At 65.3% G+C, this 55637-nt stretch carries 53 protein-coding genes (2 of these 53 only partly in view); 29 read left to right on the top strand and 24 right to left on the bottom strand.

All coding sequences use genetic code 11. The features are described from left to right. On the bottom strand, positions 1 to 486 hold the beginning of the coding sequence (locus tag ACOJB8_RS01585) for a glycine C-acetyltransferase (protein WP_069261546.1). It extends 714 nt beyond the left edge of the window; the window shows 486 of its 1200 coding nt (coding positions 1–486); its start codon is at positions 484 to 486; its stop codon lies beyond the left edge, outside the window. A gap of 163 nt (positions 487 to 649) precedes the next feature. Between ACOJB8_RS01585 and ACOJB8_RS01580 the strand changes: the two genes are divergently transcribed. The 3 genes from ACOJB8_RS01580 to ACOJB8_RS01570 all read left to right on the top strand — a co-directional run bounded on the left by ACOJB8_RS01580 (position 650) and on the right by ACOJB8_RS01570 (position 2855). Then, positions 650 to 1303 (top strand): helix-turn-helix domain-containing protein, encoded by a 654-nt coding sequence (locus tag ACOJB8_RS01580; protein WP_428995942.1) that lies wholly within the window; start codon positions 650 to 652, stop codon positions 1301 to 1303. 98 nt (positions 1304 to 1401) lie between these two features. Continuing rightward, entirely contained in the window at positions 1402 to 1809 is a 408-nt protein-coding gene (locus tag ACOJB8_RS01575) for a DUF2471 family protein (protein ID WP_069261548.1), read from the top strand. A gap of 53 nt (positions 1810 to 1862) precedes the next feature. After that, positions 1863 to 2855, top strand: coding sequence for a tyrosine-type recombinase/integrase (locus tag ACOJB8_RS01570; RefSeq protein ID WP_475010724.1), 993 nt, complete (start codon positions 1863 to 1865; stop codon positions 2853 to 2855). 65 nt (positions 2856 to 2920) lie between these two features. On the opposite strand, the gene ACOJB8_RS01565 is transcribed toward ACOJB8_RS01570, so the two are convergent. Both ACOJB8_RS01565 and ACOJB8_RS01560 read right to left on the bottom strand, forming a co-directional pair. Beyond that, positions 2921 to 4123: a DNA-binding protein gene (locus ACOJB8_RS01565; RefSeq protein ID WP_342946844.1), complete on the bottom strand. Its 1203-nt coding sequence runs from the start codon at positions 4121 to 4123 to the stop codon at positions 2921 to 2923. A 1549-nt stretch (positions 4124 to 5672) separates the two neighbouring features. Next, on the bottom strand, positions 5673 to 5957 hold the full coding sequence (locus ACOJB8_RS01560; protein WP_342946843.1) for a hypothetical protein: 285 nt from the start codon (positions 5955 to 5957) through the stop codon (positions 5673 to 5675). 41 nt (positions 5958 to 5998) lie between these two features. Between ACOJB8_RS01560 and ACOJB8_RS01555 the strand changes: the two genes are divergently transcribed. Then, on the top strand, positions 5999 to 7357 hold the full coding sequence (locus ACOJB8_RS01555) for a replication initiation protein (RefSeq protein ID WP_069261550.1): 1359 nt from the start codon (positions 5999 to 6001) through the stop codon (positions 7355 to 7357). A gap of 137 nt (positions 7358 to 7494) precedes the next feature. Here the strand turns inward: ACOJB8_RS01555 and ACOJB8_RS01550 are convergent, their stop codons facing one another. Both ACOJB8_RS01550 and parA read right to left on the bottom strand, forming a co-directional pair. Further along, positions 7495 to 8574 carry a ParB/RepB/Spo0J family partition protein gene (locus ACOJB8_RS01550; RefSeq protein ID WP_069261551.1) on the bottom strand — a complete coding sequence of 360 codons (1080 nt, stop codon included), beginning with the start codon at positions 8572 to 8574 and terminating at the stop codon, positions 7495 to 7497. Positions 8575 to 8598: 24 nt separating this feature from the next. Continuing rightward, positions 8599 to 9261, bottom strand: a complete 663-nt coding sequence (gene parA, locus ACOJB8_RS01545) for a ParA family partition ATPase (RefSeq protein WP_042271984.1) — start codon at positions 9259 to 9261, stop codon at positions 8599 to 8601. Positions 9262 to 9746: 485 nt separating this feature from the next. On the opposite strand from parA, the gene arsC reads away from it, so the two are divergent. Together arsC and ACOJB8_RS01535 are read left to right on the top strand one after the other, a co-directional pair. After that, entirely contained in the window at positions 9747 to 10100 is a 354-nt protein-coding gene (arsC, locus tag ACOJB8_RS01540) for an arsenate reductase (glutaredoxin) (RefSeq protein WP_475010717.1), read from the top strand. Positions 10101 to 10462: 362 nt separating this feature from the next. Further along, positions 10463 to 11017 carry an NADPH-dependent FMN reductase gene (locus ACOJB8_RS01535; RefSeq protein WP_069261867.1) on the top strand — a complete coding sequence of 185 codons (555 nt, stop codon included), beginning with the start codon at positions 10463 to 10465 and terminating at the stop codon, positions 11015 to 11017. A 40-nt stretch (positions 11018 to 11057) separates the two neighbouring features. Here ACOJB8_RS01535 and ACOJB8_RS01530 read toward each other — a convergent pair whose 3' ends face one another. Then, complete coding sequence (locus tag ACOJB8_RS01530; protein WP_342946841.1) at positions 11058 to 11777, bottom strand: hypothetical protein; 720 nt, start codon at positions 11775 to 11777, stop codon at positions 11058 to 11060. A 165-nt stretch (positions 11778 to 11942) separates the two neighbouring features. Further along, entirely contained in the window at positions 11943 to 14222 is a 2280-nt protein-coding gene (locus tag ACOJB8_RS01525; RefSeq protein WP_342946840.1) for a hybrid sensor histidine kinase/response regulator, read from the bottom strand. 615 nt (positions 14223 to 14837) lie between these two features. On the opposite strand from ACOJB8_RS01525, the gene ACOJB8_RS01520 reads away from it, so the two are divergent. The 8 genes from ACOJB8_RS01520 to ACOJB8_RS01485 all read left to right on the top strand — a co-directional run bounded on the left by ACOJB8_RS01520 (position 14838) and on the right by ACOJB8_RS01485 (position 22500). Continuing rightward, entirely contained in the window at positions 14838 to 15206 is a 369-nt protein-coding gene (locus ACOJB8_RS01520) for a response regulator (RefSeq protein WP_028202798.1), read from the top strand. Further along, positions 15199 to 15822, top strand: coding sequence for a chemotaxis protein CheC (locus tag ACOJB8_RS01515; protein ID WP_069261555.1), 624 nt, complete (start codon positions 15199 to 15201; stop codon positions 15820 to 15822). Before ACOJB8_RS01520 ends, ACOJB8_RS01515 begins: the two co-directional genes overlap by 8 nt. Further along, the gene (locus ACOJB8_RS01510; protein ID WP_069261556.1) at positions 15819 to 16763 is read left to right on the top strand and encodes a sensor domain-containing diguanylate cyclase; all 945 of its coding nucleotides are present in this window, start codon (positions 15819 to 15821) and stop codon (positions 16761 to 16763) included. Before ACOJB8_RS01515 ends, ACOJB8_RS01510 begins: the two co-directional genes overlap by 4 nt. Before the next feature lie 280 nt (positions 16764 to 17043). Next, entirely contained in the window at positions 17044 to 17895 is an 852-nt protein-coding gene (gene hpnD / locus ACOJB8_RS01505) for a presqualene diphosphate synthase HpnD (protein WP_342946839.1), read from the top strand. Then, entirely contained in the window at positions 17895 to 19163 is a 1269-nt protein-coding gene (hpnE, locus tag ACOJB8_RS01500) for a hydroxysqualene dehydroxylase HpnE (RefSeq protein ID WP_069261558.1), read from the top strand. Before hpnD ends, hpnE begins: the two co-directional genes overlap by 1 nt. A gap of 47 nt (positions 19164 to 19210) precedes the next feature. Then, on the top strand, positions 19211 to 21178 hold the full coding sequence (gene shc, locus ACOJB8_RS01495; protein ID WP_475010945.1) for a squalene--hopene cyclase: 1968 nt from the start codon (positions 19211 to 19213) through the stop codon (positions 21176 to 21178). A gap of 53 nt (positions 21179 to 21231) precedes the next feature. Next, positions 21232 to 21897: a phosphorylase gene (locus ACOJB8_RS01490; RefSeq protein WP_342947166.1), complete on the top strand. Its 666-nt coding sequence runs from the start codon at positions 21232 to 21234 to the stop codon at positions 21895 to 21897. A gap of 117 nt (positions 21898 to 22014) precedes the next feature. Beyond that, a complete protein-coding gene (locus tag ACOJB8_RS01485; RefSeq protein ID WP_069261559.1) occupies positions 22015 to 22500 on the top strand; it encodes an acyl-CoA thioesterase in 486 nt (161 codons plus the stop codon). A 103-nt stretch (positions 22501 to 22603) separates the two neighbouring features. Here ACOJB8_RS01485 and ACOJB8_RS01480 read toward each other — a convergent pair whose 3' ends face one another. Then, entirely contained in the window at positions 22604 to 23659 is a 1056-nt protein-coding gene (locus ACOJB8_RS01480; protein ID WP_475010714.1) for an MlaA family lipoprotein, read from the bottom strand. Then, positions 23656 to 26283, bottom strand: a complete 2628-nt coding sequence (gene hpnN, locus ACOJB8_RS01475) for a hopanoid transporter HpnN (RefSeq protein WP_475010712.1) — start codon at positions 26281 to 26283, stop codon at positions 23656 to 23658. Before hpnN ends, ACOJB8_RS01480 begins: the two co-directional genes overlap by 4 nt. Before the next feature lie 243 nt (positions 26284 to 26526). Between hpnN and ACOJB8_RS01470 the strand changes: the two genes are divergently transcribed. Beyond that, positions 26527 to 27135, top strand: a complete 609-nt coding sequence (locus tag ACOJB8_RS01470; protein WP_342946835.1) for an MlaC/ttg2D family ABC transporter substrate-binding protein — start codon at positions 26527 to 26529, stop codon at positions 27133 to 27135. Between the two features lie 67 nt (positions 27136 to 27202). On the opposite strand, the gene ACOJB8_RS01465 is transcribed toward ACOJB8_RS01470, so the two are convergent. Together ACOJB8_RS01465 and ACOJB8_RS01460 are read right to left on the bottom strand one after the other, a co-directional pair. Then, the gene (locus ACOJB8_RS01465; RefSeq protein WP_069261870.1) at positions 27203 to 27868 is read right to left on the bottom strand and encodes a response regulator; all 666 of its coding nucleotides are present in this window, start codon (positions 27866 to 27868) and stop codon (positions 27203 to 27205) included. 2 nt (positions 27869 to 27870) lie between these two features. Next, positions 27871 to 29373: a cache domain-containing protein gene (locus ACOJB8_RS01460; RefSeq protein WP_342946834.1), complete on the bottom strand. Its 1503-nt coding sequence runs from the start codon at positions 29371 to 29373 to the stop codon at positions 27871 to 27873. Between the two features lie 340 nt (positions 29374 to 29713). On the opposite strand from ACOJB8_RS01460, the gene ACOJB8_RS01455 reads away from it, so the two are divergent. Further along, positions 29714 to 31801: a carbon starvation CstA family protein gene (locus tag ACOJB8_RS01455; RefSeq protein ID WP_342946833.1), complete on the top strand. Its 2088-nt coding sequence runs from the start codon at positions 29714 to 29716 to the stop codon at positions 31799 to 31801. 26 nt (positions 31802 to 31827) lie between these two features. Then, positions 31828 to 32034, top strand: coding sequence for a YbdD/YjiX family protein (locus tag ACOJB8_RS01450; protein ID WP_069261565.1), 207 nt, complete (start codon positions 31828 to 31830; stop codon positions 32032 to 32034). On the opposite strand, the gene ACOJB8_RS01445 is transcribed toward ACOJB8_RS01450, so the two are convergent. Next, a complete protein-coding gene (locus ACOJB8_RS01445) occupies positions 32004 to 32324 on the bottom strand; it encodes a hypothetical protein (protein WP_342946832.1) in 321 nt (106 codons plus the stop codon). The two genes, ACOJB8_RS01450 and ACOJB8_RS01445, sit on opposite strands and share 31 nt — an antisense overlap. On the opposite strand from ACOJB8_RS01445, the gene ACOJB8_RS01440 reads away from it, so the two are divergent. Beyond that, on the top strand, positions 32323 to 34296 hold the full coding sequence (locus ACOJB8_RS01440) for an SMP-30/gluconolactonase/LRE family protein (RefSeq protein WP_342946831.1): 1974 nt from the start codon (positions 32323 to 32325) through the stop codon (positions 34294 to 34296). The genes ACOJB8_RS01445 and ACOJB8_RS01440 overlap by 2 nt on opposite strands. 76 nt (positions 34297 to 34372) lie before the next feature. Here ACOJB8_RS01440 and hpnH read toward each other — a convergent pair whose 3' ends face one another. Both hpnH and ispH read right to left on the bottom strand, forming a co-directional pair. Further along, positions 34373 to 35524 (bottom strand): adenosyl-hopene transferase HpnH, encoded by a 1152-nt coding sequence (gene hpnH / locus ACOJB8_RS01435; protein ID WP_028202781.1) that lies wholly within the window; start codon positions 35522 to 35524, stop codon positions 34373 to 34375. A gap of 12 nt (positions 35525 to 35536) precedes the next feature. Beyond that, positions 35537 to 36481, bottom strand: a complete 945-nt coding sequence (gene ispH, locus ACOJB8_RS01430) for a 4-hydroxy-3-methylbut-2-enyl diphosphate reductase (protein ID WP_028202780.1) — start codon at positions 36479 to 36481, stop codon at positions 35537 to 35539. A gap of 408 nt (positions 36482 to 36889) precedes the next feature. Here ispH and hpnC point away from each other — a divergent pair, with 408 nt between their 5' ends. Continuing rightward, positions 36890 to 37759, top strand: coding sequence for a squalene synthase HpnC (hpnC, locus tag ACOJB8_RS01425; protein WP_342946830.1), 870 nt, complete (start codon positions 36890 to 36892; stop codon positions 37757 to 37759). Beyond that, a complete protein-coding gene (locus ACOJB8_RS01420; RefSeq protein WP_069261568.1) occupies positions 37756 to 38934 on the top strand; it encodes a glycosyltransferase in 1179 nt (392 codons plus the stop codon). Before hpnC ends, ACOJB8_RS01420 begins: the two co-directional genes overlap by 4 nt. Before the next feature lie 73 nt (positions 38935 to 39007). Here the strand turns inward: ACOJB8_RS01420 and ACOJB8_RS01415 are convergent, their stop codons facing one another. After that, positions 39008 to 39640 carry a hypothetical protein gene (locus ACOJB8_RS01415; protein WP_342946829.1) on the bottom strand — a complete coding sequence of 211 codons (633 nt, stop codon included), beginning with the start codon at positions 39638 to 39640 and terminating at the stop codon, positions 39008 to 39010. A gap of 109 nt (positions 39641 to 39749) precedes the next feature. After that, positions 39750 to 40772: a hopanoid-associated sugar epimerase gene (gene hpnA / locus ACOJB8_RS01410; protein WP_069261570.1), complete on the bottom strand. Its 1023-nt coding sequence runs from the start codon at positions 40770 to 40772 to the stop codon at positions 39750 to 39752. A 128-nt stretch (positions 40773 to 40900) separates the two neighbouring features. Here hpnA and ACOJB8_RS01405 point away from each other — a divergent pair, with 128 nt between their 5' ends. Continuing rightward, positions 40901 to 41197, top strand: coding sequence for an acylphosphatase (locus ACOJB8_RS01405; protein WP_069261571.1), 297 nt, complete (start codon positions 40901 to 40903; stop codon positions 41195 to 41197). Positions 41198 to 41262: 65 nt separating this feature from the next. Here the strand turns inward: ACOJB8_RS01405 and egtD are convergent, their stop codons facing one another. Beyond that, the gene (gene egtD / locus ACOJB8_RS01400; RefSeq protein WP_342946828.1) at positions 41263 to 42267 is read right to left on the bottom strand and encodes an L-histidine N(alpha)-methyltransferase; all 1005 of its coding nucleotides are present in this window, start codon (positions 42265 to 42267) and stop codon (positions 41263 to 41265) included. A gap of 479 nt (positions 42268 to 42746) precedes the next feature. Here egtD and rarD point away from each other — a divergent pair, with 479 nt between their 5' ends. Beyond that, complete coding sequence (gene rarD / locus ACOJB8_RS01395) at positions 42747 to 43640, top strand: EamA family transporter RarD (RefSeq protein ID WP_342946827.1); 894 nt, start codon at positions 42747 to 42749, stop codon at positions 43638 to 43640. 18 nt (positions 43641 to 43658) lie between these two features. Here the strand turns inward: rarD and ACOJB8_RS01390 are convergent, their stop codons facing one another. Then, positions 43659 to 44198, bottom strand: a complete 540-nt coding sequence (locus tag ACOJB8_RS01390) for an Mpo1 family 2-hydroxy fatty acid dioxygenase (protein ID WP_069261574.1) — start codon at positions 44196 to 44198, stop codon at positions 43659 to 43661. A 115-nt stretch (positions 44199 to 44313) separates the two neighbouring features. Between ACOJB8_RS01390 and ACOJB8_RS01385 the strand changes: the two genes are divergently transcribed. From ACOJB8_RS01385 to ACOJB8_RS01375, 3 genes are all read left to right on the top strand, one after another. Further along, positions 44314 to 45042, top strand: coding sequence for a Crp/Fnr family transcriptional regulator (locus tag ACOJB8_RS01385; RefSeq protein WP_342946826.1), 729 nt, complete (start codon positions 44314 to 44316; stop codon positions 45040 to 45042). 176 nt (positions 45043 to 45218) lie between these two features. Then, entirely contained in the window at positions 45219 to 45860 is a 642-nt protein-coding gene (locus ACOJB8_RS01380; RefSeq protein ID WP_342946825.1) for an HAD-IB family hydrolase, read from the top strand. Between the two features lie 81 nt (positions 45861 to 45941). Next, positions 45942 to 47183, top strand: coding sequence for a dienelactone hydrolase family protein (locus ACOJB8_RS01375; protein ID WP_342946824.1), 1242 nt, complete (start codon positions 45942 to 45944; stop codon positions 47181 to 47183). Positions 47184 to 47207: 24 nt separating this feature from the next. On the opposite strand, the gene ACOJB8_RS01370 is transcribed toward ACOJB8_RS01375, so the two are convergent. The 3 genes from ACOJB8_RS01370 to ACOJB8_RS01360 all read right to left on the bottom strand — a co-directional run bounded on the left by ACOJB8_RS01370 (position 47208) and on the right by ACOJB8_RS01360 (position 48894). Beyond that, positions 47208 to 47468 carry a hypothetical protein gene (locus ACOJB8_RS01370; RefSeq protein ID WP_069261578.1) on the bottom strand — a complete coding sequence of 87 codons (261 nt, stop codon included), beginning with the start codon at positions 47466 to 47468 and terminating at the stop codon, positions 47208 to 47210. 34 nt (positions 47469 to 47502) lie between these two features. Further along, entirely contained in the window at positions 47503 to 48291 is a 789-nt protein-coding gene (locus ACOJB8_RS01365) for a DNA/RNA non-specific endonuclease (RefSeq protein ID WP_069261579.1), read from the bottom strand. A gap of 243 nt (positions 48292 to 48534) precedes the next feature. After that, positions 48535 to 48894 carry a DUF3564 domain-containing protein gene (locus ACOJB8_RS01360; protein WP_042268533.1) on the bottom strand — a complete coding sequence of 120 codons (360 nt, stop codon included), beginning with the start codon at positions 48892 to 48894 and terminating at the stop codon, positions 48535 to 48537. Positions 48895 to 49200: 306 nt separating this feature from the next. Here ACOJB8_RS01360 and ACOJB8_RS01355 point away from each other — a divergent pair, with 306 nt between their 5' ends. The 3 genes from ACOJB8_RS01355 to ACOJB8_RS01345 all read left to right on the top strand — a co-directional run bounded on the left by ACOJB8_RS01355 (position 49201) and on the right by ACOJB8_RS01345 (position 51726). Then, entirely contained in the window at positions 49201 to 49623 is a 423-nt protein-coding gene (locus tag ACOJB8_RS01355; RefSeq protein WP_069261580.1) for a rubrerythrin family protein, read from the top strand. 144 nt (positions 49624 to 49767) lie between these two features. Continuing rightward, entirely contained in the window at positions 49768 to 51105 is a 1338-nt protein-coding gene (locus ACOJB8_RS01350) for a heterodisulfide reductase-related iron-sulfur binding cluster (RefSeq protein WP_342946823.1), read from the top strand. A 39-nt stretch (positions 51106 to 51144) separates the two neighbouring features. After that, positions 51145 to 51726, top strand: a complete 582-nt coding sequence (locus tag ACOJB8_RS01345; protein ID WP_069261582.1) for a DUF3501 family protein — start codon at positions 51145 to 51147, stop codon at positions 51724 to 51726. A gap of 18 nt (positions 51727 to 51744) precedes the next feature. Here ACOJB8_RS01345 and ACOJB8_RS01340 read toward each other — a convergent pair whose 3' ends face one another. Beyond that, positions 51745 to 52209: a GNAT family N-acetyltransferase gene (locus tag ACOJB8_RS01340; protein WP_133185717.1), complete on the bottom strand. Its 465-nt coding sequence runs from the start codon at positions 52207 to 52209 to the stop codon at positions 51745 to 51747. A gap of 108 nt (positions 52210 to 52317) precedes the next feature. On the opposite strand from ACOJB8_RS01340, the gene pdxR reads away from it, so the two are divergent. Then, the gene (gene pdxR, locus ACOJB8_RS01335; RefSeq protein ID WP_342946821.1) at positions 52318 to 53850 is read left to right on the top strand and encodes a MocR-like pyridoxine biosynthesis transcription factor PdxR; all 1533 of its coding nucleotides are present in this window, start codon (positions 52318 to 52320) and stop codon (positions 53848 to 53850) included. Here pdxR and ACOJB8_RS01330 read toward each other — a convergent pair. Both ACOJB8_RS01330 and ACOJB8_RS01325 read right to left on the bottom strand, forming a co-directional pair. Next, positions 53798 to 54772, bottom strand: coding sequence for an aldo/keto reductase (locus ACOJB8_RS01330; RefSeq protein WP_069261584.1), 975 nt, complete (start codon positions 54770 to 54772; stop codon positions 53798 to 53800). The genes pdxR and ACOJB8_RS01330 overlap by 53 nt on opposite strands. A gap of 115 nt (positions 54773 to 54887) precedes the next feature. After that, positions 54888 to 55637 carry the 3' portion of an NAD(P)/FAD-dependent oxidoreductase gene (locus ACOJB8_RS01325; protein WP_342946820.1) on the bottom strand. 555 nt of this gene lie beyond the right edge of the window, so only the last 750 of its 1305 coding nucleotides appear in the window; the start codon falls outside the window, past its right edge; the stop codon is at positions 54888 to 54890.

The following is a 55637-nucleotide window of genomic DNA, read 5'->3' as shown; positions in this document are numbered from 1 at the left end:
TTCGAGATCCGAAAGATCGTTGTTCTTGTAGCGATAGCGGCGCGCCTTCGAAAGGCGCACGCCGTCGATGATGCTTGCGTGATTGAGTTCGTCGCTGATGATGGCGTCTTCCTCGCCGAGCAGCGTTTCGAAGAGACCGCCGTTCGCGTCGAAACAGCTGGAATAGAGAATGCAGTCTTCGGTTTGCAAAAACGTGGCGAGCGCGCTTTCGAGCTGCTTGTGCACGCTTTGCGTGCCGCAGATGAAACGCACCGACGCCATGCCGAAACCATCGCGCTCGAGCCCGTCCTTTGCGGCGGCGATGAGACGCGCGTCGTTGGCGAGGCCGAGGTAGTTGTTTGCGCAGAAGTTGAGCACGTCGCTGCCGTCTGCGAGCCGGATGTCGGCCGACTGCGGCGTGGCGATCACGCGCTCGTTCTTGTAGAAGCCATCGGCGCGAATCTGGTCGAGCGTCGCGCGCAAGTGGTCGAGATACGGGGTACGCATGAATCGTGCTCCTCACATCGCTGCGGCCTGCCGCAGTTTTGCTGCGACAGGCCTGCGGTTTGTCTGCAGTTTGCTATAGTCGCCGTCAGCCGCTGGCGAAAATTTCCTTTATTTCGAACCTAAGTTCGATATGTCGAACGCACTCTAATCGATGAGGCCGTGAATGGCAAGCACCCGCAAACCGCGATCCGCCCCGGCGGGCGCCGTTCCTGACGCCCCTGCGTCGGCCGCAACTCACGTACTACCTGCTTCCGCCATGCCGGCCATCGCGCCGCCGCGCGTGGGCGAGCAGATCCAGCGGCTGCGCACCGAGCGCAAGATGACGCTCGACGACCTCTCGCGCGCCGCGGGCGTCTCAAAATCCATGCTATCGGAAATCGAGCGCGACAAGGCGAACCCGACCATTGCCGTGGCATGGCGGCTCACGAACGCGCTGGGCGTCAAACTCGATTCGCTGTTCGCCGCCCCGAAGGCGCCCGAGGCGATCGCGGTGGTCGGGCCGCACGACATCCCAACGCTGCACGGCCACGACGCGGGTTACCAGTTGCGCGTGTGGGGACCCATCGAGCTGGCCGGCCACTTCGAATGGTATGAGCTGACGCTCAAGCCCGGCGGGGCGCTGGTTTCGGCCGCGCACGAACCCGGCACGCGCGAGCATCTCACTGTGTTGCAGGGAAGCATCGAGGTGGAGGCGGCCGGCGCGACGCAGCGTCTGAAGGCCGCGGACACGGCGCGCTACATTGCCGATCAGGCGCATGCGATCCGCAACGCCGGCAAGGGTGAAGCACGCGCGCTGCTGGTGGTGATTCACGGCTGACGGCCCGCCTCACGGCTGGCGCTGACCGAACGGACGAGGCTGCGCGATCGGTCCGACTACTGTATATTTATACAGTGAAAGTCCGACTGGAGCCGTCGATGTCCCTCCCAACCGAACTACCGCGTGAGCCCGCTCTGGCGGCCTTGCGCTTTCAGGCCGCCGCACGCGACCTCGAACACATCGTTCGCAACATCGCGCAGCGTTATATCGCGCGGCAGGTGCCGCTAACGTGGCGCCTGCTGCATGCCATCGAGGCCGAAGCCCTCGCGGATCTCGGCTTTGCCAGCCGCCACGACGCCTTGATGCTTGGCCTCTTTCAGCGGCCGGGCGACCTCGCCTGGCCAGAAACCGACGAGGCCGTCGACTTCGGACACTCCAACGCGTTGCCGGCGGTATTTGCATTCGCGGTGTCGGCCTACGAACGCGCCGCACAAGGCGCGGAAGAGTCGCGCCGGCAGGCAAGACGCCACGACGCGGTACGGCGTGCGAGGGCTTGGGGTGGCTGATCATCGAGCTATCGCTATAATGTTCGTGTAACGCAACTAACGGAATGATAGAGATGGCGTCTTCGACTTCCTCACGCGACCTCTTCGACCAGCAACGCCAGGACTGGCAGCGCGACCCCGTCGCGGCGTTCGACGCCTGGCTCGCCTCGCAGGACTTGCGCAGTTCGTCCGCCGAGGTCTATCGCGTGCAATGGGGACGCTTCCTCGAATGGCTCGCGCTCAAGCGCAAGACGATCATGACCGTCGATACGGGCACGATCGCCGAATTCGTCGCTAGCCTCGATATAAAAAAACCGCAGCGGCTTCGCTACCTGCGGCTCATCGAGCGCGTGCTCGATCACGTGCGCGAAATCGAACTCGCCTCCACGAATCCGGCGCGCTTCATCGCCCAGGACGGCGAAGCCGCATGGCGCAACGCGCGCGAAAACGAGCCAACCGGCTTCCTGACGCCCGCCGAGCGCGCCGCGATCATCGGCCAATTGTTCTCGCCGCTCGTCGAGCCATCGGCTGCGAAACGATGGCGCGAGCGCCGCGACCGTGCGCTCGTCGCCATCTTCCTGGGCGGCGGATTGAAAACGGGAGACGCCATCGCGCTCACGCTCGATTGTGTGGCGATCGGCTCGGAGTGGGTCACGATTGAAGCCGCCAATCCGGCGTTTACGCGCGTCACGCGACTGACGCCATTTGCCGTCGACGTGCTCGGCGCCTGGCTCGAAGCGCGCCGCCTGGCCGGACTGCCCGGGCAGCTGGTGTTTCCGGGTTCGCCCTCAGGGCGCCCCATGCACAAGGCCACAGTGCTGCGCGCCATCGACGCATTGATGGAAGCGGCGGGCGTGGCGAAAACGCGCGCCGAACGCGCGAGTCCGCAGACCTTGCGTAACACGTTCGCGGCAGACCTGTTCGAGCGCGGCGTGGATATCGATCAGGTAGGGCAGTGGCTCGGCTTTCTGCAGCCGATCTCTGCGGGGAGGCTCCATCGTGCATGGAAGACGTGGGCGGAACGCGAGGCGCCGCAGCACGTATCGGCGCAAAACGACGAGACATGAAACGTCGCGTCGGCCGGCGATTGAACGTTTGAGAGGCGTGTGCGCGCCTCCCGTAAAAGCTCACGTCAAGCCTGTTCGTGTGAATGCTTGCCGGCCATGAAGCGCGCGTACGCCGCAAGCTTCGTCGCGCCCGTGCCCGAGGTGTGCTCGCACTCCGGGCAAGTGAATTCGAAACCATCGTCCACTTCGGACAACTCCGGTTCCCCTTCGTGACAGTTAGGACAACGCGCCGGCAAGGCGACTTGACCGTCGACTACGGTGCCGAGACTCGCCAGTTCGGCTGCGCCCAGCCGGCCCGCGGCAGCGAGTGAACACAGCAACGACGCGACCGAGGTATCGAGTCCCTGCTGCCCGCGTAATGCCGTGACCTGCCGGGTAAGCACGTCCACTTCATCGGACCGTTCGCGCAGCACGGCGTCGAGCCGGTCGGCGCGGGCCTTCGCCGTCGCCAACTGCTGGATGAAATCGAATTCCTTCTTGCTGGCATCGCGCTGGGCCGCCTGCCATGTCGACGACATGGTGCGCAGCGAATCCAGTTCGACCAGCATGGGCTTCACGCGCCGTTCGGCCTCGGCGAGCGCGTCCTTGATCTGCTGCGCGTAGTGCTCGGTGCTCTTGCGCATTTCCTCGTGCAAGCCGTCGATGCGGTCGCGCAGCCCCGCGTTGGTGGTCTGCTCCGCCTCGAGCCGCTTGCGCAGGGCGTCGTTTTCCATCTCCAGACGCTGTACCAGCACTTCCCGATTGCCATGCGCTGCGACGCCCTGCGCGGACGCCGCGGCGAGCTGGCTTTCGAGTTCGCGCACCCGCTCATAGGCCGCTTCCACGCGCGCTTCGCTGCGCTGCAGCATCTCATCGGCGGCTGAACGTCGGGCCTCGGCCTCCCGGGTCGCCTGCTCGGCATCGAGGCGGCCGGCTTCGAATTCCGTACGTTCCGCCTGCAGGGCTTCGCCCGCGAGCGCGAGCGCTTCCTCGAAAAGCGCGCCCAGCAGCTCGCCGGCGCGCTCTTCCAGTGCGGGCGGAATTGCCCCGGCGCCGACACGCACTTTGGAGGTCGCGCGAATGCGCTGCCAGAAAAGCTCTATATCCTTGGGGATGTCGCTGGCGCTTCCGGTTTGGGTCAGCTCGCGGACGGCAGCCATCGACGGCTTGATCTCGAAATCGAAGAACAAGCGTTTGCAGGCGTGTAAGGACAGTTCCTGCCTGCGTGCTCCGTTTTTTCGCAAATCCTCGATTTCTTCGCGGATTGCCTGTCGGTCCTGGTCTCGCATATTCGTCTTCTCGGCAGTGGAGTGGACGAATAATAACAAATTACGTTCTATTTGCTACGTTTTTGAGTCCTGAGCTTGCCGGCGATAGGGGGATGGCCGTCAAGGGGCCATCTAGCTCGTCACGAGAAGAGATCAGCGCGGGTTTTCCGTGAAACAAATCGAACTTTGTTTCATAAGCCCTTGTAAACGCGTGAATTTCTCGCCTGATTCTACTGCGATCCGTTGTTTCACGCGAGCCGCCTCGGGGAGGTGGCGCGGTGGTGGGTTAGGAATGTGGATATCTCGAGTAGCTCGCGGGAGGATTCTTGCTTGAGAGATATAAAAGTAAACACCCTTGATACCGGTTAAAAACGTTAACGCCACGGCAAATCCTTGCCTGGCGGGGGTTTCCGGCCGATCAGGTGAAGCTTTACGGGACCTTGGGTGAGCCCCTGCGGGACAGTTCGGTGGCGGGCTTCGGGAACGCCGGTGAGCCACTGCAGGAGAGGACGTGAGCGGGTTCAGGAGCGAGGGGATTCTTGACTTCCCGGCAAGGGTGAGGCGATACGGGAGGCCACGGCCGGGCATATCACGCACGGCCGGGCCCGGCTCCGATGTTACGGGAAATGCAACGGTGAGGGGATTCGGGAGCGGCGATTGGCGCCATTTTTTGGCTAAATCGAGGGGCTGAAATGCGTGCGGTGAGAAGGATCGGGAAAAAATGCAGTTCGAAGGTGAAGTTTTTCGGGAGCCAACGCCCGAAATCGGGCGAAATGGGCGCTTTCGGGGCCCAGAGGTGAGCTTTTTCGGGGGCTTGCCATCGAGCCGCACGAATCTTCCGGCTGCTCGAAGGACGTTCCCGAAGACTTTACGCGACATAGGGTGAGGATTTTCGGGAGATTGCCGCAGTGCCGCGAAAGTCTCAGGATCCGCCGACGCTCTTTAGCTAAGGTGAGGTTTTTCGGGAGCATTTTTTGGCATATTTCCTGCCGAAGGTGAGCAGTTTCGGGAGAAAGTTGGCGTTCACTGCGCTGCAGACGCCGAGAATACGGGCTCGCGGAGGGTGTTACTCCCGGTTGTCATCCGGTATGGGTGAGAATATTCAGGAGGTTTTTCTCGGCAAACTCGCATATGCCTGAATCTCGTGTCTCGATCTGAGGTGAGGGAATGCGGGAACCGATATCGCCTTCCCCCGCCTGCCACACATGTGGATAAGTTACGGAATCCATTGATTTTTTCTTTGCGGCGCAATGAGCGGTGAGGATTTCCGGGAGGCGCCACGACGGTGCAGCGCAACCGGACCGGGATGCAAAAGGTGAGATTTTTCGGGAGCAATTCCGGCGTAACAGCCGCAGCGTCGGCTTTCGGGAGCGCGCCAATAACTTTGGCCTGCACGACGACAGGTGAGGATTTTCGGGATACCTGGGGCACTCCCTCGTAACGCGCTGATGATTTGGCGCTTCGATCGCCGTGTCGGACAGCTTTTGCCGCCACAAGTGGGACTTTCCGATCGTTTTGTCCGTGTGGCGGGCCACGCTTTGTTGCAGTGCGATTCACCGTTGTGGATTTTTTAGCCGGCAACCGGTTGGTTGCCAGGATTTCGCAACCATCGACGGACTTTTTTCACCGTCAGCACGAAAATATTTAAGGTGAGCGAATACGGGAGCCGATGGCAACCTTTGGTACTCAGGCAGAAATGCGGGATCCGGCCGGAGCGTGCATGACGCAAAGCGCCCCACTGGACGGGCGTCTGACCAAAGGTGAGGCGATACGGGAGGGTGCCGCGGTGAGCGGCGCGCGCGAGATGCGCATCACCGGCAATGGTGAGGGAGGCCCTATAGACGCCTATCACCACAGACGGTATCCTTTCGCGAAATTCTCTTCTCGACCCGACGCATGGCCACGAAGCGCGTGAAAAAGACCGATGTGGTAAGCCCCAGCTCGGCGGAATTGCGCAAGGCCGTCGAGGCGATCGCGATCCAGCCGAAGAGCGGCAAGATCACCCTGCTGACCCGCAAGCTGTTCAATGTCCTGTTGGCCGTCGCCCAGCAGGCCGACGAGTCAGGTGATACCTACCGTGCGCTACTGTCCGACATCGTCGCCAACTCGGCGTTCGATTCGAACGATACGGCGCTCGTAAAGGAGCATCTGCGCCGCATGGTGTCGGTGCAGGTCGAATGGAGCCAGGGCACGTCGAGCCAGAAGCCCGGCCGCAAGTGGGGCATCTCCACGCTGATTGCGGACGCGGAAATTCTCGAGGATCCGCAAACCCGTCGCGTCTGGGTGGAGTTCTCGTTCGCGCCGAAGATCAAAAAGAAGCTGCTGGATCCGGTCCAGTACGCCCGCCTGAGCCTGCAGTTCCAGAGTCAGTTGCGCAGCAGCGCGGGGCTGGCGCTCTATGAGATCTGCGTGCGCTATCTGACCAACCCCAGCCATCTGACGATGCGCGAGACCTGGGAGTGGTGGCGCCCAATCCTTTCCGGTACCCCGGACACCGAAGCGGGGGACGAAGCCAAACGCGAGTACAAGTATTTCAAGCGCGATTATCTGCGGCCCGCAATTGCCGAAGTCAACGCGGTGACGAACATCTTCGTCGAGTTGATCGAGCATCGCGAAGGGCGCCGTGTCGCCGAGATCCAGTTTCGCGTGACCGAGCGCAAACAGCCGATGCTCGCGCTCGACGAGCATCCGAATGTGTTCGACAGCACGCTCGTCGACCGCATGGTCAAGATCGGGATTCCGCTCAAGGAAGCGCAGTCGCTTTACGCCGACAGCGAGGAAAACCGCATTCGCGCAGCGTTGCAGCTGACCGAACAGCGCATGCGCAGTACGAGCTTGCCGCCGGTGCGCAGCGCCGCGGCGCTGTTCAAGGACGCGTTGAAGAAGGGCTATGCGCCGCCGGTCGAGACCGCGGCAGGCGCCACACCGGCCGTTGGCCGCGGTGCGGCGGCAGCGGTCTCAGCCGACGATCCGAAGGCGCGGCTGCTCGATGAGTACGCGGCGTATCGGCGCAAGGAAGCGCGCTCGCTCTATGAGGAGCAGGGCGACATGGAGCGTGAACTGGCGCGTCAGTCGTTTGAGACGGATGAACTGCCGGGACTGGGATCGCATTTGCGCGACGACTGGCGTCGTCGCGGGCTGGAATCGAAACTGGCCGATACGGCGTTCTTCGACTGGCTCGCGCGCAAGACCTGGGGCGAACCGACCGACGGCGATCTGCTCGCGTTCACGCTGAGCCAAACGCGCGCTGCCTGAGCATCAGTTATGGCCGGCCCGTGCAATGCGGGGCGGTGAGGGTGTGACCGTTCGGGCGATTGTGAGGCATGAAACGTTCGTGCCTCAATCGTCGACGGTCCGCCAGTGCGTGGCAGCCGTCGACACATTTTCCAAGGTTATTTCGTTTTCAGGATCTGTTCGATCTGCTGAAGAATCGCGTCCCGTCGATCTTTGGTGAGTCCCTTCAGGCGCAACTCGAGCCGGTCGTCGCCATAAGACTTCAAGTCGCCCACGGCGACACCGTCCAGCTTGATCTCCAGCCGTTGTGCGTAGCGTTGCCGCCCAGCCGGTTTCGGGCTTTCCTGCGCGCTCGCCCGGCCTTTCACGATATCCGCTACCTGACGCGTGCTGAGGTCGTCGGCCACGATGCGGTTGATGAGACGCAGCGTGGCATCGGTGCCGCGCGCGCCGTGATAGCGCCCGACCTGATAGGCCATGTTCGAGCCGAAGCGGTCCGGGCGTGCCACCATTTCCTGCATGACCGATTCCGGCAACTTGCCGATCGATAGCGCAACCGCCACCGTCGATTCGTCGAGGCCGAGGTGGTCGGCAAGTTCACGTTGACTCAGAAAATGCTTTTCGTCGATGAATCGCTTCCACACCACCGCGTTATCGAAAACGGTCTGCGAATCGCGCTGGACGTTCAGGTCGTAACCGAGTTTGTAGCTCTGAATGCCGATCGGCAGGTCGACGACGATTGCCTTGACGACTTCCTTGTTCGCTTCTTTCAGTGCCCGCACGCGACGGCCGCCATCGCTCACGTAGTAGCTGCCCGGCGCCGCATAGTCGGGAATGACATGGATCGCCTGCTGTTGCCCTTGCTTCGCAAGATTGACAGCGAGTTCAGCGATCGATGCCTTCAGATAGAAGTGACGCGGATTGAAGGGGCTCGGCTTGATGTCCTTGAGCGGCAACTCGATGATCTGCCCCGGACGGTAGCCTTGAGCGATGCGCCAGGTGCGGTATTCGACCGATTCATTTTCGAGGCCAGGCGCATCGTCGAGAATCGGCTCGACGGCAGGTTCAAGGCCGGTCACAAGCGCAGGCTGACTCGAGCGCCCAGCAACTTCGCGCGTTTTTGGCTTGTCCTGGACGAGGCCGTCGATGGCGTTGAGACGGTCGAGCGCAGTGCGCTTCTCGCTGCTCGTCGTATCCGGACGAGCCTGAAAGCCTTTGGCGAATTGGGAGGGTTTCATTCAGGGTCCTTTATGCGCATAAAGTCAGGGGAGCATGGCCGCGATCTCGTCGGCGCATGCGCGCACTTCCACCGCGGCGAGGCGAGCGCCGCGATCGTTCATTTGCAGAACGGTCTGGCCCAAGGCCATCGCCTGCTTGTACGCCTCACGTGTGGGAATCTGCGTTCTGAGCAGAGGGAAACCAAGCTCTTCGAGGGCGCGCTTCAGCTCGCGGGTGAGCATGCGCTTCTCCTCGGTCTTGTTCAGCAGAAATACCGCGCGCAGATCTTCGTTCATGACCTGAGCCTGCTGGATGAGCTTCACGAGACCAACACTCGACCAGTAGTCGGCCGGAGAAGACGAAGTCGGAATGACGGCGACGGTGGCAGCGAGCAATACCACACCCGAGACCTTTTCCGTGATCGACGGCGGGCAGTCCACCACGATCACGTCGTAGTCGTTGACGAACTTCTTGATCTCCCGATGGATCTGGCCACCGGCTTCGGAAAGATTGACGACCGGGAACGGGATGCCGGTGTCCCCATCGGCTGACGCACTGGCCCAATGGACCAGCGTGTTTTGGCCGTCGGCATCCACGACGAGAACCCGCTTCCCCTTTTCGTGAAAGGCCGCGCCGAGATGCATCGCGATCGTGCTTTTGCCGACCCCGCCCTTTTGCTGCGTGACTGCGATTATCTCTGCTGCCAATTGGTATTCTCCTTTTTGCTATTAGCTTGGGATTTTACCTGGAATGTTTTTCAGTTCAATGATTTTTGGCGTAATTTGCAGTCGAATTAGCCATTCGGACAAGGTTTATGCGCATAAAGCTCGCACAGGGGCGTGGGAACGCCGCTAGCGCGCGGCACTGAAATCTGCCTCGGCAATGCCTTCGATGCATGGCGTCGATCTGCTAACGGGCACACCGGACGATGACATCGGCGCAACTCACGGCTTTATGCGCATAAAGTCCGCGCCTCACTCCATCGCTATCCCCGTCGCACACAAAGCGCGACCGGAAAATCTCGCCGCGAATCCACATGCGCCCCCATGGCAGCAAACCTCGGCACCAAGAGTCAGGAATGGTCCGCAGAAGCGGCCTACGCGTGCCAGCGCGCCCCCCGGTAAAATCGCAGCGAGGCCCCAGTCTCACCGAGGCTCACCCACCACCACTCCTCTCTCGCAATTGCGGCGTCATGATCACGATCTACCACAACCCCCGCTGCTCCAAGTCCCGCGCGGCTTACGAACGGGTATCCACTGCAACGGCAAACGAGTCAGTCGAGGTGATTGAATACCTGACACAACCGCTCACCGTCGACCAACTCAAAGCGCTGCACGCGATGCTGGGCTGCCCGCTGCTCGACATGATTCGCACCGGCGAAACCGAGTACGCAGAACTCGGCCTCGATGCGCCTGGCGTTACAGATGATCAGCTCTACGAAGCAATTGTGCGGCATCCGATTCTGCTGCAGCGACCCATCGTCGTGCGCGATGGCCGCGCCGTGATCGGGCGCCCGACCGAAAACATTGCCGCACTGTTTGGCTGACTTCGCCGGGATGCATGCGTTGGGTTACTTACGCGCCAAAAGCGAGCGAATCGCGAGCGCAGGCGCCCGCGTGCATGGACGAGGTGCAATCCTTACCATGCACGCATGGAAATTGCATCTTTGCTAACCTGCAGACGAATCCGACGCGAGGCCCGTGTTCATCGGCTCTTCGCGCAAGTTGTCCACAAGCTTATGCCCAAAATCTGTGGATAAATTCGCGTTACCCACGGTTATCCACAACGCCTCGCCGATCCCGATATCGGGCTGACCCGAGCGAGCGTCTGCGCATCGCCGGAAGGCGCATACGTCTATGATGACGTTTCCTTCCATTGCGCTTCGCGCGCGCTTCCGAGGAAACCGAAATGGCCTACAAGATCGCAGTGGTAGTCGGCAGTCTGCGCAAGGATTCATTCAACCGGCAACTCGCACACGCGGTGACTTCGCTCGCACCCGCCGATTTTACTTTCGAGTATCTCGACATCGGCGTGCTGCCGCTCTACAGCCAGGATTACGACGCCGACTATCCCGAGGTGGCGCGCCGCTTCAAGCAACAGATCGAAGCGGTCGACGCCCTGCTGTTCGTCACGCCCGAATACAACCGCTCGATTCCGGGCGGGTTGAAAAACGCACTCGACTGGGGTTCGCGGCCGTGGGGCACGAATTCGTGGCGCGGCAAGCCGGGCGCGGTGCTCGGCACGTCGGTGGGGGCAACGGGCACAGCGCTCTCGCAGCAACATCTGCGTAACGTGCTCGCCTATCTCGACGTCCCGCTGCTCGGTCAGCCCGAGATGTTCATCAAGCACGACCCGAGCCGCGTTAACGAGAAAGGCGAGATCGTCAACGAGGACACCCGCAAGTTCCTGCAGGGCTTCGTCGATACGTACGTGGCCTGGGTCAAGCGCCAGCTCGGCCGCTGACGCCTGAAACGCAACCCACGCGGCATTTGCGCGAGGGGCTTCAGTGCAACGTTCGGCGCTGCCCCGGCATGTCCTTGTGGTGCTCGGGCGTATCTTCCTCGTATTCGAGGAATTCGTCCGGAATTTGCGGCGCGACGCCTGCTGCGGGTCGCGTCGCTTCGGGTGCGCCAGGAACGTCCACATGATGCGCGCCCATCACCGCACCAGCGCCCGGTGCACTGGCCGATGTGAGCACGGTCGCTTCGGCCTCGCTCGTCGGCCGCATCGGTTCGACAGTGGGTTCGACGGTCGGGTCAACGGAGGCTTGTTCGCGCGCGGCTTCGGTCTGCGCGGCACGGCGGCGCATGGCATCGGCGAATTCGGAGAGACCCAGTTCGTCGAGCGCCGAGTGCTCGCGCGCGACCGGACGGTCCGTCGCGGGCCATGCCCACGGCGTGCCGCGTAGCGCGACTTCCGTCGCATGCTCTTCGCGCAGCGTCTCGTACGCGAGGTTGGCGTGCGCCTCGTCGCTCACATGCACGCCGATGCGCACCGCTTCGCCCGGCGGCGGCGTCATGCCCGTCTGGGCCTCGGTGGTGCGACGCGCATCGCCCGTCGACGAGAAAAAACTTCCCACGAGCCGCTCGATGCCGGCCAGCACACCCTCGGTGCGCGCCGGCAGGTCGATGTCGCCCGCCGCGAAGCCGCGCTGCAGCAGCGCGTCCTGCGCGTGGCGTGCTTCCTCGTAGGTTTGGAAAACGCCGGTCACGGTCTGTTTCATGGCAGCCTCCTTCGCCAGATGGCGACGCCTGCTTACATCATGCGCCGATTGTGCTTTGCTCGTGCATCGGTTGGCGCATGCTGCGCGCGACGTCTAACCGCCTGATTCTGCGGGTCGTGCTGGCTGTCGCAAGCCTCGTGCCGCGAAGCGTGTTCCTGCGACTTGTCATGCTCGCGGGCTCGGGAGCGTCGCATCGTGTTCGCGCTTCGCGCGCGCCTGGCGGTCCTCGCGAATCGCCTCGAGCATCTTCTCCAGCAGCGCGATGTCGAACGGCTTCGATAGCACACGCACATCGGCATTGCGCGTGCGCTCGAGCTCCTCCGCATAGCCCGTCACGAGGATCACGGGCAGGTCCGGCTCGAGCCCCTGCAGCGCCTCGGCCAGATCGATGCCGTTCATCGTCCCCGGCATGTGGATGTCGGAAAGCACGAGGTCGAAGCGCGGCGTGGGCTCACCCTCGGCAGGCGGCGCTTCGACGCGTTCCAGCGCACTCGCCGCGTCGCTCGCGCAGGTCACGCGGTGGCCCATCATCTGCAGGAGCGCCTCGGTGCCGGCCGCGACTTCGTCGTTGTCCTCCACGAGCAGCACGTTCAGCCCATGCTGCACCTCGGCGCTCTCCTCGCGCGGCTCGCTCGGACGCGGCGCAGGCGGCTCGGCGAGCGAGCGCGGCAGATACAGATGCACCGTCGTGCCCGCGCCGATCGCGCTGTCGATCGCGGCGAGTCCGCCGGTGCGCTCGCAGAACGCAAACACCTGCGGCAGCCCGAGGCCGGTGCCCGTGCCTTTCGACTTGGTCGTGTAGAGCGGCTCGAACGCGCGCGCGAGCACGTCCGGCGGCATGCCCGTGCCGGTGTCTTCGAGGGTGACGTGCACGAAGTCGCCGTCGAGCGGGAAGCCTTCGTCGGGCCGGAAGCTGATGTTGCGCGCGCGCACCGTGAAGCGGCCGCCGTTGGGCATCGCGTCGCGCGCGTTCACCGCGAGATTGATGAGCGCGAGCTCGAATTCGGCCACATCGACGAGCACGGGCCACACGTCGTCGTCGACTTCGACGATGAGCGACACCTTCGCGCCCAGCGACGCGCGCAGCAGTTCGCGGGCCGCCGGCAGCCAGCGCCCGACGTGGATCGTCTCGTTGCGCAGCGGCTGCTTGCGCGCCACGCCGAGCAGTTGGCGCGTGAGCGACTGGCCGCTCTTGAGCGCGCGCTCGACCGCCGAGAGTTCGCGCTCGAAACCCGCCGCGCCGCGCCGCCGCGCGATCTGCACGTTGGCCGAGACGATCATCAGCAGGTTGTTGAAGTCGTGCGCGACGCTGCCCACGAGGTTGCCGAGCGCTTCCATCTTGCGCGACTGCCGGTAGGCGGATTCGATCGAGCGGCGCATCGAGGCTTCGGCCTGCCAGCGCTCCCACGCCTCCTCTTCGGCGGCGAGACGCCGCAGCGACAGCCAGATCACGCACCAGAGGGCAATCGACGGGACGAACATCGAGATGATGAGCACGCTCAGGTGCCGGTACCACGCCGCCCAGATCGCGGGCGTGCGATACGCGCAGGTCACATAGACGGGGTACGCGCCCACGCGCCGGAACGCGAGGATCACGTTGCTGCCGAGCAGCGCGGAATGCATGCGCACGACACCGGACTCCGTGCCGCGCTGGAGCGCGGCGCCCAGCGGCGAGTGCGGCGTGATCGTGGGCCCGTCCACGCGCGGGGGCGGATCGAAGGCGAGGATCGTGCCGTCGCTGCGCACGAGGCCGAGCGACATCGGCGAGCCGGAGCCGAGCAGGTCGCGGTAGAACGAGCTGAAATAGCCGGGGCGCAAGGCGACCGAGACGAGACCCGCGAATCCGCCGGCTTCGTCGAGGCGCGCCACGCCCATGTTGAACACGGTCTCGCCGCTCACCTGGCCCTGCATCACGCGCGAGACGTGGTCGAGCACGCGGCCGTCGCGGATGCCGGCGAAGTCGTCGCGCGAGGCGATCGACATGGTCGGCGGCGGCGAATAGCGGCTGCTCGCGAGCAGGTCGCCGTTAGTGCCGAAAATCGACACCGCGGCCACTTGCGGATAACCGCCGCCGATGGCATCGAGTTTCTCGTGGATCTGCGGCTCGCTGGCGCGGATGCCGTCGTCGTTCAGATCGCGCACGAGGTCGACTACGCGAGCATCGAGCGCCTCGTTCATGTCGAACACCTTGAGCGCGTGCTCTTCGGCCACGCGCACGGTGCGCAGCGTGGTGTCGGTGGCGTCGGCTTCGCGCGCGCGCAAGTCGTTGTACGCCATGGCGGCGACGTAGAGGCACGGCAGCACGATCGCCGCGACGAGCAGCGCGAGCAGCGTGCGCCGGCGTACCGTGAAGTCGTGGCCCGGCGCGGCCGGAAACGGCGCGTCGTCGGCAGGGGGTGGCTGGGGTATGCGTTCGTCTGGCCGCTCGGGCCGGTCAGCAATCATCGTACGGAAAAGCAGGGAAAAGGCGGCGGGGCAGTCGACATGATAAACGACCGCGATGACGCCCCGACGGCCAGCGCATACCCCGTGCGCCGCAAGCATCGTCGGTCAGGCAGGCCGCCAGGGGTTTTCTCTCGCTGAATGCCGAATTCGCGAAAATCGGCGAAGCGCAAACGTACCACAAAGGGATAATCAACGTTCTTTATTTAAGGGATGGATAATTTATTTCCATAAATTAGCCAGAATGAGTCGATTTTGTTCGTCGAATGATTAACGGCGAGTTGCATTTGATTCAATTTGATTCGAGAATCCCGGACACGATAAATAACGCATTCGCATGAACGCCACGCTCGCCATTACGGCGCATGGCCATGCTATGGGGTGGCTGCAGGCATGCAGACGAGGGCCTTCACACCGGCGCACGGGTTGCCGGTAGCCATTGGGCAACGGCGCAGCCATGCGCGTTGCGTCGTCGCACCAGCGCGCGGGTCCGTTTATGCGTTACGAATTATTCGGCCCGTTCGCAATTTTCTTTGAAGTCTCCCTAAAGTAATTGCGCGCGCCGCCGTTAATCCGTCGAAACGCACTCCGTCCAACGCACACTCATTCAGCATATCCATGTCCTTGCCCATCGTGATCGCCGATGACTCGCTGTTAGCCCGCAAGGTGCTCACGAAGGCGCTGCCCGAGGACTGGGACGTGGCGATTTCGTACGCGTCGAACGGACACGAAGCGCTTGCCCATTACCGCGCCGGTCGTGCGGCTGTGATGTTCCTCGACCTCACGATGCCCGACCTGACGGGCTTCCAGGTCCTCGAAGCGTTGCAGCACGAAGACCTGAACACGTTCGTGATCGTCGTTTCCGCGGACGTCCAGCCTCGTGCCCGCGAGCGCGTGCAGGCACTCGGCGCGGCGGCGTTCGTCGCAAAGCCGGTAACCCAGGAGGCGCTGCTGCCCATCCTGAAGGAGTACGGGTTGTATGCCTGATCGAGTGTTCACGGAACTCCAGCGCGACGCGCTGCAGGAGATCGCCAATCTCGGCATGGGGCAGGCCGCGACGCGTCTGTCGGCGCTGCTCAACGCCTTCATCGAGTTGTCGGTGCCGCGCGTGCGCGTGGTCGCCGTCTCCGAGGCCGCGGCGGCGCTGCGCGAGATGACCGGTATCGACGGCCCGGTTGCGGCCGTGCGCCAGGGCTTTCGCTCGGAAATCAAGGGCGAGGCGCTGGTGATCTGCCGAAGCGGCGAGATCGCCGAACTTGGCAGCCTGGTCGGCGGACCTTACGCGACGATCGGCGACGATGCCCTCACCGAGGAAGAGCTGATGTTCGACGTCGCCAACGCGCTCACGGGCGCGTGCGTGTCGTCGATGCTCGACCAGCTCGGGCGCATGCCGGTGTTTTCGCAGCCGGGCCTGCTCGGCGAGGCGATCATGCTCGACGAGGTGTTCCAGCCGGGCCTGCTCGCCTGGGACGTCGCGCTGCTCGTCGAAGTCAATTTCGCGCTGGAAGACCAGCGCTTTCGCGCCCACCTCGTCATGCTGATGGCCGAGGAGTCGATCCATGTCGTGAGCCGGGCCATCGACGCGTTGTTACATAGCCTATGAACGAGCCAGCCGGGTTGCCAACACTAGCGGACCTCGTTGTCGAACGGGTGGGCTTCGGCATATTCGTGGTCGATCGCGACATGAACGTGCTGAGCTGGAACCGCTTCATGCAGGATCACAGCGGCGTGACCGCCGAGGACGTGATCGGCCGCTCCATCTTCGAACGCTTCCCGGACCTGCCGCGCGCGTGGCTCACGCGCAAGGTGGAAAGCGTGTTCCAGCTGGGCAGCTTTGCGTTCAGCTCGTGGGAGCAGCGCCCGTATCTGTTCCAGTTCGACCATGACCGGCCGATCACGGGCGGTGTGGACTACATGCAGCAAGACTGCACCTTCATGCCGCTCATGCGCGGGCGCGACGTAGTAGCCGTGTGCGTGACCATCTCCGATGTCACCCACGTGAGCGTCATGCAGCGCGAGCGCGAGGACGCCGTGGCGAAGCTGCGCGAATACGCCGACCGCGACGGTCTCACCGGCATCGCGAACCGGCGCTTTTTCGAAACGCGCCTCGCCGACGAATTCCTGCGCTGGCAGCGTTACGGCGGCGAGCTGTCGATGCTGCTGTTCGACCTCGACCACTTCAAGCGCATCAACGACGAATTCGGCCATGTGGCCGGCGACACGGTGCTGCGCTCGATGGCGCAGCGCGTGTCGGGCGTGGTGCGCAAGCAGGATGTGTTCGGCCGCTTCGGCGGCGAGGAATTCGCGCTGCTCCTGCCGTGCACGCCGCTCGACGACGCGCTCTACGTCGCGGAGAAGATCCGCCGCACGATCGCCGACGAGCCGATCGAGGTGCAAGGCGTGATCGTGCCCGTGACGGCCAGCGTCGGCGCCGCGACGGCGCGCACGGGTGCGCCCGACTACGAAGGCATGATCAACGAGGCGGACGCCGCCCTCTACACGGCGAAGCGCCAGGGGCGCAACCGCTCGGTCGCGCTCGCCTGATCCGAGTCGGGCGCAAACGGCTCCCGCCTCAATCCGGCTCATCGCCCCATGCTCCGGGGCTGCGCGGCCATGCCTCCACTGCGGTCCCCAGGCGCTGACGGCCCTGCGCGGGTTGCCCAAAGGTTGATATACTTTTGCCCGTTTCCGGCCTTGCACGCCTCCCGGCAAGCAATTTAAGGGTCGGGTGCCTCGCGCGTGTCCGCGCGCGCGGGCGACCCGCGGCAATGCGGGCCCGAATAGAGTCGAACGCCCGGTGAGGGCGCCCCCAGCGGAGATCGTCTTGGCTGTTTCCAATCTCGTCGTGGACGATACACAACAAACCGACGCTGCCGCCGCTTCGTCGGGCAGCTCGTTTTATCTGGCGATGCGGATCCTGCCCCCCGCGCAGCGCGACGCCATGTATCAGGTCTACGCCTTCTGCCGCGCTGTCGACGACATCGCCGACAGCGACCTGCCGCGCGCCGAGCGCGCTGCGGGGCTCGACCAATGGCGCGCCGACGTCGACGCGTGCTATGCGGGCACGCCGCGCGCCTCGCTCGCGGCGCTCACGCGCCATATCCATACGTTCGGGCTGCAGCGCGCAGATTTTCACGCGATGATCGACGGCATGGCCATGGACGCCGCCGAGGACATCTGCGCCCCCGACGAGGACACGCTCGACCTGTATTGCGACCGCGTGGCGAGCGCCGCAGGCCGGCTGTCGGTGAGAATTTTCGGGATGCAGGAGGAGCCGGGCCGCTTGCTGTCGCACCATCTGGGGCGCGCGCTGCAGCTCACCAACATCCTGCGCGACATCGACGAAGACGCGGACATCAACCGCTGCTATCTGCCGCGCGAACTGCTCGCGCGCGAAGGGATCGCGGCGGGCAATCCGCACACGATCGCCGCCGACCCGTCGCTGCCGCGTGTGTGCGAGACGCTCGTGCAGCGCGCCCGCGCGCACTTCGCGCAGGCCGACGCGATCATGGACGCCGCGCCGCGCGCGCAGGTGAAAGCGCCGCGCATCATGTCGGGCGTCTACCGCGTGCTGCTCGAGCGCACCGTGGATCGCGGCTTCGACCTGCCGCGCACGAAAGTCAGCAAGCCGCGCGCACGGCTCATGTGGATCGTCGCGCGTTACGCGCTGTTCTGATGCCTCGGCTAGTCCACGTCATCGGCGCTGGGCTTGCGGGCCTCGCGACGGCCGTGCGGCTTCAGCGGCGCGGCGTGCAGGTGGCGCTCTACGAGGCCGCCAGCCAGGCAGGTGGACGCTGCCGCTCGTACTACGACCGCACGCTTTCGGCGACGCTCGACACGGGCAATCATCTGGTGCTGGCGGGACATGCGCGCACGCTGGAGTACGTGCGCACGATCGGCGCCGGCGACGCGCTCTCCGGCCCCACCGAGCCGGGCTTCGCGTTCATGGATATCGCCGCGGGCTCGCGCTGGACGGTGCGCTTCTCGCGTTCGCGCATGCCGTTCTGGATCGGCGACTCGCGCTCGCGAGTACCGGGTACGCGCGCCGCGGACTATCTGGGGCTGCTGCCGCTCCTGTTCGCCAAGCCGGGCCGCACGATGGCGCAGACCATGCGCTGCGAAGGCGTGCTGTGGGACCGGCTGCTGCACCCGTTCTTTCTCACGGCGCTCAATGTCGAGCCGCGCGTGGGCAGCGCGGAGCTGGCGGGCGCGATGCTGCGCGAGTCGCTCGCGGCGGGCGGCGAGTCGTTCCGGCCGCTGGCGGCGCGCGGGGGCCTTTCCAGCGCATTCGTCGATCCGGCCTTGCGCATGCTTCAGCACGGCGGCGCGGCGATCCGCCTCGACTCGCCGCTCAGGGAGATTGAGTACGACGACGCGGCGGGCCGCGTCTCCGCACTCGATTTTCCAGACGGGCGCATCACGCTCGCAGCCGACGAGGCGGTGGTGCTGGCCGTGCCCGGCGCGGCCGCCGCGGCGCTCGTGCCGGCGCTGCAGGCGCCGCAGCGCCACAATGCGATCGTCACCGTGCACTACGCGGTGCCGGCGCCGCCGGGCCTCGTGACGCCGATGGCGCTCGTCAACGGCACGGCCCACTGGCTGTGCACGGCCGAGGGGCGCCTGTCGGCGACGATCCACGACGCGCACGGCGTGCTCGACCTCGACCCCGAGGAGATCGCGCGCCGCGTGTGGACCGACGTGGCCGAGGCGGCCTCGCTGCCGCTCGAGCCGATGCCTGCCTGGCGCGTGTGCGCCGACGCGCGCGCGACCTTCGCCGCGGTGCCCGACGAGGAATGGCGCCGGCCCGCGACGCGCACGCGCTGGAACAATCTGATGCTTGCAGGCGACTGGACGGCTACCGGTCTGCCCGCGACGATCGAAGGAGCGATCCGCTCGGGCCGCAAGGCCGCCGAGCTGCTCCTGACCGAAAATTTGGAACGTAGATGAACGATTTATCCCAGGACATGCTCGGCGTCGCCACGCCGGGCGTGGCGATGCCCACCCCCACGTTTGCCGAAGAGACGGCCGCACCGCTCGCCATGCTCGACGCCGCCGTCGTGCGCGCGACCGATGCGATCCTCGCCGACCAGCGCGCCGATGGCCATTGGGTCTACGAACTCGAAGCGGACGCCACGATCCCGGCCGAATACGTGCTGCTCGTGCATTACCTGGGCGAAACCGCGAACCTAGAACTCGAACAGAAGATCGCGCGCTACTTGCGCCGCATCCAGCTGCCGGACGGCGGCTGGCCGCTCTTCACCGACGGCGCGATGGACGTGAGCGCAAGCGTGAAGGCTTACTTCGCACTCAAGATGATCGGCGACGCCGAAGACGCCGAACACATGGTGCGGGCGCGCGAGGCGATTCTCGCGGCGGGCGGCGCGGAGCAGGTCAACGTGTTCACGCGCATCCTGCTCGCGCTGTTTGGCGTGGTGACGTGGTACGCAGTCCCGATGATGCCCGTCGAGATCACGTTGCTGCCGCAGTGGTTCCCGTTCCATCTGTCGAAGGTGTCGTACTGGGCGCGCACGGTGATCGTGCCGCTGCTCGTGCTGGGCGCGAAGCGCCCGGTGGCGCGCAACCCGCGTGGCGTGCGCATCGACGAGCTGTTCCGCGGCGCGCCGGTGAGCGTGGGCCTGAACGCCCGCTCCCCGCATCAGAGCAAGGGCTGGTTCGGTTTCTTCCGCGCCGTGGACGGCGTGCTGCGCGTGACCGATCCGCTCTTTCCGACCTACCTGCGCCAGCGCGCGATCGACGCCGCGGTGGCGTTCGTCGACGAGCGCCTGAACGGCGAGGACGGTCTGGGCGCGATCTTCCCGGCCATGGCCAACGCCGTGATGATGTACGACGTGCTGGGCTATCCCGCCGATCATCCGCACCGCGCGATCGCACGCCAGTCGCTCGAAAAGCTGGTGACGGTCCACACGGAGGAAGCGTACGTCCAGCCCTGCCTGTCGCCGGTGTGGGATACGTCGCTGGCGGCGCACGCCCTGCTGGAGACCGGCGACGCCCGCGCGGAGGAAGCCGCGCGCCGCGGCCTCGAATGGCTGCGTCCGCTGCAGATTCTCGACGTGCGCGGCGACTGGATCTCGCGCCGCGAGGCGGTGCGTCCGGGCGGCTGGGCGTTCCAGTACGCGAACCCGCACTACCCCGATGTCGACGACACGGCCGTGGTCGTGGCCGCGATGGACCGCGTGGACAAGCTCGACAACACGAATGCCTACGACGCCCCGATCGCCCGCGCGCGCGAATGGGTGGTCGGCATGCAAAGCAGCAACGGCGGCTGGGGCGCGTTCGAGCCGGAGAACACGCAGTACTACCTGAACAACATCCCGTTCTCGGACCACGGCGCACTGCTCGATCCGCCGACCGCCGACGTCTCGGGCCGCTGCCTCTCGATGCTCGCGCAGCTCGGCGAGCTGCCGGCCGCGAGCGAGCACGCGCGCCGCGCGTACAACTATCTGCTCGAAGAGCAGGAAGCCGATGGCAGCTGGTACGGTCGCTGGGGCATGAACTACATCTACGGCACGTGGACGGCGCTGTGCGCGCTCAACGCGGCCGGTCTCGGTCACGACGACCCGCGCATGAAGCGCGCGGTGCAATGGCTCGTGCAGATCCAGAACGACGACGGCGGCTGGGGCGAAGACGGCACGAGCTACAAGCTCGAATACCGCGGCTACGAGCGCGCCACCAGCACGGCTTCGCAAACGGCCTGGGCGCTGCTCGGCCTGATGGCCGCGGGCGCGGTCGATCATCCGGCGGTGGCACGCGGCATCGAGTTTCTGCAGACAACGCAGCAGGAACACGGCCTCTGGGACGAAACGCGCTTCACGGCCACGGGCTTTCCGCGCGTGTTCTATCTGCGCTACCACGGCTATCGCAAGTTCTTCCCGTTGTGGGCGCTCGCGCGCTACCGCAACCTCAAGCGCGCGGGCGTGACGCGCGTCACGGTCGGTCTGTGAGCGCGGCGGCCGGGATCAAGGCGCGCGCCCTGCCCGTGATCGCAGTAACGGGCATGGCCTTCGAGGCGAGCATTGCCGCGGGCAAAGGCCAGGATGGCGTACGCGCCGTCTATGCCGCGCGCGCCGATCTGCTGCAGAGCGCGCTTGCGGCGGCGCTCGAGGACGGCGCGGCGGCCATCGTCAGCTTCGGCACGGCGGGCGGTCTTGCACCCGATCTCGAGCCTGGCACGCTGGTGATCGCGCAAGCGATCGAAGGGCCGTTCGGGCGCGTCGCGACCGACGCCGCCTGGAGCGCACGCATGGCCGACGCGCTGATGGCCTCGCCGCTCGCCGCGAAAACCCGGCGCGGCGTGGAGGCAGCCGTTGCCGCGCCGCTCACCGGTGCGGCGGACAAGGCCGCGCTGTTCAGCGCGTGCGGAGCGCTCGCCGTCGATATGGAATCGCACCTGGCCGCCGCCGCCGCGGCCGCGCATGGCGTGCCGTTCGCAGTGTGCCGCGCGATCGTCGATCCGGCGTGGCGCAGCCTGCCGAAAGCGGCCATGGCCGGCTTGCGCGATGACGGCACGACGGCGGTGCTCCCGGTCCTGCGCGAACTGGCGCGCGACCCGGCGCAACTGGGCGGCCTGCTGCGCGTGGCGGCGGACGCGAAAGCGGCACGCCAGTCGCTGAGCGCCGCGCGGCAGGTGTTGACGGCCGCCGGCGCTTTTTTCCCGAAATGACCCTGCCCGGTTATTGAAAAACTAGGGTAAACCCCTATCTCTGGTAACATCTCAGTGTTAACCCTAGGTTCGTTCCTGCGAGCTGGGGACAAATCACATATCGGGGAGTGGCCAGCCATGAATTTTCATACTCGCAAGTGGGTCAAGCCTGAAGACCTGAATCCGAACGGCACGCTGTTCGGCGGCAGCCTGCTGCGCTGGATCGACGAAGAAGCGGCGATCTACGCGATCTGCCAGCTCGACAATCAACGCGTGGTGACCAAGTTCATGTCGGAGATCAACTTCGTGAGCTCGGCGCGTCAGGGCGACATCATCGAGCTCGGCATCACGGCCACGGATTTCGGCCGGACGTCGATCACGCTGCGCGCCGAAGTGCGCAACAAGATCACGCGCAAGAGCATCCTGACGATCGAAAAGATGGTGTTCGTGAACCTCGGCGCCGACGGCGTGCCGGCCCCGCACGGCCGCGAGCGTATCCGTTACGCCGACGAAGCCTACGAGCGCTATCGCCAGACCGTGCAGACGACGGCGGATGCCACGGCGCTGGCGGCGGCGAACGAGGCCGAACGCCAGGCCGAGAGCGAGGACGCTTCGGTGCATTGAGCGGTGCTCGCGACGCGATAAAAAACCCGGCAACCTCGAAAGGTTGCCGGGTTTTTTGCATTGATACGCCGCCCGCCCGCATACGGGCGGCCCTATGTTGCGTTCAGGGCGCCGATGCGGGCTTCACAGGCGCTGCCGTCGCACCCGAAGCCGCGACAGGCGCCGATGCGCTCGCCGGTGCGGAAGCGGCTGCCGCGGCTACACCCGCCGTGCCGGCCGCCGCAGCAGCACCCGGACCCGCGCCAGCCGCGGCCGCACCCGTCGTAGCAGCCCCGGTAGCGCCCGTCGCGCTCCCCTCGCCAGGATCCTCGTAATTCGGCAGACCATTGTTCGAAGCGCCGGGGGCCGCCGTGCCACCTGCGCCGCCGGCACCGCCCGACTCGCCCGGGTCTTCGTAATGGGGTGCCCCGTTCTCGTTCGGTGCGGCCTCGCCGCCCGGCTCGCCGTAATCGGGCAGCGGCGCATTGTTGCCGCGCGAGCCGCGGATCAGCGATTCGCGCTGCTGGCGGTAGGCGTCGCGCACGAACGAATACGGGTCGAGTGCCGCCTGCTTGAGCAGGTCGGTTGCGCCGAGCAGGTCCGCACGCGCGCTGATGAACTGCGCGAGATACATCGGGTTGCGCACCGCCGGCTCGAAGTAGTTGATGACGTTGAACTTCACGTCCACGGCCATGCCGATGCCGTCGCGCACCGAACTGGGCCCGAACAGCGGCAGCACGAGATACGGGCCGGCCGGCATGCCGTAGTGGCCCATCGTGAGGCCGAAGTCCTGATGGTGCTTGGGCAGCCCCGCCAACGTCGCGAAGTCGATCAGGCCGCCCAGACCGAAGGTCGTGTTCATCGCGATGCGCATCAGATCCTGGACGGCGTCGGTGATCTTCAGCTGCAGCACGTTGTTTGCGAAGTTGTCGACGTCCCCGATGTTCGAGAAGAAGTTCGTGATCGCCTGACGCAGCGGCTGCGGCGTCACCTTCTGGTAGCCCTTGGCAACCGGCTGCGCGACGTAGGTATCGAGTTTGTCGTTGAACGTGAAAATTGCGCGATTCGCGGGCTCGAACGGATCGCCCGGTTTGCGGTCGGGGCCCGTGGCGCAACCCGACGTCACGAGGAGCGCCAGGCTCGCCGCCGCCATGGTGAGCGCGGCTTGATTCTTCTTCATTGGTCGATCCCCTGAGTTTCCGATCTCGCGCGTTTTGCGCGCGGCTTGCCCATCAGCACCGGCTGGAAGACCACGGCGCCTATCAGCGTACAGAACAAGGACAGTGCGAGCAGCTTGCCCATGCTCGACGTGCCCGGATGATGCGATAGCCACAGGCTCCCGAACGCCGTGGCGGTGGTCGCGGCGGAAAAAAGCACCGCGTGTGTGAGGCTCGAATGCAGGAGGCCGGTCTGCCCCGCGCGCCAGGCCATCACGAAGTAGATTTTGAACGCGACGCCGACGCCGAGCATCAGGGGAAGCGCGATGATGTTGGCGAAATTTAGCTGAATTCCGAAGACGACGCACAATTCGAGCGTAACGAGCGCCGATACCAGTAGAGGAATGATCGTGCGCAGCACGTCGCCGAAATTGCGCAACGTGATCCAGAGCAGCGCCGTGATGAGCAGCACCGACCACCCCGCTGCCTGGAAGAACGCGAGGATGATCACGTTCGCCGAGTGCAGGATCGAGATCGGGCCGCCGATCGCGTTCGGCTCCGCCGCCTTCACCGCGTGTGCGAAGCGCGCGAGCATCACATCGTCGTTGGGATCGACGCCCGGCGGCACGCGCGGCGCGACGTCCACGATCGCCTGGCCGGTCGGCGCCACCCAGTCGCGCGCCATCTCGGGCGGCAGGTTTTCCCGCGTGATCTCCGAGGGCTGCAACAGGCGCGCGAGCTGCGCGAAGGCGAGCCTGAGCGTGAGGCTGAAGGCGGTTTCCGCGCGGTCGCGCGTGGCCGGGCTCGCGTTCGCGAGTTTGTTGAGCGAGTCGGACAGATGGTTCGCCTCGGCCGCGCCCGGCCCCGGGTGGTCGCTCGCGGCGAGCGAAAGCTGGTTGGCCGCGCGCTTGAGCGTCTGTACGCGCACTTCGTCGGTTACGGGCGAGGACGGCTGCTGCGTGAGCGCGGGCAGAAGCTGCTGCGCGGCGCTCGAGATCAGCATGAGCTTTTGCTGCTGATCGTCGGGAATCAGCGAACTGAGCGTGGTGGCGCGAGCGACTTCGGGCAGCTTCGAGAGCCGCGCGGCGATCTTGTCGGCTTCTTCGAGCGACGGCGCGAGCACGCTCACATCGTTGATCGAGATGACGGGCGAGTTCTTGAGCGCCAGCAGCGTCGCCATCGACTCGGTATGCGGATCCTTAAGATGCAACGGATTGAAGTCGAAGCGCAGATGCAGCAGCAACGGCGTCGCGCCCACCACGATAACGAGCGTGGTGATCAGCACGGGCTTGCGATGCTCGGCGAGCCATTTGTCGACGGGCGCGAGGAACGCGAAGCCCGGCGAGGCGCGCTCGCCCCTGGGATTGAACACGCGGATGAGCGCCGGCAGCACTGTCATGTTGCACACGTATGCCACGAACATGCCCACGCCCGCGATCTGCCCGAGTTCCGAGAGGCCCTTGTAGGCGGTCGGCAGGAAGGAAAAGAAACTTTCGGCCACGGCGATCGCCGCGAGCGTGAGCGGCACGCCGATGGTCCGCGCGGTCTTGAGGAGCGCGGCGTCGAGCCGCTCGTCCTGGAAGCGCTCCTCGCGATACTTCACGCCGAACTGCACGCCGAAGTCGACGCCTAGCCCCACGAACAGCACCATGAAGGCGACCGAGAGCATGTTGAACGAGCCGATCATCATGAGGCCGAGCGCGGCCGTGATGACCAGACCGACCACGAGTGTGATGAGCGTTGCGCCGATCAGCTTGCCCGAGCGCAGCGCGAGCCACAGGATGGCGAGCACGACGATGATCGTGATCACGCCGTTGAGCGCGGCGCCGTCCTGCACCGAGGCGAATTCGTCGTCGGCGAGCGGCTGTTCGCCCGTGAGGCGCACGCGCGCGCCGAATTCGCTGTCGAGATGAAGCGAGGCGGCGGTCGCGCGGATCGCTTCCGACGCGTTTGCGCCTGCCTTGAGCGCGCCGAAGTTAAGCACCGGCTGCACGGTGATGAAGGCGAACGCCGGCTTCGTCGCCGCGTCCTTGTCGACGAGCGCGCGCCACGAGAACGCCGCGGGCTTGCCGGCGAGCACCTCGTCGACGACGGTGGCGGCGCTGCCGAGCAGATTCGCCATTTGCGGCAACTTGATCTGGCCGATCGTGAGCGGCAGTTGCAGCGTGGTCGTGAGCGTGCCGGCCAGACCCGCGAGACTCGGATCCTTCGCGAGCTGGTTCACGAGCGGGCGCGCCTGCACGAGCTGGCCCGTGGTCGAGAGCACCGTGGCCGTGGACGGGAACAGCAGGCCGTTGTGCTGGAAGAACGGGCCGCCCGCGGGCTGCGAGACGGCGCTGAATTCGCGCGAGTCGGCCTTGAGCGCTTGCGCGAGCTTGTCGGCTGCGGCGTCGGCGAGTTCGGGCGCGTCGGCTTCGACGACCACGAGCAGCGAGCTCGCGCGCTGCGGGAACGCCTTGTCCTTGGCTTCGCTCAACGCGGCCCATTCGGCCGTGTTCTCGACGAGACCGCTGACGTCGGTATTGATCTTGAAATGCCTCGCGACGTATACGCCGGAGAGCACGGCAAGCACGATTGCAAATGTGATCACCCACGCCGCGCGGCGCACCGACCAGGCGACGAGGCTAATGATGAATGGCTTCAGCATACAGGCGAGGGGGCCCTGTCAATTAGGTTCTTTGACGCGAAACGCACAAGTATACCGGCCCCGCCCGTCCCGGCGCGGGTCTTGCACACCTGGGCTCGAGGCGGCGCCCCGGCAGCGCATCTGCCAAAGCCGTTATACTGGCTCAGCCGGCGGCGCGAAGGTTACGTGATTGCACTTGCACTTAACCGCACGCACTGAGTCGCACTGTACCGGCGCCTGAATTTCACTGTTCCAGAAGAGCGTATGAAACGTTACCTGACCGCATTTTTCGTCGCCGCCTGTTTCACGGGCGTCTCGGGCGCCGCGTTCGCACAGACCACGCCGGACGCCGTCGTCAAGGCCGCCGTGGAAGGCACCGTGAAGGCGATGCAGGCCGACCCGCAGGCCCGCGGTGGCGACATGAACAAGATCACCCAGGTGGTCGAGACCCATTTCGTTCCCGCCACCGACTTCAAACGCACCACGCGGATCGCCGTTGGCAAACCCTGGGCGACGGCCACGCCCGAACAGCAGCAGAAGCTGTATGAGCAATTTCAACTCCTGCTCGTGAAGACGTATGCCTCGTCGCTCTCGCAACTTCGCGATACCCAGGTGACCTTCAAGTTCGCACCGTCGAACACGGGTGCCGGCGCGAAAGACACCGTGGTGCAGTCGCACGTGATCAGCAACGGCGGCGACGACGCCATCGACTACCGTCTCACGCAAACACCCAACGGCTGGAAGATTTACGACATCAACATGATGGGCGCCTGGCTGATCCAGGTCTACCAGACGCAATTTGCCGACCAGATCGCCAAGGGCGGCATCGACGGCCTCATCAAGTTCCTCGTCGACCACAACGCGCGCAGCTGATCGTCGATCGGTGGTTGTACACGCATTGCGCATTGACGGGCACTCCGGGTAAGCCGGAGCGCCCGTTTCACTTTCTGCGGTGCTCCACCGCGAACTTGATCAACTCCGCCTGCCCTTCGATCTCCAGCTTGCGCTTGAGGTTGAGCCGGTGCGTTTCCACCGTGCGCACCGAAAGTCCCTCGCGCTGCGCGATCTGCTTGCTCGAGAGTCCTTGCGCGAGCGCGTCGAGAATGTCCCGCTCGCGTGGCGTGAGACGCTCGACGGGTGTGCTGCGCGCCGACGCCTGGATCATGCGCGCACTCAGGCCCGCGCTGAAATACGTACGCCCGGCCAGCACCGCCTCGATCGCGCGGATGATCTCGGTGGCCGGCGAATCCTTGAGCACGTAGCCGCTTGCGCCCGCGCGCACCGCCTCGGTCACGTATTCGACGTTGTCGTGCATCGACAGCATCAACACGCGGATGGCCGGAAAGCGCTCGTGGAAAATGCCCGCGAGCGCAATGCCGTTCACGCCGGCCATGCCCACGTCCATCAGCACGAGATCGGGTTCGAGCGACGCGGCGAGCGCGATGGCCTCATCGGCGTTGCCGGCTTCGCCCGCCACCTCGAAACCCGGCACGGCTTCGAGCCGTGCGCGCAGGCCGTCGCGCACGAGAGGATGGTCGTCCACGAGGACGAGCCGCGCGGGTTTGGCGCCCGGGCTGGTCGAATGGTTCACGTTTGCATTCGTCATCGTCATTTCGGTGTTCCTGATACAGCGGCTTTGGATGCTGCATTGGACGCCGCATTGGACGCTGCATTGGACGCAATAGGCACCCACGCGGTGACGAGCGTATGGCCGGGCTGCGAGGTGATGTCGAGGCGCCCGCCGAGCGACTCGAGGCGCTCGCGCATGTTGCGCAGGCCCAGACCCGCGCGCGGGTCGGCCAGCGCGTGCGCCACGTCGAAGCCGCGGCCGTTGTCGGCAATGCCGAGTGTCACGCCGCTAGCGGCGACCTCCAGCGTGAGCGCGGCGTGCGCCGCTTGCGCATGCCGCACGATGTTGGTGAGCGCTTCCTGAGCAATGCGAAAGAGCACGGTGTTGACGGCGTCCGGCAGCGCGGGAACTTGCGCCTTTTTGCTCGCCGGTTTCGGCGCGGTTTGCGTGAAGGCGATCTCGATGCCCGTTTGCTCGGCCATCTCGCGCGTGAGTTGCTCCAGTGCGGCGGCGAGGCCCAGGTCGTCGAGCATTGAGGGGCGCAGGGCGTGCGAGATGCTGCGCACTTCACGCAGCGTGTCGGACAGTCGTGAGAGGCCGGTGGCGAGCGACGCTTCGGCGGCGGGCACGCGCGTTTCCCCGCGCTCGAAGCGAGCCAGCGCCGACTCCAGCAGCAGCTTCACCGAAACGAGCATCTGGCTGATGCCATCGTGCAGTTCGCGCGAAAGCCGCGCCCGCTCCTGCTCCTGAGACTCGACCACCTGTTGCGCAAGGCGCTTGAGTTTGGCGTCGGTGCTGCGGTGCTCGCTCACGTTGAGCACGAGCGCACCGAGCGCGATCACGAGCACGCCCGCGAGTGCGATCGCGCCGAGCCACTGAATGGTGTGCTCGATATTCGCGGAGGCGCGCTCGTCGATGTGCGCGAGCGTCGAATCGACGTCGTCGAGATAGATGCCCGTGCCGATCATCCAGCCCCAGCGCGGCAGCGGCACGACATAGCCGAGCTTGGGCGCGAGCCTGCCCGTGGACGGCCGGTGCCACATATAGCGCACATAGCCGCCGCCGCGCTGGGCCGCGGCAATCAGTTGCTGGATCGTGAGCGCGCCCTGCGGATCGCGCAGATTCCAGAGATCCTGCCCGACGAGCGCGGGCTCGCGCGGATGCATGAGCGAGCGCCCGTGCATGTCGTAGACAAAGAAATAGCCATCAGGGCCGAAGTCCATCTTCTGCAGCACGGCTAGCGCGGCCAGCTGGCGGTCGGCTTCGCTATCAGGTGCGGGCAACGCGTCGCTGGCGTTTTCCCCGGGCGCATAGAGCGGCGCGATGGCGCTCGTGGCCAGCTCCACGTAGTGGCGTAGCTCGATTTCCTTGCTCGACATATACGCGCTCTGCATCGTCGCGTGCTGCGTTTGCGCGAGCTGCGTGGCCTGCTGGCGCACACCGATCCCGATGCCGGCAATCGCTGCGAGGAACGGCACGACGGCGAGCAGGAAGATTTTCGTCTTCAGGCGGCGGTCGGCAAAGAAAAATGGGGCGGGCATGACGGTGTTCGGAAGCTGAGTCTGCAAGCATAACCGGGCGCGCGCGGCGCAGGCGCCAAATTCACGCGCCGCGCGAGAGAGTGTCCTTGCGCGACACCCTGCGCGGCGGCCCGCGATTATCGTTGCGCGCGCAACGAATTGTTGCCTTACCTACGTAGTTCTACGTAGCGCGCTTACGTAGTTGTCCGGTTGTGGCTGACGGTCTGAAAGCGAATACTACCGCCCACGACATGGCGTAATGCGTCATGCATGCGCCGCCATCGCCACGATGCTGTGGACGGCGCGCAAGGGTCCGGTTCCGATGCCGGACACAAAGCTAAAAACATAACGGAGACACCGCATGAGTCGGACATCCAGTTTTGTCGTCTGGACGCTGGTCGCGCTGCTTGGCGCGTTCGCGTTCGGTACCATCGCGCTCGCGCACGGCGAGCGAATCAGCGCACTGTGGATCGTGATCTGCGCCGTGTGCGTCTATCTGATCGCGTATCGCTTCTATAGCCGCTTCATCGCCACGCAGGTCCTGCAGCTCGACGGCCTGCGCATGACGCCGGCCGTGCGCCACAACGACGGGCTCGATTACGTGCCCACCAACAAGTACGTGCTGTTCGGCCATCACTTCGCGGCGATCGCGGGCGCGGGGCCGCTCGTCGGTCCGGTGCTGGCCGCGCAGATGGGCTACATGCCCGGCATGCTCTGGATTCTCGCGGGCGTGGTGTTCGCGGGCGCCGTGCAGGACTTCGTGGTGCTGTTCCTCTCCACGCGCCGCGACGGCCGCTCGCTCGGCGACCTCGTGAAGATGGAACTCGGTCCGGTGCCCGGCGTGATCGCGCTGTTCGGCACCTTCCTCATCATGATCATCATTCTCGCGGTGCTCGCGCTGATCGTCGTGAAGGCGCTCACGAACTCGCCGTGGGGCACGTTCACGGTGGCCGCGACGATTCCCATCGCGATCTTCATGGGCCTGTACGTGCGTTACATCCGTCCGGGCAAGATCGGCGAGATCTCGATCATCGGTTTCGTCCTGCTGATGGCTTCCATCGCCTTCGGCCAGCACGTGCACGATTCGCCCACGCTCGCCGCCTGGTTCACGTTCACGGGCACGCAGCTCACCTGGATCCTGATCGGCTATGGCTTCGTCGCTTCGGTGCTGCCGGTGTGGCTGCTGCTCGCGCCGCGCGACTACCTTTCGACGTTCCTCAAGATCGGCACGATTCTCGCGCTTGCGATCGGCATTCTGATCGTCGCGCCGGAACTGAAGATGCCGGCCTTCACGAAGTTCATCGACGGCACGGGCCCGGTCTGGTCGGGCAACCTGTTCCCGTTCCTCTTCATCACGATCGCGTGCGGCTCGGTGTCGGGCTTCCATGCGCTGATCTCGTCGGGCACGACGCCCAAGCTGCTCGATAACGAAACCAACGCGCGCTTCATTGGTTACGGCGCGATGCTGATGGAATCGTTCGTCGCCATCATGGCGCTCGTGGCCGCTTCGGTGATCGAGCCGGGTGTGTACTTCGCGATGAACGCGCCGCTCGCCGTGCTCGGCACGACGCCGGACGCGGTCGCGCAAACCGTGGGCCACTGGGGCTTCATGCTCACGCCGGAGATGCTCACGCACACCGCGCAGGCCGTGGGCGAAACGACCATCGTCGCGCGCGCCGGAGGCGCCCCGACGCTGGCCGTGGGCATGGCGCAGATCCTGCACCAGGTGGTGGGCGGCGAGGCGATGATGGCGTTCTGGTATCACTTCGCCATCCTCTTCGAGGCGCTCTTCATCCTGACCGCCGTCGACGCGGGCACGCGCGCGGGCCGCTTCATGCTGCAAGACCTGCTCGGCACGTTCCACCCGTCGCTCAAGCGCACGGAGTCGCTGCCGGCCAACCTGATCGCGACCGCGCTGTGCGTGGCTGCGTGGGGCTACTTCCTCTACCAGGGCGTGGTCGATCCGCTCGGCGGCATCAACACGCTGTGGCCGCTCTTCGGTATCTCGAACCAGATGCTCGCCGGTATCGCGCTCATGCTCGCCACCGTCGTGCTCTTCAAGATGAAGCGCGAGAAGTTCGCATGGGTCACGGCACTGCCCACGGTGTGGCTCCTCATCTGCACGCTCACGGCGGGCTGGCAAAAGATTTTCGACAGCAACCCGAAGGTGAGCTTCGTCGCGCACGCACAGAAGCTGTCGGCGGCGATCGCGGATGGCAAGATCGTCGCGCCCGCGAAGTCGCTCGAGCAGATGCAGCGCATGGTCTTCAACGACTACGTCGATGCCGCGCTTTCGGGCCTGTTCATCTTCGTCGTGGTGAGCATCGTCGTGTATGGCCTGATCGCGATTGCGCGTGCGCGCCGCATCGACCGTCCGACCGTGCAGGAAACGCCGTATCAGGCGATGCCGGCTGGCGGCGCGGCGGCCGTGACGAATCGCGTGCATTGAATCGACGTTATTGAACGGAGCACATCATGTTCTCGGGACTTCGCGACAACGTACAGACGGCCGGGCGCTATCTCGGCCAGGCCATGCGTTTGATGGTCGGTTTGCCGGACTACGAGGGCTACGTCGCGCATGCGCGCGAGACGCATCCCGAGCGCCCGGTCATGACCTACGAGGAGTTTTTCCGCGAGCGGCAAAATGCCCGCTATGGGTCGGGCGCGGGGAAGTGCTGCTGACTCCCGACTGAGCGGATATGTTCTGCAAGAAGCGCGACGGCGAAGGCCGTCGCGCTTTTTTTACGCCTGTAATCTTCGCGGCTCGGCGCGCGCTCAAAAAAACACTCAATTCCCGCAGTGTGGCTGCCGTTAACTCTGACGAAGTTCCACACCAATTCGACGCATGACGCCGCGCGCGGCGGCGCGCACGGATTCGAATCGTCGGGAATCGGCCTGCGGGCTTGCCCCGTGGGCAACACGGCATTTTCAACAATCGCACCGTAAGGTGTGCGAATCAAAGAATCTTTCATGATCTTGCATCGAATCGGCGCAGCCTGGCTGGCGGCCGCTCTCACCGCAACGGTTACGCCCGTTTGCGAAGCGCAATCCTCCACCGACTGGATTGCGAACACCTACGGCGCCAACGCGACGCACGTGGGCAATGTGGCCCGCTCGATGTGGGTCGCGCCCGAAGGCGTCATCTATACCTCGTCGATGTGGGATGAAAACGAAGGCGGCGTGGCGATCTACCAGAACGGCCAGAGTCTCGGCTCGATCGGCGGGCATGGCGACTTCCAGGGCGGCGCGATCACGGGCAACACGACTTCGCTGTTCGTCGCGATGCAGTACAACGCCACGTATGGCAGCGGCAACGTCGGGCGCTACAACCGCACGAGCGGCGCGCGCGACCTGCTGATCCCCGTGAGCGCCGATACGACCGAAAAGCTCGCCGATGTCATCACCGGACTCGCGACGTCGGGCTCGCTGCTCTACGTGAGCGATTTCCCCGGCAACCGCGTGCGCGTGTACACCACGGACGGCATCTGGCAACGCGATATCAGCGTGGCGTGCCCGGGCGCGCTCACGCTCGACGCGGGCGGCAACCTCTGGGTCGCCCAGAAGAGCGCGGGCGCGGTGCTCGAATTCAGTGCCGGCGGTCAGCTGCTGAATACCATCCAGCTGGCCTCCACGGCGCGGCCGTCGTCGCTGTATTTCGATGCGCAGACCTCGCAGTTGATGATCGGCGACTCGGGTCCCGACATGAACATCAAGACCTTCAGCGTAGCGGGCACGCCTTCGCAAACCGGCACGTTCGGCGTGCTGGGCGGCTATCTCGACACGACCACGGGCGTCAAGGGCCAGGTGGGCGACAAGCGCTTTACGCGCGTGGTCGGCATCGGCAAGGATTCCGCGGGCATGCTGTACGTGCTGAACAATCCGTGGGGCGGCTCGTGGGACCTCGGCCGCAACGGCGGCACCGATCTGCAGGCTTACGACGGCACCGGCACGCTGCGCTGGAAGCTCCAGTCGCTCAACTTCGAAGGCAATGCGGCGCCGGATCCGGGCACCGACGGCGCGCTGTTCTACGGCGGCATGAATATCTATTCGGGCACGGCCGGCGGCACCTTTGTGGCCAACACGATCGACCCGATCACGTATCCGTCCGATCCGCGCATCAATCTCGCCGACGCCGGTCGCGGCGACCATTTCGCGCAGGTGGCGAGCGTGAGCGGCAAGCGCATTCTCGTGGCGGCCGGCCAGAACCCCGATACGTTCTACTTCTTCCACTTCAATGCGGCGAGCGGCTATATCGCCATTCCGGATTACACGCTGCCGGGGGCGGCGTTCAGTACGACGGCCCCGGTGCGCAACGGCTTTTGTCTCGACAGCAAGGGCGACCTGTGGGTCGGCCTCGACAAGACCAACGTCATTTCCCACTACCCGCTGACCGGCTTCGACTCGACCGGCAAGCCGACCTGGGGCGCCGCGATCACCACGCCGATTCCTGCCACGATCTCGCGGCTCACCCGCATCGTCTACCTGCCCGAAAGCGACACGATGATCCTCACGGGAGAAGACGCAAGCATCACCGACTGGACGGCGATCGGCACGCGCGTCGAGGTGTATCACGGCTGGCTCGCCGGCAATACGAGCGCGCCGAATCCGGTGATCACGCTCACGAGCGCGAATCCCAAATCGATAGCGGCCGCCGGAAACTATCTGTTCGTGGGCTACGTGCACACCGTGCCGAACATCGATGCGTTCAACCTCACCACGGGTGCGATCGACACGACGCTCATCAACAGCAACCCGAACGCGGTGTACGTGGGCAACGACGTGGATTCGATGTACGGCCTGCGCGCGTATCTGCGCTCGACGGGTGAGTATGTCGTGACGAAGGATAATTACAACGCTTCGAGTGCGGTGGTGTACCGGTGGACGCCGGCGGCGGCGAGCACGACTACTGCGAATGCAACGGCGTCGCCGTTCAGCGCGAAGTGATAAAAAAGACAAAGGGCGCAACGGCTAAAACCGTTGCGCCCTTTTTGCGTTTCATCCGCCCTTGGCGGAAACCGCTTTAGCTAGCTGCGACCGTAACCGGCTTCTTGGTCTTGGCCGAGTTCTTGATCTCTTCGAGCTTGATCTCGACGTGACGCGAGAACACGTATTCAGCCGGACGTGCGCCTTCGAGCGGGATGTCCTTCGCAAACGCGCCCGTCGTGCGCGGGCCCGAGAGGGCGATGCGCGCGGCCTTGAGCGGATGTGCGACCGTGTCCATCACGGCGGTGGCCTCGAAGCCGCAGTGGACCATGCAGTCCGCGCACTTCTCGTACTTGCCCGTGCCGTACTTGTCCCAGTCGGTCGTTTCCATCAACTCCTTGAAGGTCTTCACGTAACCTTCGCCGACCAGATAGCACGGCTTTTGCCAGCCGAACACCGTACGCGCCGGGTTGCCCCACGGCGTGCACTGGTAGCTCTGGTTGCCGGCCAGGAAGTCGAGGAACAGGCTCGACTGGCTGAACGACCACTTCTTGCCGTTGTTGCCGCGCTTGAAGATTTCGCGGAACAGGTTCTTGGTCTTGTCGCGATTCAGGAAGTGCTGCTGGTCCGGCGCGCGCTCATACGCATAGCCCGGCGACACCGTGATGCCGTCCACGCCGATCTCGCCGACCGTGTCGAAGAACTTCGCCACGCGCTCGGGCACGGCGTCGTTGAACAGCGTACAGTTGATGTTCACGCGGAAGCCGCGGCGCTTGGCTTCCTTGATGGCCGCGACGGCCTTGTCGTACACGCCTTCCTGCGAGACCGAGTGATCGTGCGCTTCGCGGTCGCCGTCGAGGTGCACCGACCAGACGAAGTACGGGTTCGGCTGGTAGTCGTCCATCTTCTTTTCCATGAGCAGCGCGTTCGTGCAGAGATACACGAACTTCTTGCGCGCCATGATGCCCTTCACGATCTGCGGCATTTCCTTGTGCAGCAGCGGTTCGCCGCCTGCGATGGAAACGACCGGCGCGCCGCACTCGTCGACGGCTTCGAGGCATTCCTCCAGCGACAGGCGCTGGTTCAGGATGGGATCCGGATAGTCGATCTTGCCGCAGCCATTGCAGGCGAGATTGCAGCGGAACAGCGGCTCGAGCATGAGCGCGAGCGGGTAGCGCTTGTTGCCGCTGAAATGCTGGCGGAAGATGTACGAGCCAACGCGGACTTTTTGTAGCAGCGGAATAGACAAAGCGTGTCCTCCTTAAACTTCGCGCGCGACGAGCGGTTGCAAGAGCTTCGACGGCAACTTGAATTCGACTTTTTCTTCACGGCCCGCCATCGTCGACACCTCGACAGGCCCCAACGCGCGCAGCGCGTCAATGACGTTCTCAACCATTTCTTCAGGCGCCGATGCGCCGGCCGTGATGCCGACCGTTTGCACATTGGCGAACCACTCGGCCTTCACTTCCGAACCGTCGGCGACGAGGTAGCTCGGCACCCCCGTTTCGCTGCCGATCTCGCGCAGACGATTCGAGTTCGAGCTGTTCGTCGCACCAACGACGAGCAGAACGTCCACCTGATCCGACAGTTCGCGCACCGCTGCCTGGCGGTTCTGCGTTGCGTAGCAGATGTCGCGCGTGTCCGGACCGACGATGTCGGAGAACCGCGCGAGCAGCGCGTCGATGATGCCGCGCGTGTCGTCCACCGAAAGGGTGGTTTGCGTCACGTACGCGAGCGGTGCATCGAGCGGCAGATCGAGCTTCGAAACATCGGCTTCGCTCTGCACGAGCAGCACGGTGCCGGGAATCTGGCCGATCGTACCTTCCACTTCCGGGTGACCGGCATGGCCGATCAGGATCAGCGTGCGGCCCGCCGCGACGTACTGGCGGCCCTGTACATGAACCTTGGTGACGAGCGGGCAGGTGGCGTCGAGCACGTCGAGGTCGCGTTCCTCGGCGGCGCGTTCCACGGTCTTGGCCACACCGTGGGCGCTGAAAATCGCCACGGCGCCTTCCGGCACTTCGTCGAGCTCTTCCACGAAACGCGCGCCCTTGTTGCGCAGGTTTTCGACCACGTGACGGTTGTGGACGATTTCATGGCGCACATAGACCGGCGCGCCGTGCTTCTGCAGTGCGCGATCGACGATTTCGATAGCGCGGACAACCCCCGCGCAAAAGCCGCGGGGTTGGGCAAGGATCACTCGCATAGGGTGGCGAACTCCGACTGCCGCATAAGACGAGCAAGTCGGTAAAAATGACCTGATCGCCGGCGGCTGTCTATTATTAAAGATGCAAAAATCCGCCAAAGGAGTGACGGAGTCAAAACCAGACGCGCATTTTAACCCCTTCGCCTTTCGTTTGCTGTGTGCAGCGCGCGCAGTGCGGCGTGCACGCGACGCCGGACCCCGGTCAGCCACCCATTTTTCTCAAAAAGCCCGCCGCGTGGCGCTCCCACGGCCTGTGCAAGGCGCTTCGTGCACGCGATGCAGGAGGGGCTGTGGAACGGCCGCTGCCTCGTTGCGCGGTGCAACATACCCCGGGAACGCTTAAAATATCGCGGTCCCGCGGGTCGCCTGGATGGCGCGTCGGGATACGACCCCATTCTGGACGCCTTGATGGAACCCGACCACTACGACGATTTTCCGGTAGCGCGCGTATTGCTGCCGAAGGCGCTGCGGGCGCCTGTCGGCGTGATCTACCACGTCGCGCGCACGCTCGACGACATCGCGGACGAAGGCGACTGGAGCCCCGAGCAACGCCACACGCGTCTCGCCGATTTTCGCGAAGGCCTGAACGCGGTGGCCGAAGGCCGCCCGGCGCGCGTGCACCCCATGCTGTTCGCGAAGCTCGCGGACGTGGTGCGCGAGTGCCGCCTGCCGCTCGCGCCGTTTTACGACCTCGTCGCGGCGTTCGATCAGGATATCGACACGACGCGCTATGCCGATCGCTTCGAGCTGCTGGATTATTGCCGGCGCTCGGCGAACCCGGTCGGCCATCTGATGCTGCATCTGATTCACGCGGCGACGCCCGAGAATCTGGCCGATTCCGACGCGATCTGCACCGCCTTGCAGCTCATCACCTTCTTGCAGGACGTGAGCGCCGACTGGGCGCGCGGCCGCATTTACCTGCCGCTCGCCGAGCGCGAACGCTTTGGCGTGACCGAAGCGCAGATCGCCGCGGGCAAGGTGGACGACGCCTGGCGCGCGCTGATGGCGCACGAGGTGGCGCGCGCGCGGGCGCTGATGGTGGGCGGCGCGCCGCTCGCGCTGCGCGTGCCGGGGCGCTTCGGCCTTGAGCTGTGCAGCGTCGTGCATGGCGGACTGCGCGTGCTCGAAATCATCGAGCGCGGCGGCTACGATGTGTTCCGCGCGCGGCCTGCGCTGCGCGCGCCCGACTGGGCCGTGGTGCTCCTGCGCACGGCGGCTATGTGGCTGTCGCGCCGCGTGGGCGTGCGCGCCCCTTCGATCGAGAGTAACAACGTATGACTACGACCATTCTCTTTGCCGTCTCCTGTCTCTCGCTGCTCATCTGGCTCGTGCTGCTGTTCGGGCGCGGCGGCTTCTGGCGCGCGCGCCCGGCCGCGCCGCTGCCGATCGTCGAGCCCGCGGCCGGCTGGCCTGCCGCGTGTGCCGTCGTGCCGGCGCGCAACGAGGCCGACGCGATCGGCGAGGCCGTGACCTCGCTGCTCCAGCAGGACTACGGCGGCGAGTTTCACGTGATCGTGATCGACGACCACAGCACCGACGGCACCGCGGAAGCCGCGCGCGCCGCCGCGCTCGCGCTGCAGTGCCCGGAAAAGCTCAGCGTGATTACGGCCAAGCCGCTGCCGGCGGGCTGGTCGGGCAAGGTGTGGGCGCAGTCGCAGGGCATCGAGGCGGTGCGCACGCTCAAGCTGCCCGCCGACTACCTGCTCCTCACCGACGCCGACATCGGCCATCCGCCCGAAGCGCTCGCGCAGCTCGTCGTGCGCGCGCAGGCCGAAGGCCGCGACCTCGTCTCGCTGATGGTGCGGCTGCGCTGCGACTCCTTCTGGGAAAAGGCGCTGATCCCGGCGTTCGTGTTCTTCTTCGCGAAGCTCTATCCGTTCTCGTGGGTCAACAACCCGAAGAACCGCACGGCGGCCGCGGCCGGCGGCTGCATGCTGGTGCGCCGCCAGGCGCTCGAAGAGGCGGGCGGCATCGAATCGATCCGCGCCGAGCTGATCGACGACTGCAGCCTCGCCGCGCGCATCAAGCATCGGGGCGAAGGGCATCACCCGATCCGGCTCGACGTTGCCGCGAAGAGCGTGTCGCTGCGCCCGTACGATTCGTGGAAGGACATCTGGAACATGATCGCGCGCACGGCGTTCACACAGCTGCACTATTCGGCGTGGCAGCTCGCGGGCACGCTGCTCGGCATGACGATCATCTATCTCGCGCCGCCCGTGGTCGCGCTCGTGCTCGGGCCGCACGGCTGGCCCGCGTGGATCGCCTGGGCGCTGATGTGCTGCGCCTACTCGCCCATGCTTGCCTACTACCGGCGTTCGCCGCTGTGGGCGCCGTTCCTGCCGCTCGTCGCGCTGTTCTACGTGGGCGCGACGTTCGCTTCGGCGTGGCGCTTCTGGCGCGGCAAGGGCGGTCAGTGGAAGGCGCGCGTGCAGGCGCCGGCGCAGGGGCGATAAAGCGCTTCGTGCGAGAAGCTGCCAATGAAAAAAGCCGTCGGTTTCGACGGCTTTTTTTCGATCCCCGCGCGCGTTAGCGCTGCGTGAGCATCATGTACATCTGCACGACGATGTCGGGCGAGAACGTGAACGGCACCCAGCCGTGGCCCGTGTGGCGCAACACCAGCAGGCGGTCGCCGTTCGATTGTTTCTGCACGGCCATCATCGGATTCTTCGTCGACGCGAAACGCCAGCCTTGCGGAATGCCGGGCGGCGGTTCGGGCTGCATCGAGGCGCGTGCGTTCGACAGCTCCTCGATCATCTGGCCGACTTGCAGCGCGTTGAGCGTCACCGTCTGGCCGCCGATCGTCAGCGTGATCTCGTTTTGCGACGGGCGCGCCACGTGCAGTTCGGGCTGCGCAGGCGCGGCGCGGGCCGTTTCGGCAGCGGGTTCGATGGCTTCGGCAGTGTCGGTCACGGTTGCATTGGCGGCTTCAACGGGTTCTGCGGTGGCGGCCGCACCGGCAGCCTCCGCGGCCGTGTCGACGGCAACGGCGTGCGGCTGCTCAGCGACGGCTTGCTCCGCTTCGCTGCTTGCAACGGGAGTGTCCTGCTGGGGAACTGCGGCGGCGCGTTCATCGGCGCGCGGTGCGTGCGCGGCGGCGGCGGCCTGAAGGAGCTGATCGACGCCCGCTTCGAGCACGCCAATCTGGTCTTGAAGATTCATGCGAGCTTCTCAGGTAAGACCCGCGATTCTACCCGCAGCTTGCGCGCATTGCCCTTCAGGCGTTGTACGCATGTCGCAAGAAAAGTTGTAACAGTTTCCTCAGCTTGCCTCATCTGGCGTTCAGATAGCCGGCCTCGCGGAACCATGCGAGCGCATCTTTCAAGCCCTCGCGATACGGCCGCGCGCGATAACCCAGTTCGCGCTCCGCTTTCGCCGACGTGAAATACATCTTGTTCTTCGACATCTTGAGCGCATCGACAGTTACGAATGGCTCGCGCTTCGTGAAGCGCGCCACGGCTTCCGCGCCCATCGCAAGCGGATAGAGCGGCCAGCGCGGCAGCGCGATCGTGGGCGGCTTGCGGCCGACCATGCCGGCGATGTCGGTGAGCATCTGCTGCAGCGGCAAATTCTCGCCGCCGAGGATGTAGCGCTCGCCGATGCGTCCGCGCTCCAGCGCGAGGAAGTGGCCATTCGCCACGTCGTCCACGTGCGCAAGGTTCAGGCCGGTGTCGACGAACGCGGGAATCTTGCCGGTGGCCGCTTCGACGATGATGCGGCCCGTGGGCGTGGGCTTCACGTCGCGCGGACCGATCGGCGTCGACGGATTGACGATCACCGCGGGCAGCCCGTCGCGCTCGATCATGCGTTCCACGGCGCGCTCGGACAGCACCTTGCTGCGCTTGTACACGCCAATGGCCTGCTCGGGCGTGAGCGGCGAGGTTTCGTCGGCTGAGTTGCCCGAACTCGTGACCTTGAGCGTGGCCACGCTGCTCGTGTAGACGATGCGCTCCACGCCCGCGTCGAGTGCCGCGCGCATGGTGGCTTCGGCGCCTTCGAGGTTGGCGCGCTCGATCTCGTGCGGATCGGGCGCCCACAGGCGGTAGTCGGCGGCCACGTGGAAGAGATAGCGCACGCCGTCGAGCGCACGGCGCATCGAGGCGGCGTCGCGCATGTCGCCGGTGACGACTTCGGCGTCGAGCGCTTCGAGGTTCTTGCGCGGGCTCGTCTCGCGCACCAGCAGGCGCACCGCATAGCCCTTTTCCTGCGCGATGCGGGCGACGGCCGAGCCGACGAAGCCGGACGCGCCGGTGATCAGCACGAGATCGCGGTTGGCTCGGGAGGTGTCGGTCATTGCAGGGTCGTTTCCATGTTCGGTATTGGCGCGGCGGCGTGGCACGGATTGTACGTGGCGCGGGCCCGGCGCGTGCGCGCGTTGGCGTCTACAATGCCGACCGTAAAGCCTGCATGGAGAAAGGAACAATGAGCGAACCGGATCTGGATACGCGCCTCGAAACGTACTACGTGCGCGTGCACGGGACGGTGCAGGGCGTGGGTTTTCGTCACGCGACGGTGCGCCAGGCGCACGCGCTGCGCATTCGCGGCTACGTCGCGAACATGGAGGACGGCTCGGTCGAAGCCGTGATCCAGGGCACGGCGAACCAGGTGGACCGCATGCTCTCGTGGCTGCGCCACGGGCCGCCGGCCGCGCGCGTCAGTTCGGTGGAAAGCGAGGAACGCCTGACCGAAAAACGTTACGAGCGCTTCGAGCAGCATTGAGCGTCGCCCGATAAAAAAGCGGTGCGCCAGGCATTGGCGCACCGCTTTTTCGTTTCGGACGCCGCTTACTTCACGGCCAGCAGGCTCTCCGCGAATCCCCAATCCTTTTCGACCCACTGACGCGTGCATTCGAAGCCCGCGTCGGCGGCGATCGCCGGGATTTCATCGGCGTGATACTTGTGGCTGCTCTCGGTCCAGATCGTCTCGCCTGCGCCGATGTCGACGGTGAGATGCGCCGAGCGCACTTCGGCATGCACGTCGCGCTTCGCGCGCAGATGCATCTCGATGCTGCGCACGTCCGGATTGAAGCGCGCGACGTGCTCGAAGTCGTGCAGGTCGAAGTCGGCGTCCAGTTCGCGGTTGATGCGCGACAGCAGGTTCAGGTTGAATGCGGCCGTGGCGCCGATGGCGTCGTCGTAGGCGGCGATCAGCGTATCCACGGGCTTCACGAGGTCGGTGCCGAGCAGCAGCGTGTCGCCGGGGCGCAGCATCGCGCGGATGTCACGCAGGAAACGCGTGGCCGCGAGGCGCGCGAAGTTGCCGATCGTGCTGCCGAGAAAGAGCACGAGCAGTTGCTCGCCCTCTTTGCGCTGGCGGCTCACTTCGGACAGTCCGGCGAGATAGTCGCGCTCGTAGCCGACGATCGAAATGCGCTCGATGTCGGCGAGTTCGCGCCGACATAGTTGCAGCGCGGTACGCGAAATCTCGATCGGGCAGTACGACGTCGGGCGCTTGCGGCACAGCGCTTCGAGAATGCGGCGCGTCTTGCGGCCGCTGCCGCTGCCGAGTTCGGCGACCTTCACGTCGGAGGGCAGCGCCTCGACGATCTCGGACGCGTAGCGCGTGAGCAGGCGCTCCTCGCTGCGCGTGACGCCGTATTCGGGCAGCACGGTGATGACCTCGAAGAGGGCCGAGCCGACCTCGTCATACAAATATTTCGACGGCAGTTCCTTTTGGGGCGAGCGCATCAAACCGGCGCGCACTTCGGCGGCGAATGCGCTGGCGGCGGGCGAAAGGGCGAATGCACCGGCGGGGTCGGCAACGGCGGCGCGGGGCGCAGAAGATGGCATGCGGGCTCCAGGGGGCGTTGGACGTTGGGGACGGCGTCGTGAATCACGGCGGCGGGCGCTGGCGTGGCGCTCCGGGATAAGCCGGGCTGCGGCTCCAGCGGCCCCGGTGAAATCTCGCTCGTCGAAGCGAATTCCAGCCGCGAGTTCCAGCCGCGGATTGCAGCCGGTTAAGGCGACGGCGGGCTGGCGTGGCGAGACTTACGTTCTAGTCCATCGCGGCGTGATCTGCCGGACAAAATTGCTCGCCCTGCACCAGGGCGCAAAGCGCGCACGGCGTGTGCCCGCCTTGGCCGGCGCGGGTTTGCGCCGCCTGCCGCCGCCCAAACGCGACTAGAATGCGGTCTCGCCGACGCCAACGCGCGCCCACGCCTTATTCAATAGCCAATTCAAATGACAACGTTTTTACCCGCGCGTGCGAAAACTACGCACCGCGCCGTTTGCGATCCCGCAGTTAGCGCTTTCTGTCACCACGTGCCCCGATGAACCAGTACGAACCCGGGCGCGGCATTGCGCTTTCCGTGGGCGCTTCGGCGCTGTTCGCGCTGATGTCGGCCTATACGCTCCTGCTCGCGCCGCTCGGCGGCCTCGACATTTTTGCGTGGCGCGTGATCTGGACCGCGCCCGGTGCGCTGGCCCTGCTGGTGCTGCGCAAGCGCGCGCCGCAATTGCGCGCGCTCGTCGCGCGCATGATGAAGGAGCCGCGCACCGCGCTCGCCCTGGTGGCGAGCGCCGCGCTGCTGGGCTCGCAGCTATGGGTGTTTCTGTGGGCGCCGCTGCACGGGCGCATGCTGGAAGTGTCGCTCGGCTATTTCCTGCTGCCGCTCATCATGGTGCTGGTGGGACGTTTTTACTATCACGAGCGCCTCGAGCCGCTGCAATGGCTCGCCGTGGCGTGTGCCGCCGTGGGCGTGGCGCACGAGCTGTGGGCGACGCACGCGTTCTCGTGGCCCACGCTGCTCGTCGCGTTCGGCTATCCGCCGTATTTCGTGCTGCGCCGCAAGATCCACGCGGATTCACTCGTCACCTTCGCCGTAGAGATGCTGCTGCTCGTGCCGGTGGCGGTGATCGAAGTGCGTGCGGGCGGCTCGCTCGCGCTGCTCGACGCGCACAAGTTCCTCGCTTTCGTGCTGCTGCCGGGGCTCGGCGTGCTCAGCACCGTTGCGCTCGCGTCGTACCTGAAGGCGAGCCGGCTGCTGCCGATGGCGCTGTTCGGCATCCTCGGCTATGTCGAGCCGGTGCTGCTCGTGATCGTTTCGGTCACGCTGCTGGGGGAGCACCTCGGCATGCGCGAACTCGGAACTTACGTGCCGATCTGGCTCGCCGTCGCGCTCACGGCGGTGCACGCGGCACGGCTCATCCGGTTCGAGCGCTGAGGACCTTGCAACGGCCGCTTACTGCCGCGCTGCCTGGGCGCGCGGCGGATTGATACGCGTAGGGCCCACCTTCGCCTCGATCGCCGCGCGCAGCTCAGGGCGCCAGCCGATGCTGAACAGCGCTTCGGCGAGCACGAAGAGCGGGCCGATCATGAGGCCGATGAGATCGTCGACGAAGGCCGGCTTGCGATGCTCCCACGCGATGTGACCGACGAACTGGAAGATCCAGCCGACCACGAACAGCCCCACGCCGCCGCCCAGCCACGCGGCGGTGCCTTGCTGCGCGAGCCAGGCGCCGAAGGCCACGCACGCGACGGAAACGACCGCCATCATGAGGCCGAGCGGCACGTCCAGTACGAGGTAGTAGATCGTCGCGGCGCCGAACAGGAGCCACGCCGGCGAGACCGGAACCGGCATCCCGAGTGCGATCACCGGACGCGACAGCAGCACCGCAAGCGCGAGCACGATGAGCGGAATGCCGACGAAATGGGTGCCGATGTTGCGCACGTCGCGGTGATAGGCCGCGTACTGGGTGAGCTGCCCGGTCAGGTTTCTCATGGGTGTCTCTCTGTCTCCAAAATCATTATGATCGTCGGGCTGACGAGCGCAAACCTTCGGCTAGCCGACAATTGCGCCGCTTTGTGACTCGCCTCGCCCGGCTTGCCCTGTCCCGATGCCCTCACGTTCCGTCCCGCCCGTCACCGCCGGTTCGCCGTCCGCCGCCGCGCTCGAGCGCAGCGCATGGTTTCGCGGCGCGCCCGCACCGTTGCGCGACGCGCTGCGCGCGGCGGGGCGCGTGCGCACGCTGCAGGCAGGCGAGCGCCTTTTCATGCGCGGCGACGCCGACGACGGTCTCTACTGCGTGCTGGAAGGCGCGGTGCGCGTGGGGGCGGCGAGCGTCGCGGGCCGCGAGGCGCTGCTCGCCGTGGTCGGGCCGGCGCACTGGTTCGGCGAGATCGCGCTTTTCGACGGCGGCGCACGTACGCACGACGCCTACGCCGAGCGCGACTCCACGCTCTTTCACGTGCCGCGCGCGGCGCTGGTGGCGCTGCTCGACGCAACGCCAGCGTACTGGCATGCGTTTGGTCTGCTGCTCGCGCAAAAGCTGCGACTCGCGTTCGACGCGATCGAGGAGACCGCGCTGCTGGGTGCTTCCGCGCGCGTGGCGCGCCGGTTGCTGCTGCTCTCGAACGAGTACGGCGAGGCGGCAGGCACGCAAGGCGGCCAGCGCGCGCGCCGTGTGATCAACGTGCCGCAGGAGGATCTCGCGCTGATGCTCGCACTCTCGCGGCAAACGGTGAACCAGATCCTGCGCCAGTTCGAGCGCGAAGGGTTGCTCGCATTGCGCTACGGCGAAATCGAGATCGTCGATGCCGCGGGTCTGGCGTCTAACGCGCAATGACGCTAATGCATCGGCATCGATGCGCGTCCATATCGATACATGTTGACGAATTGCATCAACATCTCGGGCGCGCTTGGGCTGCGTTGCAGCTGCATCGCGTTTGCGCCGACAATGACGCCCGTTCGGCGCGCCCAGCCGCGTCGCCTTTCCCTTCCACGCCAGGCCCCTACCGTTTCATGAACGACCGCGTCGTCGCCGCATTCGACTTTGATGGCACCATCACCACGTCCGACAGCTTTCGCGCGTTCATGCTCGACGCCGCCGGCCCCGCCCGCTTCGCCGCCGCTGCGCTGCGCTGCCTGCCCTCGCTCATCGGCGTCCCGCTAGGCTGGTCGCCGCGCGGGCCGACCAAGGCGCGCTTCCTGTACGCCGCGATGGGAGCCGTGCGGCGCGAGGTGCTCGAAGCCGCCGCGCAGCGCTTCGTCGAGCGCCGTCTCCCCGCGCTGCTGCGCCGCGAGATGCTCGCGCGCGTGGCCGAGCACCAGGCGCTCGGCCATGAGGTCGTGCTCGTGAGCGCGTCGCCGTCGATCTATCTGCGCATGTGGGCCACGACGGTCGGCATCGGCACCGTGCTTTCGAGCGAACTCGAATGGCGCGATGGCATATACACGGGCCATCTGGCGGGCAACAACTGCTGGGGGCCGGAGAAGGTCGCGCGGCTGCGCGCGTGGTGGGGGACGAACGCGCCCGCCACGCTCTACGCTTATGGCGACAGCCGCGGCGACAAGGAAATGGCCGAGCTGGCGCAGTACGCGTGGATACGCGGCGAGTCGGCGCTGCCGCCGCTCGCGGCGGCGGGCGGCTTCGGCGCGGCGTGAATGGTGCGACGCGCTGCAGCGGCGCGCGATCGACGCTAATCTACGGCAGCTAAACCAGACCGAAGAGAGGAGACAGCCCCGATGAAGGGACAATGGACCCAGGTGAAGTCGCACGATGGCGGCGAATTCCGCGCCTACACGGCGCTGCCGCCCGAGGGCAGCGGCCCCGGCCTCGTGCTGCTGCAGGAGATCTTCGGCGTGAACGGCTACATGCGCGCGCTCGCCGACCGCTATGCCGAGGAAGGCTACGTCGTGATGGTGCCGGACCTGTTCTGGCGTCTGGAGCCGAACGTCGATCTTGGCTACGAAGGCGCCGACGCGCAGAAGGCGTTCTCGCTCTACGAGCGCTTCGACGTCGACCTCGCGATGCAGGACGTGGCGCAAACGCTCGCCGCGCTGCGCGCGCACCCGCAACATCGCGGCAAAGTCGGCGTGGTGGGTTTCTGCCTGGGCGGCAAGCTCGCGTACCTGAGCGCGACGCGCACCGATGTCGATTGCGCGATCGGCTATTACGCCGTGGGCCTCGAAAACGATCTGGACGAAGCCTCGCGCATCACGTGTCCGCTGATGCTGCACTTCGGCGCCGACGACGCGCACTGCGACGCCGCCACGCGCGAGCGCATCGCGCAGGCGCTGGCGGGCAAGCCTGGCGTCGAGCTGTATACGTACCCTGGCTGCGATCACGCGTTCGCTTCGTCTTCGCGCTCGACGTACGACAAGCCCGCCACGATGATGGCCTACTCGCGCACGCTCGCCATGCTGCGCCGGGTGCTCGGTCCGATCTACGACTTCAACGCGCTGTGGGAAGAGCACTGCTACCACGAGTTCGTCGCGCGCAACCCGAGCGACGTGATGCCGACCATGGTCGCGCAGCCCTACGTCAACCACATTCCGACGATGACGGGCGGCGTGGGCCACGACGAGCTCAAGCGCTTCTACACGCACCATTTCGTGCATTCGAACCCCGAGGACACGCGCCTGATCCCGATCTCGCGCACGATCGGCTCGGACCGCGTGGTGGACGAGTTCATCTTCTGCTGCACCCACGACCGCGAGATCGACTGGCTGCTGCCGGGCCTCGCGCCCACGGGCAAGTACTTCGAGGTGCCGATGCTCGCCGTGATCTGCTTTCGCGGCAACAAGCTCTATAACGAGCACATCTACTGGGATCAGGCGTCGGTGCTCGCGCAGATCGGCGCGATCGATCCCACCGGCCTGCCGATCGCGGGGGCACAGAGCGCGAAGAAGCTGCTCGACGAAACGCTGCCCTCGAACACGCTCATGGCGCGCGCCTGGAGCGAGAGCGAAGGCAAGCCGTTCTAAAGCGTGCGCTTCGCGTGGGCCTGATCAGTTGAACGGATTGTCGACGACCCCGGGCTTCCGGTCCGGCTCGTCGGCGACCTTCGCGGGCAGGTGTGGATCGGCCTGCAGTGTCTTCACGACGTCGTCGAGCGCCGCCTTCAGCGCCAGCGCAGCGGCGAGCCCGCGCTTGTCGCGCGTGAGTTCCAGCGTGCCGGCGAGTGTCACGCGCGTCGTGCCGTTCGTGAGCGTGAGCGCGTCGCCTTGCACGTTGAGCACGTCGTTGTCGTTTGCGTATGCGTCGAACACTTTGTGATCCTCCTTATGCGTAACGGGGGCGCGCTTACCAGCCCCATTTGCTCACGGCGAAGCCGCGGCCATTGAACGAAACTTTTTCCTTCGCCGCGACATTCGCCGGAATTCCGGGGAATGAAATGCCGCTCTGCGCTTCGAGATCGCGCACCGAGCGCACGTCGTAACGATCGACAGCCGTATTGTCCGCGACGATCGCGAACGCGAGCTGCTGCGAAGGCACGTACACGACCTTGAAGATCTGCGTCGGCACGAGCACGCGCGTCGCGCCGATCGTCTGGAGCTGTGCGCCCGTGAACAGCGGACCGGTCACGACATAGGCTTCACCATACTTCGACGCGAGCTTGCGCACGGCGCTTTCGATATGGGCCCAAAGGCGCTGGTTGTTGTCGCGATTCTGCGGAACGATATTGGCGAGTGAAAACGATTCCGCCATCGCCTGTGCATTCCAGCGGTTGCCTGCGGGGCTCATGTGGCCGCGGTCGAAGCCGCTGCGCTTGTAGTCGGCGAGCGTCGCGCCTTCGCCTTCGGGCAGGCGGTCGTCCTCGAAGAAGCGGTTCGTGCGCGTCATGTCCTTCGCGGCTTCGAGGTGGTCGCGCGTGAGATGCTCGGCGGACCACAACGGCCCGTGCGTGACGCCCGAATGCAGCACGGCAAAATCCGAATAGCAGAGCATGCGCGTTTTCGGCGCCATGCGCTGATTCGTGAGCGTTGGGAACTGGCCGTCGGGCACGAATTGCGAACAGGCCGGTGCGGCGATTGCATGACTCGCGGCGGCGAGCAGCAGGGAGGCAACAAGCGAGGCAAACAGCTTCTTCATCGAAAGGACAGGCTGGACTGGGGTAGGATCAAGCGGGCTGAAAGTATAGCGGGCGCATGACGCGCGTGGAGGCGGGAGAAAAAATGGAGGCGCAAAAAAACGCGCGCCCGCTCAAGGGCGGGCGCAAGCGAGAGGTGACGCACAAACAGCTGCAATGAGCGCGGCAGCGTTGCGTTGCTGCGCGAGGAGCGAGGCGGCAAATGATGCCGCCTGCATTCAATCGGTCAGATCATCAACAACGACTCAGCCTGCAAAAAGCGAATGCTCGGCGCGGACCATCTGGCGGTCCACAGCCTGGAGTCGCCATTGGCCCTCCATCGGCGAGTGCGAGGTTTCGCACGACCATGTCGCGTCGCCGTGTGCTGAACTGATTTCCTGGCGGCGGTTTACATGCAGGCCGCGTAACGTGCACAGCGGCTCGTTTTCGAGCGGTGCGCACAGCGACGTGACACCATTCACGTCGCGCAATTCACCCCATTCTGGCAGGTCGATCCCTTCGTGAGACTCGCGGGACCAGCGTTGCTGGTCGGTATCGAGCCAGAGCACTGCATAGTCGTGATTGACGGTCGGATCGGAACCGTTGATCAAGATTGTAAGTCGCATGGCATCTCCGCAAAATTGATCGGGCGCGTCGGCAATTTCCAAGTCTAGGACGACTCCGCGCGCGCGCAAAGTGAAGAGTGCAGGACAGTTCGTCGCGCGCATGGCGCGTGCCTGAACCCGCCCCCTTTCCGCGCATTTCGGCTCGCGTAAACCCCGCTACGCTATCGCTGGGATTGAAATTCACAATTGGGAACGCAAACGCCACAACCTAGATTAATAGTGCGGCGAAGTCGCCCACGCATGCTGCATTGCACGAGGCGAATGGCGTCGCGTCCCCACATTTCAGGTCGAACGATGGAGGCACAGATGGCACAGCTAAAGGGCTCGAAGACGGAACAGAACCTCAAGGATGCATTTGCCGGCGAATCACAGGCCAACCGCCGTTATCTGTATTTCGCAGCCAAGGCCGACGTAGAAGGACAAAACGATGTCGCGGCGCTGTTTCGCTCGACCGCTGAAGGCGAAACCGGCCACGCGCACGGCCACCTCGAATATCTGGAAGCGGTAGGCGACCCGGCCACCGGGCTGCCGTTCGGCACCTCGCGTCTGAATCTGCAGGCGGCCATTGCGGGCGAAACGCACGAATACACCGACATGTACCCCGGCATGGCCAAGGTCGCGCGCGACGAAGGCTTCGACGAAATCGCGAACTGGTTCGAGACACTGGCCAAGGCGGAGCGCAGCCACGCCAACCGCTATACGAAGGCGCTGGACGTGCTGGCGGACTGAGGCGCATTGGGCATCGCCGCGTGCCTGACCGCACGCGCCCATGACGCGCGCGCTTTTGTTTCGCGTGCCGGGCAAGCACCGGCGCGCGTTCGCGCGCGCCCACCTAGCCGTGTATTGGGCTGATAAATAAAAGAAGGAGACGTCATGCCCCACAAGGAAGGCAGTCTCGAAGCGCCAACCCGCCATCCGCTCGACTGGCGCTCCGACGCTTTTTACGACCAGGGCCAGCTCGATACGGAACTCGCGCGCGTGTTCGATATCTGTGCGGGCTGCCGGCGCTGTGTGTCGCTATGCGGCGCGTTTCCCACGCTGTTCGATCTCGTCGATGAAACCGATAGCGGCGAAGCGCACGACGTCGACAAGGCGTCGTTCGACAAGGTCGTCGACCAGTGTTACCTGTGCGATCTCTGCTACATGACGAAGTGCCCCTACGTGCCGCCGCATCCGTGGAATGTGGACTTTCCGCATCTGATGCTGCGTGCCAAGGCCGTTCATTACCGCAAGGGCGAAGTGAAGCTGCGCGACCGCGTGCTCTCGAATACCGACGCGCTCGGCCAGATCGCCGGCATTCCCGTCGTGACGCAAACGGTCAACGCGATCAATCACACGAAGGCGATGCGCGGCGCGATGGAAGAGATGCTGGGCGTCGATCGCAAGGCGTGGCTGCCCGATTTCGCTACACACAAGTTTCGTAACGTTGCTAAACGCGCGGGCTCGAGCGACGTGCGCGACGGCGAGCGCACGCCGGGCAAGGTCGCCATTTACGCGACGTGTTACGTGAACTTCAACGAGCCCGGCATCGGCCACGATCTGCTCGCGGTGCTCGACCACAACGAGATTCCCTACGAGCTAGTGAAGAGCGAATGGTGCTGCGGCATGCCGCTGCTGGAGCAGGGCAATCTGGAGGGCGTGGCGCACAAGCAGGCGCAGAACATGCCGATGCTCGCGCGTTACGCGCGCGAAGGTTATGCGCTGATCGGCGCGGTGCCGAGTTGCGTCCTCATGTACAAGCATGAGCTGCCGCTGATGTTTCCCGACGATGCCAACACGAAAGCCGTGAGCGACGCGTTCTGGGACCCGTTCGAGTATCTCGTGGCGCGTCATCGCGACGGCCTGCTCAAGACCGATTTCCGTACGCCGCTTGGCAACGTGTCGTATCACGTGCCGTGTCATGCGCGCGTGCAGAACATCGGCCGCAAGACGTTCGATCTGCTTTCGCTCGTGCCCGAAACAAAAGTGACCGTAGTCGAGCGCTGTTCGGGCCACGCGGGCACGTTCGGCGTGAAGAAGGAATTCCACGCCATGTCGATGAAGATCGGCACGCCCGTGTTCAAGCAGATGGGGCAGGCCGAACCGAATTTCATCTCGTCCGATTGCCAGCTTGCGGGGCATCACATTGCGCAGGGCATCGAAGAGAACCAGCTAGGCGAGCCGCCGCTCGCTCACCCCATTACCTTGCTGCGCCGCGCCTACGGCATCTAGGCCCCGACGCCAACCCGCAACATTCACGAGGCACGACTCATGACGATCGCGAGAAATTCGCTGTTGACGCTGGAAGCCTACGCCAGGGTGCGGGGCGACATGCGCAAACGCATCATCGAGCACAAAAAGCAGCGCGTGGTATCGCTCGGCAATCACCTCACGTTCCTGTTCGAGGACGAGACGACGATCCGCTACCAGATTCAGGAGATGCTGCACATCGAAAAGATCTTCGACGAAGACGGCATTCAGGGCGAACTCGCAGCCTATCTGCCGCTCGTGCCCGACGGCGGCAACCTGAAGGCGACCATGCAGCTCGAATACGAGAGTGAAGTCGAGCGGCGCGCGGCGCTGGCGCGGCTGATCGGCATCGAAGACAAGGTGTTCGTCCAGGTGGATGGCGAGCCGCCCGTCTACGCGATTGCCGACGAGGACCTCGAACGCGAGAACGCCGAAAAGACTTCGGCGGTGCATTTCGTTCGCTTCGAACTCACGCCGCAGATGAAAACGCGCTTGCGCGAAGGCGCCGCGCTCACGATAGGCTGCGATCATCCGAATTACCGCGTGCCGACCCAGACCATCGACGGCGAGGTGCGTGCCTCGTTGCTCAAGGATCTCGCCTGAGGCACTTCAGACGCCCCATCAAACATCCTTGCGGTACATGACGAAGCCAGGCTTCACGGCCACGTCGTCGTAAAGCCGCATGGCCGTGTGATTCGTCTCGTGCGTGTGCCAGTACACGCGCGACGAATTCGACGCCTTCGCGTGCGCATACACGGCCTCGATCAGCGCGCGGCCCACGCCCTGGCCGCGGGCGTCTTCCACGGTGAAGAGATCCTGCAAATAGCAGATCGGCCCTTCCAGAATCGTGTTGCGGTGATAGATGAAGTGCACGAGGCCGAGCACGCGTTCGCCGCGCACGGCGATGAACGCGTGCATGGGCTCGTAGCCGTCGAAGAAGCGCGACCAGGTCGTGCGTGTGATGTGCTCCGGCAGCGCGGTGGCGTCGAAGCGGCCGTAAAAGCGGTTGTAGCCGTCCCAGAGCGGCAGCCATGCAGCGAAATCGTCGGGTGCGACGGCGCGGACCACAAGCGTCGTGTCGGTCATGTGTTGTCTCCTTCTCCTTGTTCACAGGCTTTCCCGGACTCCCAAGCGTAAGCGACTTGTGGCACCATTGTTAGTCCCACCGAAACTAAAAACAGTGGAGCCACGGGTTTGGACTACGCGTTGATGATGACGGCCTATGCGAAGCGCGCCGTGCGCAAGCTCACGCAGCAGGACCTGCTTTACGAGAGCCTGCGCCGCGCGATCCTCGACGGCGATATTGGCCGCGGCACGCGCCTCGCGTCGAGCCGCGCGCTCGCGGAGCAGCTAGGCATCGCGCGCAACTCGGTGCTCTATGCGTATGAGCGGCTCGTGGAAGAGGGCTTCGTCAGCGCGACGCGCCACGGTTCGGTCGTCAACGCGGTCAGCGCCGGTGCAGTCGCAACCCCGGCCCAGACCACGCAGCGCGAAGAACCCGTGCCTGCGCTTGCGCGCCGCGTGCGCGAACTGCCGCCGCGCCGCGCGGGCCGCGACGGTTCGAAGGCGCTGCGCCCAGGCGTGCCCGCGCTCGACGCGTTTCCTTACGCGCAATGGCGCACGGCGGTCGAACGCGCGCTGCGCGAGTTGCGCGCGCACGATCTCGGCTATGGCGACAGCGCGGGCATGCCCGCACTGCGTCAGGCAATCGCGCAATACGTACGCGTGTCGCGCGGCGTGCGCTGCCAGCCCGACCAGGTGTTCGTCACGGACGGCACGCAGTCGAGCCTCGACCTGTGCGCGCGTCTCTTCGCGGACGAGGGCGAACGCGCGTGGATCGAAAATCCGGGCTACCTCGGCGCGCGCGTGGCGTTCACGGCCGCGGGGCTGCAACTCGTGCCGATGAGTGTGGATGCGGCGGGCATGTCGACGCGCCCCGAGGACTGGCGCGAGAGGCCGCCGCGACTCGTCTATCTCACGCCGTCGCACCAGTATCCGCTGGGCTGCGTGCTGAGCCTCGAGCGGCGGCTCGCGCTGATCGAGCAGGCGCGCGCGTGCGGCGCGTGGATCGTCGAGGACGACTATGACAGCGAGCTGCGCCACGACGGGCCGCCGCTGCCGTCGATCCAGGGCCTCGCCGACGACGCGCCCGTAATCTATCTCGGCACCTTCAGCAAGACGCTGTTTCCGGCGCTGCGCATCGGCTTCATGATCGTGCCGCGGCGTGTGGCCGCGCAGTTCGCGCAGGCGCACCACACACTCGTGCGCCAGGGGCGCGTGGCGGAACAACTGGCGCTCGCGGAATTCATCGAAAGCGGGCGTTACGCGCGCCATTTGCGGCGCATGCGCAAGCTCTACGAGGAGCGCCGCGACGGTCTGGTCGCCGCCATCGACAAACATCTGGCCGGCGTGATGACGGTGTCGGCGGACGCGGGCGGCATGCATTTGAGCGTACGCCTCGACGCGCCGCTCGCCGACGCCGATGTGAGCGAAGCCGCGCGCGCACACGGCCTGCATCTTTCGCCGCTGAGCGCGTATTGCGTCGATGCACCGGACGCCGCGCGCTACAACGGCTTCCTGCTCGGCTATGCGGAAACGCCGCCGGAGGTCGCCGACGCGCTCATGCAGACGCTCGCGCGCATCGTGCGCGAACGTCTGCCAGCGGCTCCATCGCTTATTGGTGGCCCGCAATCACATGCGGCAGATACGGCGCTTCGAGTGTCTTGATCTCTTCGTCCGAGAGCTTGAGCGAAAGCGCCGCCACAGCGTCTTCGATGTGCTGTGGCTTCGACGCGCCGATGATCGGCGACGTGATGGCGGGCTTGTGCAGCAGCCACGCGAGCGCGACCTGCGCACGCGGGACGTCGTGAGCCCGCGCGATGGTGGCGACCGCATCGATGATAGCCTTGTCCGCATCGGCGCCATAGAGCGTCTTGCCGAACTTGTCGGTGGCCTCGCGCTCGCTCGTCTCGTTCCAGTCGCGCGTGAGGCGGCCGCGCGCGAGCGGGCTCCATGGCATGACGGCAATGCCCTGGTCGGCGCACAGCGGCAGCATTTCACGCTCTTCCTCGCGATACAGCAGGTTCACGTGGTCCTGCATGCTGATGAATTCGGTCCAGCCGTTCAGGCGCGAGGTGTAGAGCGCCTTGCTGAACTGCCACGCGTGCATGGAAGAAGCGCCGATATAGCGCGCCTTGCCGGCCTTCACGACATCGTGCAGCGCTTCGAGCGTTTCTTCGATGGGCGTGTTGTAGTCCCAGCGATGGATCTGGTAGAGATCGACGTAATCGGTGCCGAGGCGCTTGAGGCTATGGTCGATTTCCGTGAGGATGGCCTTGCGCGACAGGCCCTGGCCGTTCGGGCCGGGCCGCATGCGGTTGTACACCTTCGTGGCGAGCACGATGTCGTCGCGCTTGACGAAGTCGCGCAGCGCGCGCCCGACGATCTCCTCCGAGGTGCCGTCCGAATAGGTGTTCGCGGTGTCGAAGAAGTTGATGCCGGCGTCGAGCGCCTGGCGGATGAGCGGGCGGCTGGCGTCCTCGCCGAGCGTCCACGGGTGCGCGCCGCGTTCGGCCACGCCGTAGGTCATGCAACCGAGACAAAGACGCGAAACCTGCAGCCCTGTCGAGCCGAACCTGACGTAATCCATTGCTGGTGCTCCTTGCGAATAGGCGTTTCAAGCAGAGGAAGTGCGTGCGCCGCGCGAGCGCGGCGGACTTTCGCAAGGGTATAACAGGCCGGCGGAACGTGCAGGGCGTGCCGCGTCAGAACATTTCCATCACACGGTGGTAGAGCATGCCGATTTCGAGCGCAGGCCGCCGCCACGCGGGGCCGCCGGGGAAGCGCGCGTGCCGCAGCTGCGCGAACAGATCGAACGAGGCGCGCTCGCCGACGATGGCCTGCGCAACGAGACGCCCCGCCATTCCCGTGAGCGCCACGCCGTGCCCCGAAAAGCCTTGCACATAGTAATAATTCGGGTCGATCACGCCGAAGTCGGGCGCGCGGTTGCGCGTGACATCGACGAAGCCGCCCCATGCGTATTCCACGCGCGCACCGGCGAGCTGCGGGAAGGTATCGCTCATGCGCGTTTGCATGGCCGCTGTAAGGCGCTCGGGCGCGGCACCGGTCGAATCGGCGCGGCCGCCGAACAGCATGCGGTTGTCCGCCGAGACCCGGAAGTAGTCGAGAAAGAAGTTGTTATCACATACGGCTGAACGTTGCGCGATCAACGAGTCGGCCAGCTCGCGCCCCAGCGGCTCGGTCGCGATGATGTACGAGGCGATGGGCGCGATACGCGCGGCCACGCTGCCGGGCAGCACGCCGCCCGGCGCGGCGTTGCAGCACGACACCACGAAGCTGCAGCGTACTTCGCCGTGCGTCGTTCTGACCACGGGCCGCGCGCCGCGTACGACTTCGAGCGCACGCGTATGCGCGAAGAGTTGCGCGCCTTCGCGGCGCGCTGCGTCGGCGAGGCCAAGACAGTACTTGAGTGGATGCAGATGCCCCGAGACGGG

This window comes from Paraburkholderia sp. BR10141 (genome assembly GCF_056155635.1).
This window is presented reverse-complemented; position numbering and strand designations above follow the sequence as displayed.

Excerpts from the sequence above, each read along its gene's own strand:
- hpnC (WP_342946830.1), top strand. The coding sequence starts at position 36,890 with ATGGAACCCGACCACTACGACGATTTTCCGGTAGCGCGCGTATTGCTG.
- ACOJB8_RS01390 (WP_069261574.1), bottom strand. The coding sequence starts at position 44,198 with ATGAGAAACCTGACCGGGCAGCTCACCCAGTACGCGGCCTATCACCGC.
- ACOJB8_RS01350 (WP_342946823.1), top strand. The coding sequence starts at position 49,768 with ATGCCCCACAAGGAAGGCAGTCTCGAAGCGCCAACCCGCCATCCGCTC.
- ACOJB8_RS01480 (WP_475010714.1), bottom strand. The coding sequence starts at position 23,659 with ATGAAGAAGAATCAAGCCGCGCTCACCATGGCGGCGGCGAGCCTGGCG.
- ACOJB8_RS01490 (WP_342947166.1), top strand. The coding sequence starts at position 21,232 with ATGGCCTTCGAGGCGAGCATTGCCGCGGGCAAAGGCCAGGATGGCGTA.
- ACOJB8_RS01460 (WP_342946834.1), bottom strand. The coding sequence starts at position 29,373 with ATGCCCGCCCCATTTTTCTTTGCCGACCGCCGCCTGAAGACGAAAATC.
- ACOJB8_RS01415 (WP_342946829.1), bottom strand. The coding sequence starts at position 39,640 with ATGAATCTTCAAGACCAGATTGGCGTGCTCGAAGCGGGCGTCGATCAG.
- ACOJB8_RS01445 (WP_342946832.1), bottom strand. The coding sequence starts at position 32,324 with ATGAAAGATTCTTTGATTCGCACACCTTACGGTGCGATTGTTGAAAAT.
- ACOJB8_RS01520 (WP_028202798.1), top strand. The coding sequence starts at position 14,838 with ATGTCCTTGCCCATCGTGATCGCCGATGACTCGCTGTTAGCCCGCAAG.
- ACOJB8_RS01485 (WP_069261559.1), top strand. The coding sequence starts at position 22,015 with ATGAATTTTCATACTCGCAAGTGGGTCAAGCCTGAAGACCTGAATCCG.
- rarD (WP_342946827.1), top strand. The coding sequence starts at position 42,747 with ATGAACCAGTACGAACCCGGGCGCGGCATTGCGCTTTCCGTGGGCGCT.
- ACOJB8_RS01375 (WP_342946824.1), top strand. The coding sequence starts at position 45,942 with ATGAAGGGACAATGGACCCAGGTGAAGTCGCACGATGGCGGCGAATTC.
- ACOJB8_RS01555 (WP_069261550.1), top strand. The coding sequence starts at position 5,999 with ATGGCCACGAAGCGCGTGAAAAAGACCGATGTGGTAAGCCCCAGCTCG.
- ACOJB8_RS01355 (WP_069261580.1), top strand. The coding sequence starts at position 49,201 with ATGGCACAGCTAAAGGGCTCGAAGACGGAACAGAACCTCAAGGATGCA.
- hpnN (WP_475010712.1), bottom strand. The coding sequence starts at position 26,283 with ATGCTGAAGCCATTCATCATTAGCCTCGTCGCCTGGTCGGTGCGCCGC.
- ACOJB8_RS01455 (WP_342946833.1), top strand. The coding sequence starts at position 29,714 with ATGAGTCGGACATCCAGTTTTGTCGTCTGGACGCTGGTCGCGCTGCTT.
- ACOJB8_RS01440 (WP_342946831.1), top strand. The coding sequence starts at position 32,323 with ATGATCTTGCATCGAATCGGCGCAGCCTGGCTGGCGGCCGCTCTCACC.
- ACOJB8_RS01515 (WP_069261555.1), top strand. The coding sequence starts at position 15,199 with ATGCCTGATCGAGTGTTCACGGAACTCCAGCGCGACGCGCTGCAGGAG.
- egtD (WP_342946828.1), bottom strand. The coding sequence starts at position 42,267 with ATGCCATCTTCTGCGCCCCGCGCCGCCGTTGCCGACCCCGCCGGTGCA.
- shc (WP_475010945.1), top strand. The coding sequence starts at position 19,211 with ATGCCCACCCCCACGTTTGCCGAAGAGACGGCCGCACCGCTCGCCATG.
- hpnA (WP_069261570.1), bottom strand. The coding sequence starts at position 40,772 with ATGACCGACACCTCCCGAGCCAACCGCGATCTCGTGCTGATCACCGGC.
- ACOJB8_RS01465 (WP_069261870.1), bottom strand. The coding sequence starts at position 27,868 with ATGACGAATGCAAACGTGAACCATTCGACCAGCCCGGGCGCCAAACCC.
- ACOJB8_RS01550 (WP_069261551.1), bottom strand. The coding sequence starts at position 8,574 with ATGAAACCCTCCCAATTCGCCAAAGGCTTTCAGGCTCGTCCGGATACG.
- arsC (WP_475010717.1), top strand. The coding sequence starts at position 9,747 with ATGATCACGATCTACCACAACCCCCGCTGCTCCAAGTCCCGCGCGGCT.
- ACOJB8_RS01380 (WP_342946825.1), top strand. The coding sequence starts at position 45,219 with ATGAACGACCGCGTCGTCGCCGCATTCGACTTTGATGGCACCATCACC.
- ACOJB8_RS01470 (WP_342946835.1), top strand. The coding sequence starts at position 26,527 with ATGAAACGTTACCTGACCGCATTTTTCGTCGCCGCCTGTTTCACGGGC.
- ACOJB8_RS01580 (WP_428995942.1), top strand. The coding sequence starts at position 650 with ATGGCAAGCACCCGCAAACCGCGATCCGCCCCGGCGGGCGCCGTTCCT.
- ACOJB8_RS01330 (WP_069261584.1), bottom strand. The coding sequence starts at position 54,772 with ATGGATTACGTCAGGTTCGGCTCGACAGGGCTGCAGGTTTCGCGTCTT.
- ACOJB8_RS01420 (WP_069261568.1), top strand. The coding sequence starts at position 37,756 with ATGACTACGACCATTCTCTTTGCCGTCTCCTGTCTCTCGCTGCTCATC.
- ACOJB8_RS01360 (WP_042268533.1), bottom strand. The coding sequence starts at position 48,894 with ATGCGACTTACAATCTTGATCAACGGTTCCGATCCGACCGTCAATCAC.
- hpnE (WP_069261558.1), top strand. The coding sequence starts at position 17,895 with ATGCCTCGGCTAGTCCACGTCATCGGCGCTGGGCTTGCGGGCCTCGCG.
- ACOJB8_RS01535 (WP_069261867.1), top strand. The coding sequence starts at position 10,463 with ATGGCCTACAAGATCGCAGTGGTAGTCGGCAGTCTGCGCAAGGATTCA.
- ispH (WP_028202780.1), bottom strand. The coding sequence starts at position 36,481 with ATGCGAGTGATCCTTGCCCAACCCCGCGGCTTTTGCGCGGGGGTTGTC.
- ACOJB8_RS01510 (WP_069261556.1), top strand. The coding sequence starts at position 15,819 with ATGAACGAGCCAGCCGGGTTGCCAACACTAGCGGACCTCGTTGTCGAA.
- ACOJB8_RS01525 (WP_342946840.1), bottom strand. The coding sequence starts at position 14,222 with ATGATTGCTGACCGGCCCGAGCGGCCAGACGAACGCATACCCCAGCCA.
- ACOJB8_RS01450 (WP_069261565.1), top strand. The coding sequence starts at position 31,828 with ATGTTCTCGGGACTTCGCGACAACGTACAGACGGCCGGGCGCTATCTC.
- ACOJB8_RS01405 (WP_069261571.1), top strand. The coding sequence starts at position 40,901 with ATGAGCGAACCGGATCTGGATACGCGCCTCGAAACGTACTACGTGCGC.
- ACOJB8_RS01365 (WP_069261579.1), bottom strand. The coding sequence starts at position 48,291 with ATGAAGAAGCTGTTTGCCTCGCTTGTTGCCTCCCTGCTGCTCGCCGCC.
- ACOJB8_RS01575 (WP_069261548.1), top strand. The coding sequence starts at position 1,402 with ATGTCCCTCCCAACCGAACTACCGCGTGAGCCCGCTCTGGCGGCCTTG.
- ACOJB8_RS01345 (WP_069261582.1), top strand. The coding sequence starts at position 51,145 with ATGACGATCGCGAGAAATTCGCTGTTGACGCTGGAAGCCTACGCCAGG.
- ACOJB8_RS01385 (WP_342946826.1), top strand. The coding sequence starts at position 44,314 with ATGCCCTCACGTTCCGTCCCGCCCGTCACCGCCGGTTCGCCGTCCGCC.
- ACOJB8_RS01340 (WP_133185717.1), bottom strand. The coding sequence starts at position 52,209 with ATGACCGACACGACGCTTGTGGTCCGCGCCGTCGCACCCGACGATTTC.
- ACOJB8_RS01565 (WP_342946844.1), bottom strand. The coding sequence starts at position 4,123 with ATGCGAGACCAGGACCGACAGGCAATCCGCGAAGAAATCGAGGATTTG.
- ACOJB8_RS01530 (WP_342946841.1), bottom strand. The coding sequence starts at position 11,777 with ATGAAACAGACCGTGACCGGCGTTTTCCAAACCTACGAGGAAGCACGC.
- ACOJB8_RS01570 (WP_475010724.1), top strand. The coding sequence starts at position 1,863 with ATGGCGTCTTCGACTTCCTCACGCGACCTCTTCGACCAGCAACGCCAG.